General features: G+C 57.8%; 44 protein-coding genes and 2 pseudogenes. 28 read left to right on the top strand and 18 right to left on the bottom strand.

Features of this window, described 5'->3' with window-relative positions; all coding sequences use genetic code 11:
• On the top strand, positions 1–88 hold an 88-nt coding region (locus ACM6J5_RS08690; protein WP_414928531.1), incomplete at its 5' end, for a hypothetical protein.
• Positions 89–107: 19 nt separating this feature from the next.
• Here ACM6J5_RS08690 and ACM6J5_RS08695 read toward each other — a convergent pair.
• Positions 108–998: a LysR family transcriptional regulator gene (locus tag ACM6J5_RS08695; protein WP_095946308.1), complete on the bottom strand. Its 891-nt coding sequence runs from the start codon at positions 996–998 to the stop codon at positions 108–110.
• 164 nt (positions 999–1,162) lie between these two features.
• On the opposite strand from ACM6J5_RS08695, the gene ACM6J5_RS08700 reads away from it, so the two are divergent.
• The 4 genes from ACM6J5_RS08700 (at position 1,163) to ACM6J5_RS08715 (ending at position 6,396) form a co-directional block, all read left to right on the top strand.
• The gene (locus ACM6J5_RS08700) at positions 1,163–2,245 is read left to right on the top strand and encodes a 4-oxalomesaconate tautomerase (protein ID WP_095946309.1); all 1,083 of its coding nucleotides are present in this window, start codon (positions 1,163–1,165) and stop codon (positions 2,243–2,245) included.
• Between the two features lie 43 nt (positions 2,246–2,288).
• The gene (locus ACM6J5_RS08705) at positions 2,289–3,623 is read left to right on the top strand and encodes a dicarboxylate/amino acid:cation symporter (RefSeq protein WP_095946310.1); all 1,335 of its coding nucleotides are present in this window, start codon (positions 2,289–2,291) and stop codon (positions 3,621–3,623) included.
• A gap of 123 nt (positions 3,624–3,746) precedes the next feature.
• Positions 3,747–5,051 carry a CitMHS family transporter gene (locus ACM6J5_RS08710; RefSeq protein WP_414928203.1) on the top strand — a complete coding sequence of 435 codons (1,305 nt, stop codon included), beginning with the start codon at positions 3,747–3,749 and terminating at the stop codon, positions 5,049–5,051.
• Between the two features lie 91 nt (positions 5,052–5,142).
• A complete protein-coding gene (locus ACM6J5_RS08715) occupies positions 5,143–6,396 on the top strand; it encodes an OprD family porin (RefSeq protein ID WP_414928204.1) in 1,254 nt (417 codons plus the stop codon).
• Positions 6,397–6,675: 279 nt separating this feature from the next.
• Here the strand turns inward: ACM6J5_RS08715 and ACM6J5_RS08720 are convergent, their stop codons facing one another.
• Positions 6,676–7,779 carry a GlxA family transcriptional regulator gene (locus ACM6J5_RS08720; protein WP_414928205.1) on the bottom strand — a complete coding sequence of 368 codons (1,104 nt, stop codon included), beginning with the start codon at positions 7,777–7,779 and terminating at the stop codon, positions 6,676–6,678.
• A 409-nt stretch (positions 7,780–8,188) separates the two neighbouring features.
• On the opposite strand from ACM6J5_RS08720, the gene ACM6J5_RS08725 reads away from it, so the two are divergent.
• The 9 genes from ACM6J5_RS08725 (at position 8,189) to ACM6J5_RS08765 (ending at position 20,225) form a co-directional block, all read left to right on the top strand.
• Positions 8,189–9,217 (top strand): AraC family transcriptional regulator, encoded by a 1,029-nt coding sequence (locus ACM6J5_RS08725; protein WP_414928206.1) that lies wholly within the window; start codon positions 8,189–8,191, stop codon positions 9,215–9,217.
• 288 nt (positions 9,218–9,505) lie between these two features.
• Positions 9,506–10,783, top strand: coding sequence for an OmpP1/FadL family transporter (locus tag ACM6J5_RS08730; protein ID WP_414928532.1), 1,278 nt, complete (start codon positions 9,506–9,508; stop codon positions 10,781–10,783).
• Positions 10,784–10,873: 90 nt separating this feature from the next.
• The gene (locus ACM6J5_RS08735; RefSeq protein WP_414928207.1) at positions 10,874–12,355 is read left to right on the top strand and encodes a DUF1254 domain-containing protein; all 1,482 of its coding nucleotides are present in this window, start codon (positions 10,874–10,876) and stop codon (positions 12,353–12,355) included.
• Positions 12,356–12,506: 151 nt separating this feature from the next.
• Positions 12,507–13,181, top strand: coding sequence for a DUF3313 domain-containing protein (locus tag ACM6J5_RS08740; RefSeq protein ID WP_150672736.1), 675 nt, complete (start codon positions 12,507–12,509; stop codon positions 13,179–13,181).
• Between the two features lie 97 nt (positions 13,182–13,278).
• Complete coding sequence (locus ACM6J5_RS08745; RefSeq protein WP_414928208.1) at positions 13,279–14,091, top strand: transporter; 813 nt, start codon at positions 13,279–13,281, stop codon at positions 14,089–14,091.
• 233 nt (positions 14,092–14,324) lie between these two features.
• Entirely contained in the window at positions 14,325–15,713 is a 1,389-nt protein-coding gene (locus tag ACM6J5_RS08750; protein ID WP_414928533.1) for a DUF1254 domain-containing protein, read from the top strand.
• Positions 15,714–15,978: 265 nt separating this feature from the next.
• Positions 15,979–16,455 (top strand): 2,4'-dihydroxyacetophenone dioxygenase family protein, encoded by a 477-nt coding sequence (locus ACM6J5_RS08755; RefSeq protein ID WP_095945994.1) that lies wholly within the window; start codon positions 15,979–15,981, stop codon positions 16,453–16,455.
• A gap of 79 nt (positions 16,456–16,534) precedes the next feature.
• On the top strand, positions 16,535–18,898 hold the full coding sequence (locus ACM6J5_RS08760; RefSeq protein WP_414928209.1) for an arylsulfatase: 2,364 nt from the start codon (positions 16,535–16,537) through the stop codon (positions 18,896–18,898).
• A 58-nt stretch (positions 18,899–18,956) separates the two neighbouring features.
• Positions 18,957–20,225 carry an anaerobic sulfatase maturase gene (locus ACM6J5_RS08765; RefSeq protein ID WP_414928210.1) on the top strand — a complete coding sequence of 423 codons (1,269 nt, stop codon included), beginning with the start codon at positions 18,957–18,959 and terminating at the stop codon, positions 20,223–20,225.
• Between the two features lie 14 nt (positions 20,226–20,239).
• Here ACM6J5_RS08765 and ACM6J5_RS08770 read toward each other — a convergent pair whose 3' ends face one another.
• The 7 genes from ACM6J5_RS08770 to ACM6J5_RS08800 all read right to left on the bottom strand — a co-directional run bounded on the left by ACM6J5_RS08770 (position 20,240) and on the right by ACM6J5_RS08800 (position 32,177).
• A complete protein-coding gene (locus tag ACM6J5_RS08770) occupies positions 20,240–22,675 on the bottom strand; it encodes an efflux RND transporter permease subunit (RefSeq protein WP_414928211.1) in 2,436 nt (811 codons plus the stop codon).
• Between the two features lie 37 nt (positions 22,676–22,712).
• Positions 22,713–23,777: a WD40/YVTN/BNR-like repeat-containing protein gene (locus ACM6J5_RS08775; RefSeq protein ID WP_095945998.1), complete on the bottom strand. Its 1,065-nt coding sequence runs from the start codon at positions 23,775–23,777 to the stop codon at positions 22,713–22,715.
• Positions 23,778–23,854: 77 nt separating this feature from the next.
• Complete coding sequence (locus ACM6J5_RS08780; protein ID WP_095945999.1) at positions 23,855–25,216, bottom strand: DUF1329 domain-containing protein; 1,362 nt, start codon at positions 25,214–25,216, stop codon at positions 23,855–23,857.
• Between the two features lie 33 nt (positions 25,217–25,249).
• Positions 25,250–27,079, bottom strand: coding sequence for a DUF1302 domain-containing protein (locus tag ACM6J5_RS08785; protein WP_414928212.1), 1,830 nt, complete (start codon positions 27,077–27,079; stop codon positions 25,250–25,252).
• 68 nt (positions 27,080–27,147) lie between these two features.
• Positions 27,148–28,311, bottom strand: coding sequence for a thiolase C-terminal domain-containing protein (locus tag ACM6J5_RS08790; RefSeq protein WP_414928213.1), 1,164 nt, complete (start codon positions 28,309–28,311; stop codon positions 27,148–27,150).
• Positions 28,312–28,473: 162 nt separating this feature from the next.
• Positions 28,474–31,029 (bottom strand): LuxR C-terminal-related transcriptional regulator, encoded by a 2,556-nt coding sequence (locus ACM6J5_RS08795; RefSeq protein WP_414928214.1) that lies wholly within the window; start codon positions 31,027–31,029, stop codon positions 28,474–28,476.
• Between the two features lie 293 nt (positions 31,030–31,322).
• Positions 31,323–32,177 carry a helix-turn-helix domain-containing protein gene (locus ACM6J5_RS08800; protein ID WP_095946003.1) on the bottom strand — a complete coding sequence of 285 codons (855 nt, stop codon included), beginning with the start codon at positions 32,175–32,177 and terminating at the stop codon, positions 31,323–31,325.
• 161 nt (positions 32,178–32,338) lie between these two features.
• Between ACM6J5_RS08800 and ACM6J5_RS08805 the strand changes: the two genes are divergently transcribed.
• From ACM6J5_RS08805 to ACM6J5_RS08855, 11 genes are all read left to right on the top strand, one after another.
• Entirely contained in the window at positions 32,339–33,313 is a 975-nt protein-coding gene (locus ACM6J5_RS08805; RefSeq protein ID WP_095946004.1) for an NmrA family NAD(P)-binding protein, read from the top strand.
• A 61-nt stretch (positions 33,314–33,374) separates the two neighbouring features.
• The gene (locus ACM6J5_RS08810; RefSeq protein WP_414928215.1) at positions 33,375–34,655 is read left to right on the top strand and encodes an acyl-CoA dehydrogenase family protein; all 1,281 of its coding nucleotides are present in this window, start codon (positions 33,375–33,377) and stop codon (positions 34,653–34,655) included.
• A gap of 40 nt (positions 34,656–34,695) precedes the next feature.
• Positions 34,696–35,826: a saccharopine dehydrogenase family protein gene (locus tag ACM6J5_RS08815; RefSeq protein WP_223550942.1), complete on the top strand. Its 1,131-nt coding sequence runs from the start codon at positions 34,696–34,698 to the stop codon at positions 35,824–35,826.
• A 21-nt stretch (positions 35,827–35,847) separates the two neighbouring features.
• Entirely contained in the window at positions 35,848–37,404 is a 1,557-nt protein-coding gene (locus ACM6J5_RS08820) for an AMP-binding protein (RefSeq protein WP_414928216.1), read from the top strand.
• Between the two features lie 55 nt (positions 37,405–37,459).
• Positions 37,460–38,698, top strand: a complete 1,239-nt coding sequence (locus ACM6J5_RS08825; protein WP_414928217.1) for a thiolase family protein — start codon at positions 37,460–37,462, stop codon at positions 38,696–38,698.
• A gap of 58 nt (positions 38,699–38,756) precedes the next feature.
• Entirely contained in the window at positions 38,757–39,551 is a 795-nt protein-coding gene (locus tag ACM6J5_RS08830; RefSeq protein ID WP_095946009.1) for an SDR family NAD(P)-dependent oxidoreductase, read from the top strand.
• A gap of 64 nt (positions 39,552–39,615) precedes the next feature.
• On the top strand, positions 39,616–39,993 hold the full coding sequence (locus tag ACM6J5_RS08835) for a hypothetical protein (protein ID WP_414928218.1): 378 nt from the start codon (positions 39,616–39,618) through the stop codon (positions 39,991–39,993).
• Between the two features lie 617 nt (positions 39,994–40,610).
• On the top strand, positions 40,611–41,393 hold the full coding sequence (locus ACM6J5_RS08840) for a transporter substrate-binding domain-containing protein (RefSeq protein WP_414928219.1): 783 nt from the start codon (positions 40,611–40,613) through the stop codon (positions 41,391–41,393).
• A 55-nt stretch (positions 41,394–41,448) separates the two neighbouring features.
• A complete protein-coding gene (locus ACM6J5_RS08845) occupies positions 41,449–42,177 on the top strand; it encodes an ABC transporter permease (protein WP_095943613.1) in 729 nt (242 codons plus the stop codon).
• A complete protein-coding gene (locus ACM6J5_RS08850) occupies positions 42,174–42,884 on the top strand; it encodes an ABC transporter permease (protein WP_414928220.1) in 711 nt (236 codons plus the stop codon). Before ACM6J5_RS08845 ends, ACM6J5_RS08850 begins: the two co-directional genes overlap by 4 nt.
• Positions 42,885–42,900: 16 nt before the next feature.
• Complete coding sequence (locus tag ACM6J5_RS08855) at positions 42,901–43,665, top strand: ABC transporter ATP-binding protein (protein ID WP_007936956.1); 765 nt, start codon at positions 42,901–42,903, stop codon at positions 43,663–43,665.
• A gap of 54 nt (positions 43,666–43,719) precedes the next feature.
• Here the strand turns inward: ACM6J5_RS08855 and ACM6J5_RS08860 are convergent, their stop codons facing one another.
• The 8 genes and pseudogenes from ACM6J5_RS08860 to ACM6J5_RS08895 form a co-directional block, all read right to left on the bottom strand.
• Positions 43,720–45,621, bottom strand: coding sequence for a potassium transporter Kup (locus ACM6J5_RS08860; RefSeq protein WP_414928221.1), 1,902 nt, complete (start codon positions 45,619–45,621; stop codon positions 43,720–43,722).
• Between the two features lie 381 nt (positions 45,622–46,002).
• Positions 46,003–46,293: pseudogene (locus ACM6J5_RS08865) on the bottom strand (TonB-dependent receptor domain-containing protein); the annotation flags it as partial.
• A 213-nt stretch (positions 46,294–46,506) separates the two neighbouring features.
• Positions 46,507–47,148, bottom strand: a complete 642-nt coding sequence (locus tag ACM6J5_RS08870; RefSeq protein WP_095943616.1) for a LysE family translocator — start codon at positions 47,146–47,148, stop codon at positions 46,507–46,509.
• 89 nt (positions 47,149–47,237) lie between these two features.
• A pseudogene (locus ACM6J5_RS08875) lies at positions 47,238–47,741 on the bottom strand (AraC family transcriptional regulator); the annotation flags it as partial.
• Positions 47,742–48,012: 271 nt separating this feature from the next.
• Complete coding sequence (locus ACM6J5_RS08880) at positions 48,013–49,101, bottom strand: ABC transporter ATP-binding protein (protein WP_095943617.1); 1,089 nt, start codon at positions 49,099–49,101, stop codon at positions 48,013–48,015.
• 39 nt (positions 49,102–49,140) lie between these two features.
• Positions 49,141–49,938, bottom strand: a complete 798-nt coding sequence (locus ACM6J5_RS08885; RefSeq protein WP_414928222.1) for an ABC transporter permease — start codon at positions 49,936–49,938, stop codon at positions 49,141–49,143.
• Complete coding sequence (locus ACM6J5_RS08890; RefSeq protein ID WP_414928534.1) at positions 49,935–50,855, bottom strand: ABC transporter permease; 921 nt, start codon at positions 50,853–50,855, stop codon at positions 49,935–49,937. Before ACM6J5_RS08890 ends, ACM6J5_RS08885 begins: the two co-directional genes overlap by 4 nt.
• 23 nt (positions 50,856–50,878) lie before the next feature.
• Positions 50,879–52,006 (bottom strand): extracellular solute-binding protein, encoded by a 1,128-nt coding sequence (locus ACM6J5_RS08895; RefSeq protein ID WP_414928223.1) that lies wholly within the window; start codon positions 52,004–52,006, stop codon positions 50,879–50,881.
• A 432-nt stretch (positions 52,007–52,438) separates the two neighbouring features.
• Here ACM6J5_RS08895 and ACM6J5_RS08900 point away from each other — a divergent pair, with 432 nt between their 5' ends.
• The 3 genes from ACM6J5_RS08900 (at position 52,439) to ACM6J5_RS08910 (ending at position 56,020) form a co-directional block, all read left to right on the top strand.
• Positions 52,439–53,221: a creatininase gene (locus ACM6J5_RS08900; RefSeq protein ID WP_414928224.1), complete on the top strand. Its 783-nt coding sequence runs from the start codon at positions 52,439–52,441 to the stop codon at positions 53,219–53,221.
• Positions 53,222–53,300: 79 nt separating this feature from the next.
• Entirely contained in the window at positions 53,301–54,695 is a 1,395-nt protein-coding gene (gabP, locus tag ACM6J5_RS08905; RefSeq protein ID WP_095943622.1) for a GABA permease, read from the top strand.
• Between the two features lie 308 nt (positions 54,696–55,003).
• A complete protein-coding gene (locus ACM6J5_RS08910; RefSeq protein WP_095943623.1) occupies positions 55,004–56,020 on the top strand; it encodes a GlxA family transcriptional regulator in 1,017 nt (338 codons plus the stop codon).
• 162 nt (positions 56,021–56,182) lie between these two features.
• Here the strand turns inward: ACM6J5_RS08910 and ACM6J5_RS08915 are convergent, their stop codons facing one another.
• Positions 56,183–57,523 carry an MFS transporter gene (locus ACM6J5_RS08915; protein WP_414928225.1) on the bottom strand — a complete coding sequence of 447 codons (1,341 nt, stop codon included), beginning with the start codon at positions 57,521–57,523 and terminating at the stop codon, positions 56,183–56,185.
• Between the last annotated feature and the right edge of the window lie 148 nt (positions 57,524–57,671).

Here is a 57,671-nt window from a genome sequence, read left to right on the forward strand (position 1 = left end):
CAACGAACTGTTCTACCTGGACAAGACCATGATGGTGTTCGGCGACGCTAAAAAGGTCATAGAGGACATGGTCAAGGCTGTCGAGTAAAACTTGCTTCGCCGATCCCTCATTGCGGCCATTGTTCGAGCAGTATTGAAACGAACTTCTCCGCAGCGGGGGATAGTGATGCCCCGCGACGGTAAACCAATCCCAACGATCGATTCACCACAGGTTCTATCAAAGGGACGCTTACCAGCGTTGGGTGATCCCCGGCAGGCATTGCCAGACTTGGCATCGCCGATACGCCTAGCCCAGCCTCTACCAGGCCCAGAGAAGTAGACAAGTGCTGTACCTCGTAGAACCACTGTGGGCGCCAACTCAAGCCTGATAAAGCGTGATCCAGCAGCATACGGTTTCCGCTCAGGCGACCCACGCCGATAAGACGATAATCGCTGAGTTCAGACCAGGTCACCGAGCTACGTTCAGCCAACTCATGATCACGCCTGCAGGCCAACACAAAAGGCTCATTCACTAATGGCACGAACTCGATATCCGGGTGCTGGCCGCTCATCATATTGATGCCGAAATCGGCTTCACCCCGCAGGACTGCCTCAAGGCCTTCATTCGCACTAAGGTCCAGCAGTCGGATTCGAATTTTAGGATAGCGCTCGTTGTACAGGCGGATCACCGAAGGCAGAAAGTAGAATGCGGCAGTCGGAATACACGCCAGGGTCACCCTGCCAATTTGACGTTCCGCGAGCTCGCGGATATTGAGAATCGACTCATCGAAATCGTCCAGTAATCGCCGTGCCTTAGGCAGAAAATCCCTACCTACGCTGGTCAGGCTGACCTTGCGCGTTGTGCGATCGAGCAATGAGGTTCCCAACCCTTCTTCCAGCTTTTTGATACGCCGGCTCAAGGCTGGCTGAGACAGATGCAGCGCATCAGCCGCTTCGTGAAAACTGCCCAGTTCGGCAATCTTCACGAAAGATCGTATGTCGTTAAGCTCATAGTCCATTTTTTGTCATGCCAGCAACGAGAATGGATAGCAATCTACCTCAATTTAATCATTCGTCAAACGCAATAATAGCGACGATATTTGCATTGGAAACATTTTTTAAAGCCTGACACTCTTGCCTCAAGAACATCAAGTACCCCGATTGATCAACAAGAGTCTGTGTCATGCAAAGAATTCCCTGTGTGCTAATGCGTGGCGGTACTTCCAAAGGCCCGGTATTTCTCGCTTGGGATTTACCTGTAGCCATCGAAGCCCGTGACGAGCTGCTGCTCAACCTGATGGGCTCAGGTCATGAGCTGGAAATCGATGGCATCGGCGGCGGCAACCCGCAAACCAGCAAAGTAGCTATTGTCAGCCCTTCGTTGCACCCGGATGCGGATGTCGACTATCTGTTCGTACAAGTGATGGTTTCACAACGTCGGGTGGATACCGCTCCCAACTGCGGCAACATGCTGTGCGCCGTGGGTCCATTTGCTATTGAACAGGGGCTGGTCAAGGCTACCGGCGAGCGTACTCGCGTACGCATTCGCAATTTGAACACAGGGACATTTGTGAATTCCGAAGTGCAGACCCCGGATGGCAAGGTCAGTTACGAGGGAGAGACTGCAATCGACGGCGTGCCGGGTACCGCTGCACCGGTGCAACTGACCTTCCTCGATGCCGCCGGCAGTAAGACTGGCAAACTCTTCCCTACAGGAAACACACAGGATGTGATCGATAACGTTCCTGTGACCTGCATCGACATGGCAATGCCAATGCTTCTTGTCGAAGCTGGCCAGTTGGGCAAACGTGGAGATGAAAGCCCGGCCGAACTGGACGCCGACAAGGAATTTTTGCGGCGCCTCGAGTCGTTGCGGCTTCAAGCAGGCCTTGCAATGGGTCTGGGTGATGTCAGCGACAAGGTCATTCCCAAACCCGTATTGGTATCACCGGCCAAAGCCGGTGGCACGATCCAGGTTCGCTACTTCATGCCCCACAACTGCCACCGTGCCCTTGCCATTACTGGCTCCATCGGCCTGGCCACCGCTTGCGTCACTGAAGGCAGCGTAGTCGCGCAGATGCTGGGTGGAATCAGCACCCCTCGCCTGGAAAATGTTCGAATCGAGCATCCAAGCGGCGCAATTGACGTCGTGTTGTCCTATACCGGCGACAAGGCTGAGACCATTCGTGCCTCCGTAGTACGCACCGCTCGCAGGCTTTTCGCCGGTTACGTCTACGCCACTGCCACTGCGCGACTTGCCGGATAAATCTCGGTATCAGTTGGCATTTTGCATCAGCACAATTCTAAAAATGGGTGATGCCATGAAAGTTGTTAAATCGCTCTATTTCCAGATCCTCTGCGCTGTCCTGCTGGGCGTAATCGTCGGGCATTTCTGGGCTCAGCAAGCTATCGCTCTCAAGCCGCTCGGTGATGCCTTCATCAAACTGATCAAGATGATGATTGCACCTGTCGTGTTCTGCACCATCGTCACTGGCATTGCCGGGATGAGTGACAAGCGTTCACTCGGTCGCCTGCTCAGCAAGACCATGTTGCTGTTTCTTGGGTTGACGGTGATCAGCCTGATCATCGGCCTGGTCGCTGTCTATGTGTTCAAGCCTGGCGCCGGCATGAATATTGATCCGAGTCAGTTAAGCACCAGCGGATTGACTCAATACACCGAGTCGGCTGCGAAGCTTGGGGTGGTCGAGTTTTTCATGCACATCATCCCCGATACCTTTATCGGTGCATTCAGCAAGGGTGAAGTACTGCCGGTGCTGTTCATTGCGGTGTTGTCTGGCTTTGCCCTGTCCTCGCTTGGCGAGCGTGGCAAGCCGGTGCTTGACGTTCTTGAAGCCGCGTCGCACATGGTGTTCAAGATTTTCTCTTACCTGATGCGTTTTGCACCCATCGGCGCTTTCGGCGCGTTGGCGTTCACGGTAGGGCAGTACGGCATCACTTCGCTTGGTTCGCTGGCGAAATTGATCATGACCTTGTACATCGCCTGCGGTTTCTTTGTTTTCGTGGTGTTGGGAAGCATTTGTCGCGCTAATGGCTTCAGTCTCTGGAAGCTGTTGCGATACTTGCGTGAAGAGTTCCTGGTGGTACTGGGGACGTCTTCCACTGAACCTGTGATGCCGCGCATGCTGGAGAAGCTCGAAGCCTTGGGTTGCAAGAAAGGCGTGGTGGGCCTGGTATTGCCGACAGGTTATTCGTTCAACCTGGATGGTACTGCCATCTATCTGTCGCTGGCCGCCATTTTTATTGCCCAAGCCTGCAACATCGACCTCACCTTCACCCAGACCATCACCATGTTGGCGATCATGCTCTTGTCCTCAAAAGGAGCTGCTGGCGTTACCGGCAGCGGTTTTGTCGCACTGGCCTCTACGCTGACCGTGATTCACGACATACCTTTGGCCGGCTTGGCCTTGCTGATTGGCATCGATCGTTTCATGTCCGAGGCACGTGCACTGACCAGCCTGGCCAGCAATGCTGTGGCAACTGTCGTGATCTCTATATCGGAAAATGCTTGCAACCGGGAAACGCTGATACAAACCCTGGACGGAAAACCTGTTCCGGCTGAGGCGCTGGCCAAGAAAGAATCCTGGGAAGACCTGGAAGTCGCCAGGAACGCCAAGATCGGATAGTTCCTACTCCTGACTTTACTCAAAACCCACCCGCCAGGCACCGTTGATCGTGTCGCTTAGCGGGTTGGGGTGCGTATGCCTCGGCGTCAGCCACTCTAACGATAACAACAAGAGAATCGTCCTATGCTCGCTTTCCTTGGCTTAGCCATGGTGGTCGTATTCACCTTCCTCATAATGACTAAGCGTTTGTCGCCCATTGTCGCACTGACTGTTGTGCCCATTGTATTCGCCGTCATTGGCGGATTTGGCGGCACCACCGGCAAGTTGATGCTCGACGGCCTGAAAATGGTCGCCCCTTCAGCTGCACTCCTTTTATTCGCAATCCTGTTCTTTGGCTTGATGATCGACGCCGGTTTATTCGATCCACTGATTCGCAAAATATTGAAGCGAGTCAATGGTGACCCAATGAAGATCGCTGTTGGCACTGCCCTCCTCTCCTTGCTTGTAGCTTTGGACGGTGACGGCACAACCACTTACATGATTACTTGCGCGGCAATGCTGCCGCTGTACAAGCGCATCGGCATGAACCCGATGATATTAGCGACCATCGCTATGTTGTCTCTTAGCATTATGAGTGGCATGACGCCATGGGGCGGCCCCGCGACTCGCGCGATCGCGGCATTGGGCCTGGATGCAGGTGAATACTTCGTGCCTTTGCTACCGACCATGATTGGTGGTGCGATGTGGGTAGTCTTTACCGCGTTTTTGCTGGGCCGTGCCGAGCGTAAGCGTATCGGCAATGTTCAGCTGCAAAGTGGTGGCGGCGATTGCTACATCGAGGCGATTCTCGAGGACACACCGCACAAGCGTCCCAAGCTTGCGTACATCAACCTGCTACTCGTAGCCGCAGTGATGGCAGCTCTAGTGATGGGGCTGATGCACTCCGCGATTCTGTTCCTGATCGGCTTCGTTCTGGCGCTGATGATCAACTATCCACAATTGGACATTCAGAAAGAACGCATCCTTGCCCATTCGGGCAATGCCATGACCGTCGTGTTGCTGGTGTTTGCAGCCGGGATTTTTGCCGGGATTTTTTCGGGTACAAAAATGGTAGACGCCTTGGCCCAAACCCTCGTCGACTGGATCCCGCCGTCCTGGGGGCACCTGTTCCCACTGGTCGTTGCGATCACCAGCATGCCGCTGACCTTCGTACTGTCTAACGACGCCTACTATTTTGGCGTATTGCCGATCCTGGCCAATGCGGCCACAGCTTACGGCATTGATCCCGTGGAGATCGCCCGAGCGTCTATTCTCGGACAGCCTGTACACCTGATGAGCCCACTGGTCGCTTCTACTCTGTTGCTGGTGGGAATGGTCGACCGCGATATTGGCGACTTCCAGAAAGCCACTGTCAAATGGGCGGTGCTCACCTCGCTGGTGGTTACTGCACTGGCCTTGTTAACCGGGGCAATCAGCCTGTTCACCTGATTCACCCAAATCTTATGCCGTTGTCCAACGCGCCTCACTAGCGAGGCGCGCGCTGTCCTGCACTCTAAAAAACAATAATGAGTAATTTGCCATGAGCTTTTTGTATTCCCGTCAGGCTTTGTTTTGCGTTTTAGGTTTGTTGCCAATGGCCGGTGCCAGCGCCGAAGGCTTTATCGATGACAGCAAACTTAAACTGCAACTACGAAATGTGTATTTCAACGAAAACTTTCGTGACGAGCACGGCATGAGCGCACGAGCAGCGAGAACCGCAAAAAGTGAGCGAACCGAGTGGGCTCAAGGATTCTTGCTGGACTATCAGTCAGGATTTACACAAGGGACGATGGGGTTTGGCATTGATGCCCTTGGCCTGCTTGGGGTCAAGCTCGACTCAGGTCGTGGCCGTAGCGGTACCGGACTATTGCCGGTTCATGATGACGGTCGGGCGGCCGACGAGTTTGCCAGTGCCGGTGTTACAGCAAAAGCACGGTTTGCAAAGACCACCGTCAAATACGGCACCTTGCTGCCCAAGACCCCTGTGCTGATTTACAACGATGCGAGATTGTTGCCACAGACCTATCAAGGCACCCAAATAAGCAGCAGCGACATAGAAAACCTTACCGTCACCGGAGGGTACCTGGACCGTTTCAAACTCCGGGATTCTACCGACAGTGTGCCGATCGTACCTGACGGTTTCAGTGGGGATAAATCAGGAGACTTCAGCTACGCCGGTGCCGAATATAAATTGGGCAAGGACATCCGCCTGAGCTATTTCCATGGCGAGCTCGACAACTTCTACCGCCAGAACTTCGCAGGCATCCAACACGACCTGCCTTTGGCCGGTGGAGTGCTCACCAGTGACTTGCGCTACTTCCATAGCGCTGATACTGGATCTGCCTTCGACGGCAAAATCGACAACGACATGCTCAGTGGCCAACTATCGTATGCCATCGCGGGCCATACGATGGGGGGTGGCTATCAGACCCTCAGCGGCGATGCAGGCTTACCCTTCATCAGTGGTGCTACCGTCTATTCATTCAGTAACGCTGGCATTGGCAAATTCATTGAGGAAGACGAGAAGACCTGGATGCTTAATTACGGCTACAACTTCGCGGCCGCAGGCGTACCTGGCTTGACCTTTTCCGCGCGCTACCTGAGCGGCAATGACGGTAAATCCGATACCACCGTCAAGGAATGGGAGCGTGATACCGAGCTGGCTTACGTCGTTCAAGGAGGCACTCTCAAGGGCCTGGGCGTGCGCCTTCGCAACTATGTCTACCGCTCGGATTATTCCCGGGGGCGTGATAGCAACCGGATCTACCTTACCTACGACATTGTCCTTTGGTAGGACACGGATCACGACCGGATACCAAGGCTCGGGGCCGTGATCACGAACCAACTCATTTGAACGATGGCTTGCAGATCTCCCCCGACGCCGCCATGCACAAAACACCGCTCGTGGTAACCGGCATCGTTGGCGGGGGAAGCATTTTTTTGCCTGCACGCAAATTTGTGACGCCGCCGCAGACCAAAGGGACTCTGCGGTTTTCAATCACTCCATCAACCCATTACAGCTGACCGGCAGACACCGATCGCTCTGCTGCGGCGATGGATCCGACGGATCGGGCTATATCCGAACGCTGGCAAAAGTTGATTCGTTACGGGCCTGGCTCAGCGCCGACAACGGTCCGGACAACGGCGACAGCACCAGCGCTTGCGGCAGCGGCGTCATCGCGACTTGTTGTGTGGTGTTGGACCCTACACGCTCGTCACGCGGCGGAATGCCGTAGTACTCGCGGTAGCACTTGGAGAAGTGCGGCGTGGACACGAAACCGCAGACCGACGCCACTTCGATGATCGACATCGGCGTTTGCTTGAGCAATTGCCGCGCGCGGATGAGGCGCAGCTTGAGGTAGTAACGCGATGGCGAGCAGTGCAGGTACTTCTGGAATAGCCGCTCCAGCTGACGTCGCGAAACGGCGACGTACACCGCCAGTTCGTCGAGGTCGATCGGCTCTTCGAGGTTGGCATCCATCAGCGCCACGATTTCCTGCAATTTCGGCTGGTTGGTGCCGAGCATGTGCTTGAGTGGCACGCGTTGGTGATCCTGCTCATTGCGGATGCGCTCATAGACGAACATCTCGGAAATGGCCGCCGACAGTTCACGCCCGTGATCGCGGCTGATCAGGTGCAGCATCATGTCCAGTGGCGCGGTGCCGCCGGAGCTGGTGAAACGGTTACGGTCGAGAGTGAACAGCCGGGTGCTCATGGTCACCCGGGGAAAGGCTTCCTGCATCGCCGCCAGGCATTCCCAGTGCACACTGCAATCGAATCCATCCAGCAAGCCGGCACCGGCCAGCGCCCAGCTACCGGTGCACACCGCGCCCAAGCGTTTGGACTGACGTGCCTGACTCTGCAGCCAGGACACGTGTGCGCGAGTCACCGTGCGTTGAATGCCGATCCCGCCACAGACAATCACAATGTCGAGCGGCGGTGCTTTGTGCATGGCGGCGTCAGGGGTGATCTGCAGACCGTCACTGGCCCAGACTTGACCGCCATCGACGGTGAGCGTGGTCCAGCGATACAGCTCGCGACCGGACAACTGATTCGCCATGCGCAGGGGTTCCACTGCGGACGCCAGGGAAATCAGCGTGAAATTGTCCAGCAGCAGAAAGCCAATGGATTGAGGCGCACTGTTCTGGGGTTGGGCCCCGGAGTTGAACGTCGTCATCGCGGTATCTCCTCACACAAAGCGGGTAAACGGCCTCAGGCGCAGGCTCTTTTTATTGCTCGTCGGGCGAGCTATTTGTATTTATCTGCAAAACTCACACCTGACTTCAATGGATTCTTCCATGCGTTCAAAAAACGACACTCCGATGTCTCTATCTCGATGGTCGCAAGGCGCAAGGTTAAAAGCGAAGGAGATGGGGTCAACCGCTCTACTCATTGGCAGTGGGCAATAAGGTAGCGTTTTTGGTAGGGAATGGCCGAAAACGACAACCTGCCTGCTACCGACATGCACAGGTCGGTTTCGAAAAGAACAATGGGCGACAACGTTGGTGATTGCAGCAGCCTGAAGTATTCGAGGTGATGGCTCTGAGATACTATCTAAAGGTCAGAGAGTAGGATTGCGAACGGATATGCCAAAAAAACAATCGCCTTTAAAAATGAGTGGCCCAGGAGAAATCAACACGAGTCCATTTCGAAGCCTGCCGGAAGTGGTTGATTTTATAGGTGGTTCGTCGCAGAGGGTATTCCAGAAAGCAGGCCTGAGTTTAGAGCAATTCGTCAATGAAGAACGGCACCTCGCCTATATGGACGCTGCTCACCTGTTCAAGGCTGCATTCGAACACACAGATTGCGCCCACATTGGCTTACTGATAGGCGAGCGTTTTACACTGGATAAGTTGGGGCCGGTGGGCCAGCTTATGCGTCTGGCGAATACACCAGGCGATGCATTGATCGATCTGGTCGGACATGCAAACCTCTATGATCGTGGCGCGACCCCACTCCTTCTTCCCTTGGCGGGCCAACATAGTTTGCTGGGATATGTCATTTATCGCCACGACCTGCCCAATCAATCATTACTTGTCGACACTGCCGTCATGGTTGGCCTGCAAATGTTACGGACATTGTTAGGCGCTAACTGGACACCCGTTCGTGTGCAGTTTTCATATCGCAAGCCATCGGATATCACCCCGTACGTCAGAAAATTTCGCTGCAACATTCAGTTCAACGCAAGCATCTCCGGACTTGTAATCAACAATCAGCAACTCCGGCAGGTTCAATGTACGGCGAACCCACGCTTACACCACCTGCTAAAACTGGCTATTTCGACCGCCACGTCACCTTTGACGATTTCAGAACAAATAAAGAGTCAGGCATACGCTCTATTATTGAAAGGCCAGGCAAACTCCAGGCACATCGCCAGTCAATTTTCATTGAATGAAAGAACATTGCGACGCCGGCTGGATGCGGAAGGTTCTCACCTTAAAGAACTGATCACCGACTCCAGAAGCAACTTCGCGCGGCAGCTCTTGAAAGATACGGATTTGCCGATATCCACAATCTCTCAGGCCCTTCAATACCAGGATCCAAACGCCTTCTCCCGTGCATTCAAAACGTGGACAAATACGTCACCGCAGCATTGGAGAAATGGACTGGAGTAGCCTCCATTGAGGGGTGATTCGCCAATTTCCATACCACCGAGATACCGCGCGCACTGTCCGAAAATGCAAGATGCCTTTCTGATGATTGCCGTAAAGTGAACGCAACAACAGGCTGATTGCAAAGCTGATCTTCGGTTTTTTGTGCTGTTCATGAGGTTGGCGATTAGTTGCACCTGCGGGTGGAGTTCCGCGCAGATACTCAAGAAGGCCACACGAGAAAAAAACGAAGCCCTGGCCTTCGGGCGATGCAAGCGACATAGACTGAGTGATCTGATAGAGAGGGATTTCATGCCATTAAATAAAAGTGTGTTGTCGATTACTGTTCTTGGTGCGCTGACACTCTTGACCAGTGGCCGCAGTGTTGCCGGTGGCCTGATGTTGTACGAAACCGCCACCGACAACGTCGGACTGGCCAATGCCGGTGCAGCGGCCCGGGCACAAGGCCCTTCGACCATCGCCAGCAACCCCGCAGGCTTGAGTTACCTCAGCGGAACACAGATCTCCGCTGGCGCTCAGGTTCTTTTTGGTGACTTATCTTTTGATAAAGACAGTGAAACCAATACACCGGGCACTGGCAGTGGTAACGCGCTCGATCCCATACCGGGTGGCAGTTTCTTCATCAGCCATCAACTGGATGATCGGTGGTCCGTCGGTTTCGGCTCCTATGGCGATTTCGGCCTGGCTGAAAACTATGACAACGACTGGTCCGGCCGTTATTTCGTACAGAACGCGAGCATTGCGGGACTGTCACTCGTACCCAGTGTCGCCTATCGTTTCAACGATCAGTGGTCCGTCGGCGTCGGACTCAAAGCCATGTACGGGATGCTGAAGAGCGAAGCCGCCATCGATCAGGCGCCGCTCGGACTGACACAACGGGGTGACGGCCAATACAAATACCGGGACAGCACCTGGGGTTACGGCGCCAACGCAGGCGTGATTTATGCCCCAAAGCCCGGTACCCGGATTGGCCTGGCTTACACCAGTCAGGTTGACCTCGACTTCGAGGATCGCCTGGATGTGAAGAGCAGTGCTCCGTTGGTGAGCCGCCTCAACAGCGTCAACACCAGGATCGATCTGAAAGTACCGCAAACGGCGACCCTCAGCCTGTACCAGCAACTGGATACGCAATGGGCTTTTCTGGCTACAGTCAATTGGCAGGATTGGTCGAAATTCGGCGACATCGGTATTGACGTAGACACGTCCAGAACCGGTTCAAGGGCCGCCTCGATCGATGCGCATTACAAAGACACGTATCAATTGGCGCTTGGCGCTCAATACCAGATGAACCAGGACTGGATCTGGGATTTCGGTATCGCCTATGACACCTCCGCGGTGTCCGATGGTGATCGTACGCTCACCGTGCCCATGGGCGCCGCCTGGCGCTTCGCCACAGGCTTTACTTATTCGCTGAATAAAGAGACAGACGTGAATTTCAGTTGGGTCACGGTGTGGATGGGGGACATGTCAGTCGATCAGCAAAAAACGCTGTCTGGCGATCATGTATCAGGCGAGTTCGACAACGCCTGGATTCAAGCCCTGACCGCCAACATGACTTGGCGCTATTAAAAAATCGGCGAGGGTTTCAGGTCTTCAGATGACTTGACCGTGGATATGAACACTCACGACGTCAGCTTGCACAAAACCAACGAGGTGAACATGAACAGGAAGTCTAACAGGGGCTGGACAATGGCTGCGGCGGTCGTCGTCGTGGGTTCAACGCTTTTCGCGGGGTGTGCGGGCAAGAACGATCCGATCGCACAGGCCGACAAGGCGGATGTGGCCAAGGGCGTGGCCGCGCCGAGTCTGGTGCAGACCAAGGCGATCGCCGAGGAAGGCTTTATCTACGGTTTGCCGCTGGTCATGAACTACGCCGTGATGAACGAATTCGCGGTGGACGCCAAGTCCAGCCAGTTCAAGGCCCCCTTCAACCAGCTGTACAACGAGCATCGGGTTTCTACTCCCGCCGATACGGCCGTCATTACGCCCAACAGCGACACACCGTACTCGATACTCTGGGCCGACCTGCGCGCCGAGCCGCTGGTGATCACCGTGCCGGCCGTCTCCAAAAAACGTTACTACTCGGTGCAGTTGATCGACGGCAACACCTATAACTACGGTTACATCGGCAGCCGTGCCACGGCCAGCGCAGCCGGGAGCTATCTGATCGCAGGTCCCGACTGGAAGGGGGCGACCCCCCCTGGCATCGACAAGGTGTTCAGTTCCACGACGCCCTTCGCACTGACGCTGATCCGCACCCAGCTGTTCAATCCGGCCGACATGCCGAATGTCGAGAAGGTGCAGGCGGCTTACAAGATCCAGCCGCTGTCCGCCTTCCTCCATCAACCCGCGCCGCCCGCTGCGCCGAAAATCGCTTTCGTGCCGGCCACCACGGAGGGCATCAAGGCCAACTTCTTCGAGTACCTGTCGGCCGCATTGGAGTATGTGCCGCCATCGGCTGAGGACAAGGCGATCCGGGCGAAGCTGGCCAGCATCGGCGTAGGCCCCGGTCGCAGCTTCGAATTCAAGGACCTCTCGCTCGAGCACAAGGCCGCGATCCTGCTGGGAATGAAGGCCGGCGACGAGCAGGTCGACAAGTTCCTCGCGAGCGGCATGAAGAACATCAACGGCTGGAACGTCGGCGCGTTCTTCGGCGACCAGGCGTTCTACAAAGGCGACTGGCTGATGCGGGCCGGCGCCGCGAAGGGCGGTCTGTACGGCAACAACGCCACCGAGGCGACGTACCCCTACACGCGCACCGACGGCAGCGGTCAGACGCTGAATACCGGCAAGCGCAACTACACGCTGACCTTCCCGGCCGGCAAACTGCCGCCCGTCAATGCCTTCTGGTCGGTGACCATGTACGACGGCAAGAGCCAGCTGCTGATCAAGAACCCGCTCAACCGCTATCTGATCAATTCGCCGATGCTGTCGGCGATGAAGAAGAACGCGGATGGCTCGCTGACCCTATACATCCAGAAGGATTCGCCGGGCAAGGCCAAGGAAGCCAACTGGTTGCCGGCGCCTGACGACACGGTCTATCTGGTGATGCGCCTCTACTGGCCGAAGACCACGGCACCTTCGATTCTTCCCGCAGGCAGCGGCAGCTGGCAGCCGCCGGCAGTGGTGGCATCGAAGTAACGCGAACTTGCGGCTGCTTGCAGTTGGCAAGCAGTCGTTCGATTGCTCAGGCAGAGATCCAGCGGGCCTTATTGCCGAAAGGGCTGAGGCCACAGGGTCTGGCCTTGAATAACAGACATTCAGGAACACATCCCTCAAGGAGTACCGTTACATGAACTTCTCGCACAAATGGATAACGGGTGCCGCACTGAGCAGCTTGTTATTGACCGGTTGCGTATCGAAAGTTACCGAGCAACAACAGTACTCCGGCTTTCTGAAGAGTTATGGCGGCCTGCAGGAAACCACCTCGCCAAGTGGCGTGGAAGTGCTGCGCTGGGTGGCGCCAGGATTCAAGCCTGCGGATTATTCCACGGTGGTCTTCGAGCGTTTGGAACTGTATCCGGCGCCCAAGCCGGATGAACGCGTGGACCTGAAAACATTACAGGAACTGCAGGCCTACACCACTGAAAGCGCCAAGCAGGCATTGTCCCAAAACTACCTGGTCGTTCCAGACTCCAGAGATGTTCGCAAAGGCGAGCGAGCGCTGATCCTGCAGGCGGCAATCACTGGCGTGACAGCCACCAATGAAGGCATGAAATGGTACGAAGTGGTGCCGGTCGCGGCAGTCATAGGTGCAACTCAGGCCGCCACGGGGCATCGCGACCAGAATACCGAACTGTATATCGAGGCGGACTTGATCGACGCCAAAACCGGTGCACCGGTCGCAAAAGCCGTGCGTAAAGTGTTTGGCGAGAACCTGAAGAACGCCAGCCAGAAAATCACCGCGAATGACTTCAAAGCGGCCATCAAGGGAATGACCAGCGACATGCAGACGTTACTCAAGTAATCGTCACTGCGGGTGCTCAAGCAGTTTCTGCCGATCGTTAGCGGGCTCCCCTTGATAGTCGAGGAGCCCGCGGCGATCCGCATTCAAGGATTTCAACATGTACAAGCGCATTGAACGGCTTTTGCTCGCACTTTCGGCTTTCGGTATATCCGTTTCAAGTCAGGCTGACGATCAGGCGGAACTGGCTAAACAGTCATTGAATCCAGTCGCGGCACTGTACAGCTTGCCCATCCAATACAACTGGAATCAGAAAATGGGTCCCTCCGGCAATGGAATCCAGAGCGTCACCAATATCCAGCCGGTTCTACCCTTCTCACTCAATGACGATTGGAATCTGATCTCTCGCACGATCCTCCCGGTCATTGATCAGCATGGACTGGCACCGAGGGGCATCGCCGATAAAAGCGGAGTGGGCGACACCACGCAAAGCTTCTTTTTCTCTCCCAAAAAGCCCACCGAGGACGGCTGGATCTGGGGCGCAGGCCCCGTGCTGCTGTTACCGACCGGTAGTGATGAGCTACTGAGTAGCGAGCAATGGGGGATTGGACCGACAGCGGTGGCGTTGAAGCAGGCCAACGGTTGGACGACCGGTATTCTGGCGAACCACATCTGGTCGCTGGACAACAACCCGGCCAATGACAAGGAGAAGGTCAATCAGACGTATCTGCAACCCTTTCTGGTCTATACCACAGCGTCGTACACCAGTTTTGGCATCAATACAGAATCCACTTACGACTGGGAAGCCAGGGAGTGGAATGTGCCGATCAACCTGTTCGTGACGCAATTGTTCAAAGTCGGCAAGCAGCCCATGAGCCTTCAGGTGGGGCCGCGATACTGGGCGGACAGTCCTGAAGATGGTGCACACGGTTGGGGCTTTCGGGTGGCGTATACACTACTCTTTCCCAAGTGAAACGATCCGAGAGATGTGCGTTTAGCGCTCGAATGATTGATCGCCTGCGATTCGGTGAGATTCGAGAAGTTGCCTTCTTGATGGGCACAAATATGCATCAAGATCGTCAGGGGGTTCCTGCCTTTGGGGAGTACCGCCTGATTAGCAGTTAGCTGACCGACACCCCCATCTAACACGAAAAATGGAGTTTCAGGTTCATGATAACCACACTACCGAGAACATTTGGCTGTGCAATGGTATTGCTCGCGTCCTTTGGATTTACGCACGCCCAGGCAGCGGACATCACTCCCGCCGAGACGAAAGCCATCGCCGAGGAAGGCTACATCTACGGTCTGCCCATCGTGATGAACTACGCGACCCTGTACGAATACGCCGTGGACAAAAGCTCCAGCCAGTACAAGGCGCCGTTCAACCACATTTACAACATGCACAAAGTCTTTAGCTACAAGGACACGGCCATCGTCTCGCCGAACAGCGACACGCCGTATTCCTTGATGTTCATGGACCTGCGCAGCGAGCCGGTCGTGCTATCGGTACCGACGGTGGAGAAACCGCGGTATTACTCGGTGCAGTTGATCGATAACAACACCAACAACTTCGGTTACATCGGCAGCCGTACCACCGGCAGCGAAGCCGGCGATTACCTGGTGGTCGGCCCAGACTGGAAGGGCGCGACCCCGCCAGGCATCAAGAAGGTGTTTCATTCCCAAACACAACTACTCTTCGCGATCTTTCGCACCCAGCTCTTCAATCCGGCAGACATGCCAAACGTCGAAAAGGTCCAGGCCGGTTATGCGACCCAGCCGTTATCGGCTTATCTCAAGCAGCCCGCGCCGCCTGCCGCGCCGGCGATCGACTTTCCGAAGTTCGACAAGGCCCTGGCCAAGACCGACTTCTTCAAGTACCTGGGCTTTGCCTTGCAGTTTGCCCCGGCCACCCCGGATGAAGTGGCGATCCGCGCGAAGCTGGCCCGTATGGGCATTGGCGCCGGCAAAGACTTCAACTTCCAGGCGCTCTCCGCCGAGCAAAAGGCCGCTGTGGTCGAGGGCATGCAGGCTGGGCATGCGAAGGTCCAGGATGCGGTCAATCATCTCGGCACGCAGGTCAATGGCTGGAACATCGTGAGTTCCGGCGGTGATGCCGCGTTCTACAACGGTGATTGGCTAAAGCGCGCCGCCATCGCACAAGCGGGCATCTACGCCAACGACGCCGAAGAGGCCACGTATCCGATGGCCAAGATCCTGTCCGATGGTACGCCGCTTGACGGCAGCAAACACAACTACACCCTCACCTTTCCCGCTGGACAGCTCCCGCCGGTCAATGCCTTCTGGTCGGTGACGATGTACGACGGCAAGAGCCAACTGCTGATCAAGAATCCGGTCAATCGCTACCTCATCAACTCGCCGATGCTACCTGACATGAAGAAAAATGCAGACGGCTCGCTGACGCTCTACATCCAGAAGGACTCGCCCGGCGCGGACAAGGAAAGCAACTGGCTGCCCGCCCCGAATGATCTGATCTACATGGTGATGCGCCTGTATTGGCCAAAGACCGAAAACCCTTCCGTCCTGCCTCCTGGCAAAGGCACGTGGAGTCCGCCCGCGATCGTCAAAATCAATTGAGCACCTGACGACCGGTTGCAGCGGACGGCGCGGGCGTGCCGCCGCTGGACCGGGGCGTCGGCTGTGATTAGCCAAAGGCCTGCGGTGGCCGCAAACCGTAGATGTTGTTGTTTGGGCGTTATTTGCACGGCACTGCGCATGCTGCGATTCAACGCCATTGGATGGATCCCCCTCCTCAGGAGGGGGGCGGTGTGAGCACGGTCTGTTCACGATGCTCTTAATGCATCGCGCAGTTCCCTCCACCGTCCAATAGAGAACAACAAGCATGTTTTATGAAAACATCGACACCTCCTCCATCAACGACGAGGACCTGCCGTGGGTTCCGTTCGCGCCTTACAGCGATGAAATCTTCATCAAATACATCAAGTGCGACCCGGTTCGCGGGGAAACAATCACCCTGCTCAAAGCCCCGGCCGGGTCTTCTCTGCCCAAGCACTATCACTCCGGTACGGTCATCGTTTACACCGTCAAGGGTGGCTGGAAATACCTGGAGCACGACTGGATCTCGACACAGGGCGGCGTAGTGTTCGAAACCGCGGGGTCCAGCCACACGCCGATCGTGCTGACTGAATATGGAGATGAACTGATCACCTTGAACATCACCCAGGGCGATCTGCTGTATTACGACGATAACAACAACGTCGTGGCCGTCGAGAACTGGAAATCCAGCGTGGATCGTTACCTGGCGTTCTGCAAAGCCAATGATATCGAGCCCAAAGACATCACCAGCTTTGCGGTCTGACCCGCCCGCCAATCTCTCGGCCGCCCGGTGTTCGACCGGGCGGCTGCGCCGTTGCAATGAATAAAAAACGGAGACACCCATGTCCCAGAAGCTGCAACCCGCCGGACGTTTCACCCTGAAACTCTGCGCACTGTTGGCCAGCTCGGTCGCATCCGCACAAGACTCACTGCCCTTCCCGCCGACGCCTTCGGCCAGTGACGCCAAACCGACGCTGCAAGAATCGAAGCACCAGAAACGTCAGCATCAATCCCGCCTTCCTCCCGAGGCCCCCAATATTCTGGTGATCATGCTCGATGACGCCGGCTTCGCGCAGTCCGACACCGTCGGCGGTGCAGTCCATACGCCGACCCTGAGTCGAGTCGCCGACAGCGGTGTGCGCTACAACGCTTTTCATACCGCTGCCATCAGCTCCGCAACGCGTGCCGCATTGCTCACCGGACGCAACCATCACCGAGTTGGCAACGGCGTCATCGCAGAGCTGGCCACTGACTGGGATGGCTACACCGGCAAGATCCCCAAAAGCTCGGCGACCATGGCCGAGGTGCTCAAGCAATATGGCTACAGCACCGCCGCGTTCGGAAAATGGCATAACACGCCACCCCTGGACACCACAGCGGCCGGTCCTTTCGATACATGGCCGACGGCCTACGGTTTTGAACATTTCTACGGTTTCCTGGCCGGCGAAACCTCTCAGTACGAACCGCGTCTGTACCGCGACACAACGCCAATCGAACCGGCGCGAGATCCGCAATATCACCTCAGCGAAGATCTCGCCAATCAGGCCGTAAACTGGCTGCAAGACCATCAGACCTACGCGCCGGAAAAACCATTTTTCATGTATTGGACACCGGGTGCCGTACATGGCCCGCACCAGGTGAATGCACAGTGGGCCGATAAATACAAAGGCAAGTTCGACGGTGGTTGGGACGCCTATCGTGAGCAGACATTCGCTCGCCAGAAAGCGCTGGGCTTTATCCCGCAGGACGCCGTCCTCACCCCACGCCCGGCGGAACTCCCAGCCTGGGACAGCTTGTCGTCCGAACAGAAACAGTATCAGGCACGGTTGATGGAGGTGTATGCCGGCTTCCTGGAACATGCCGACACGCAGGCCGGCAAGATCCTCGACGAACTGGAGCGTGAAGGTCAGCGCGACAACACGCTGATCTTTTATGTCTTCAGCGACAACGGCGCTTCTTCCGAGGGGATGGAGGGGACGATCAATGAGTTGCTGGCCCAGAACGGGATTCCAGTCCCCAAAGAGCAGCAGTTGAAAGTCCTCGACGAGATGTATGGCGGCTTGTCCGCGCTCGGCGGTCCTAAACTTGAAAGCATGTACAACGCCGCGTGGGCCTGGGCAGGTTCAGGGCCATTCGCAGGCACTAAACTGGTCGCCGGCTACTTCGGCGGTACGCGCACGCCGCTGGCCGTTTCCTGGCCGAAACAGATCAAGGCCGACGCCAGGGTTCGCGCGCAATTCCACCACGTCAACGACATTGCCCCGACGGTCTACGACGTACTGTCGATCACACCACCCAAAGAGGTCAACGGTATCGCTCAGGACCCAATGGATGGCATCAGCCTGCGCTACACCTTCAACGACGCTCAGGTGAGGTCGAAAAAACCGGCGCAATACTTCGAAGTCCTGGGCAGTCGTGGCATTTACAAGGATGGCTGGATGGCCTCGGTTTTTGGCCCGCGTAAACCCTGGGTGCAAGGTTTTGCGCAGTTCATGGGCTGGAATCCGGCGAATGATCAATGGTCGCTCTACAACCTGCAAGACGACTACTCCCAGGCCAAGGATGTAGCCGCGGGTCATCCGGAAAAACTTGCGGAGCTGAAGGCGGAGTTTGAATTACAGGCCAAGGCTAACCATGTCTTTCCGATTGGTGCCGGTCTCTACCCCTTCCTCGATCCGACTGCACGAATCTCCAGCAGCCAACACGAATGGCACTTCAGTGATCGCGTCCATCGCTTTCCGGAGTTTGCGGCCCCCAACCTGCGCAATCAGAACAGCAAAGTTGTCGTCGACGCCGACGTTCCAGCTAACGCCACCGGCGTGCTGTATGCCTTGGGCGGTATCGGTGGCGGGGTCAGCCTGTACATGGATGACGGTTTCCTGATCTACGAGTACAACGCGCTGGCTATCTCTCGCGTCAAACTGCGTTCGGCCGAACGAGTACCCGCCGGCAAAGTCAGTATCGAAGTGCTGACGACCCTGTCGTCAACCAAGCCCGGAGCGCCGGCCAATCTGAGCTTGCGACTTGACGGGCAGGAAGCCGCCAAAGGGGTGACACCGTTTACTCCGGCACTGACGTTCACCGCCAGCGAAACCTTCGACGTCGCTCAAGACCTCGGTTCCCCCGTCACCCTGGACTATTTCGAGCGTGCGCCCTTCGCATTCAATGGCAAGGTCAAGGATGTACACGTGACGTATTTGCCTTGACCCTCAATGCCGCCCGGATAACCGGGCGGCAGATTGATGACTCCCGGACCCTGCCCCCATGCCTACCCACGAAACCCCGCCCCAGGGCTTGCATCTCATGGCCAAACCCGTCGGGCCGATCTGCAACCTCGATTGCAGTTACTGTTTCTACCTCGAAAAAGAACAGCTTTACCCGCCCAGGGAACGCTTCAGCATGACCGACGAGGTGCTGCGTCTGTATGTGCAGCGCTACATTGAGGCCCAGCCCACGCCTGAAGTCGAATTTACCTGGCAAGGCGGCGAACCGACGTTGCTGGGGTTGGACTTTTTCCAGCGCGCGGTCCTGTATCAACGCCAGTTCGCGGGCAACAAAGTCATTCGCAACACGTTGCAGACCAATGGCACGTTACTCAGCGACGACTGGTGCGCATTCCTCACCCGTGAACGCTTCATGGTGGGGATCAGTCTCGATGGCCCGCGATTCGTCCACGACCTCTATCGCCCCGACAAGCGCGGACACTCCAGTTTCGATGACGTGATGCACGGCCTGGAACTGCTCAAGCGGCATGGCGTCGACTTCAATGTGTTGGTGACCGTGGCGCGCGATGTCGCCAGATATCCCTTGGAAATCTATCGATTCCTCAAGTCTGAAGGCGTTCGTCATATTCAGTTCAACCCCGTGGTGGAACGCGAGCCCAGCGCCACACAGGTCAGTCTGGGTCTGCATTTCGCTATCCCGCCGGAGTTGCGTTTGCACGTTGTACCGGAGCCTGCGATGGTGACGGAACAAACGGTTGCCCCCCAGGCCTATGGCGATTTTCTCATCACGATTTTTGACGAGTGGGTGCGCCAGGATGTCGGGGAGGTTCATGTCATGAACTTCGAATGGGCATTGGCCTCATGGTGTCAGCTGCCGGCCTCGGTGTGCCTGTTCAGCCCGCGCTGCGGCAAAGCGGCGATCGTGGAGCACGACGGCAACGTCTACTCCTGCGATCACTACATGTATCCCGAGTATCTGCTGGGCAACCTCAAGACCGATGATCCTGCCCTGCTACTCGCCTCTGCTGCGCAACAAGCCTTTGGCGCCGCCAAGGAAGAGACACTGCCGACGTATTGCCAGCAATGCGATTACCGCTTCGCCTGCCATGGCGAATGCCCGAAAAACCGCTTCATGAATGCGCCCGACGGCGAGCCGGGCCTGAACTACCTGTGCCCGAGCTACAAGAAATACTTTCGTCACCTGACGCCCTACATGAATGCCATGGCCCAACTGGTCAGCCACCAGCAACCCGTGGCGTTGATCATGCAGGCCTTCACCGGCCCGCTGATCGTGCCACTGGGTAAATAGCCTTTGAGGGTTGATCAAGGCGCACGACGGAGCAGGAAATGCGACAGTGCCGGGATCAGCACCAAGGCGCCGACCATGTTCCAGATGAACATGAAGGTCAGCAGGATGCCCATGTCGGCCTGGAACTTGATCGGCGACCAGGCCCAGGTGATCACGCCCGCCGCCAGAGTGATGCCGACCAGCGCCACCACTTTGCCGGTGAAGGCCACCGAGTTCCTGTAGGCCTCGGTCAGCGACAGGCCGGCACGCTGCTGAGCCAACTGAACGCTGAGCAGGTACAGCGCGTAATCGACACCGATGCCGACACCCAAGGCAATCACCGGCAAGGTCGCGACCTTCACGCCCATGCCCAGCCAGACCATCAACGCCTCGCAGAGAATCGACGTCAGCATCAACGGCACGACCGCCACCACCACCGCTCGCCAGCTGCGGAAGGTGATGAAGCACAGCACGATCACCGCGCCATACACGTAGAACAACATGGTGCGATTGGCGTCGCGCACGACGATATTGGTCGCCGCTTCGATCCCGGCGCTACCGGCGGCGAGCATGAACTGCCGATCGTCGTTGCTGTGTTCACGGGCGAACTGATCGGCCACTTTCACCACGTGATCGAGGGTTTCAGCCTTGTGGTCGGAGAGATAGGCGATCACCGGCATCATCGAACAGTCACTGTCGAACAGTTCCGGGTTGTTCACCGAGGCCTGTTGCGCGCCGTAGTTCAGCACGTTCTGGTTGCGCGCGACGGTCAGCATTTTCGGGTTGCCTTCATAGGAACCCGCCGTGATCTGGCGCACCGCGTTGACCAGCGACACGGTCGTCTGCACGCCCGGTTGCTGTTGCAGCAGCCAGCCGAGACGATCGGCTTCCACCAGGGTTTCGTACTTCAGGCAACCTTCGCTGGCGGTTTTGACCATGACCGCAAACTGGTCGCTGGACAGCGAATAGTTGGCAGTGATGTAGGCGTTGTCGCGGTTGTAACGTGAGTCGGCGCGCAGTTCGGGTGCGCCCGGATCGAGATCACCGATCTTCAACTGCGTGCTGACCATGAAGCCGCCAACTGCCAACAGGCCCGCGACCACCAGGGCCCCGGTAGCCCAGCGGCGTTCCGTGAAGCGATCAAGAAAACTCCAGAGATTGCCCAGGCCCTTGCCGCGCAGTTCATCCTTTTCCTGACACAGGGTACGGGCAGCTGCCTTGCGGCTTACACCACAGTAGGACAACAGCACCGGCAACAGCACCAGGTTGGTAAAGATCAGCACCGCCACACCAATGCTCGCGGTGACGGCCAGGTCCTGGATCACCGGAATGTCGATCAGCATCAGCACCGCAAAACCCACGGCATCGGCCAGCAATGCGGTCAGTCCGGCCAGGAACAGGCGGCGGAAGGTATAACGCGCGGCGATCAACTGATGGGTGCCGCGTCCGACGTCCTGCATGATCCCGTTCATTTTCTGCGCACCGTGGGACACGCCGATGGCGAACACCAGAAACGGCACCAGGATCGAAAACGGGTCGAGTACGTAACCGAACAAGGAGATCAGGCCCAGTTGCCAGACCACCGCAACCACCGAGCACAGAATCACCAGCGCGGTGCTGCGCACGCAACGGGTAAAGCCAAAGATGATGGCCGTGGCGATCAGCGCTGCGGCGCCGAAGTACATCATGATCAGCATCAGGCCATCGATCAGATCGCCCACCAATTTGGCGAAACCGATCACGCGGATCTTGATCGGGCCCTTGCCCTCTTCGCCCGCCTTGTGTTTCGCGCTGCTGTCGGCAAACTCGAACTTGTCACGCAGTTGTTCTTCGAGCGTGCGCGAAAAGCGGTGATAGTCGATGGCGGCGCCCGTGACCGGATCCTTCTCCAGCAGCGGCACCACAATCATGCTCGATTTGAAGTTGTTGCCGACCAGGCTGCCAATGATGCCGGAGCGGGCAATGTTCAAGCGCAGTTGCTCGACCCCACTGGCTGACCCGTCGTAGGAGTCCGGCATGACCGGGCCACCACGGAAGCCCTCCTCCGTGACCTCGGTCCAGCGCACGGCAGGCGTCCACAATGACTTTATCCAGGCCCGGTCCACGCCCGGGGTCAGGAACAAGGTGTCATTGACCTGCTTGAGCACCTCCAGGTATTTCGGGTCGTAGATGTCGCCGTCGGTGTTTTCCACCACCACTCGAACCGTATTGCCCAGCCCGCGTAACGACTGGCGATTCTCAAGGTAGTTTTTGATGTACGGCTGACTCTGCGGAATCATCTTTTCGAAGCTGGCATTGAGCGCCAGCCCAGTGGCCGCGAAATAGCTCAGCACTACCGTCACGATCAGACAGGTCAGCACCACCAGCAGGCGATGGTTGAAAATCAGGCGTTCAAGGACATTGCCGGAGCGTGCATCGAAGCCCTTCAGCTCTCGGATCACCGGCATCGTATCGAGGTTGTAGTTACCCATGAAGTGGCTCGTCTCTTTTTATTATGTGGGGGTGGGCTCATTCGAAAGGCAACTGGCGCAAGCCCCGTGCGCCTGCGACCACCACGACGCCTGATGCGATGGCCTGCGCCGCAGCGGCAGGCCCCAGGCGGTCTTGTGGCTTTAGCGTGAAACTGGCGCCGTCGTCGGTGCTGACAAGCACATGCCCGGCCTGGCTGACCAGGATGATTCGGCCGTCGGCGGTGATAGTGCTCGCGGTGATGCTCGAGGACAGACCCAGCTCAACCTTGTCCCAGTTCACGCCGTGATCGACGCTGCGATAAACATTGCCCCGCAGGCCATAAACGAGCACCGAGCCCGGCTTGCCGGTGATGCCGAAATAGCTGCCGCCATAGGGCGTCGGGAGGTTGATGAAGCGTTGTGTTGCCGGGTCCAGTCTCAATACCAGGCCTTGCTCGCCGACAATGAACAGGTCATCGCCGATGGCACGCATTCCGTAGAAATTCAGCGCCCCCGGATTGTCGGTGCGATCCATCAATGGAACCCAGCTGCGGCCGCCGTCTTCGGTGCGGAAAATCAGATTGAACGCGCCGACGATATAGCCGGTTTTATCATTGGCGAACCAAACGTCCAGAAAAGGTTTGTCAGCCCCTTCATCGACCATTCGTTGAGCCTCGGCCAACAACGCATCATTGGGCTGTTGCCCTTCCTGCCTCTGAAAATGTTCGAGCATGATCTGCCCCACCTGACGGCCATCGAGCTGACGCTTCCAGGTTTCACCCCTGTTGTCGCTGTGCAACACAATGCCGTCGTGCCCGACCGCCCACCCCTGCGTCGGGCTCGGAAACTGCACGGCCACCAGATCGGAACTCACCGGCACTTCTGCCTGGTGCCAGCGGCCGCCGTTATCATCGGAATAAAAAATATGGCCGCGTTGGCCCACGGCGACCAGACGCTGACCTGCACGGGTCAATCCGGTGAACATCCCGCTGATCGCCTTGTCACTCTGAATCGCGGGGCTCGACAGCACGTCGACAAAATCGGCGGCGACGACGGCTCTGGTGAATGGGGCAGCCAACGCCACAATTAGCGCAGTGAGCGCAATCCATCTAAATGTATTCATGAGATCTACTCGGCAAAAAAAGCCGCCAAACAGTGCGGTACACACTGTCGACGACAAAAAAACACCTGCGTCATGGCTCAGCGAATACCCGTGCCGGCCAATGACTCAGGCGCCCATTGCGCTTTCGAAAGCGGGTCGATGTACTTGACGCCGCCGTACGGCCCGTAGACGCCGGTGATGTTGTAGCTGCCAGAGACCAGGTCATAAATCATGTGGTTATCGGAGTTCGGCGCCTGCACGTCATAGCTGTATGCCAAGTGGGCAAAGGATCCGCGGTACAGCTTGCCGCTGGCGTCATATTCATCCGAAGCCAGTGCGATCCAGCTGTCTTCGTCGAGGTAGAAGGTGCGCTTGCTGTAGATGTGGCGTTTGCCCGGTTTCAGCGTGGCTTCGACCACCCACACGCGGTGCAACTCCCAGCGCATCAGGTCCGGATTGACGTGATGCGGCGTGGTGATATCCGCAGCGATCTTGTGATAGTTCAGCTTGTAGGTGTTGTAAGGAACGATCATTTCCTTCTTGCCGACGAGCTTGAAGTCGTAACGGTCCAGTGCACCGTTGAATACCCAGGCATCGTCATAGGTCGAAGCACCGGCCGAGCCAGGGTTTGGCGTGTCGTAGGCGATATCCGGGGCGAGTTTCACGCGGCGCTGACCTGGCAGGTATTGCCAGCCACGACGCTCCATTTTCAGAGGGTTGACGGCATCCTGCACCAGGATGGCTTCGCCTGCGCGACGGGCCGGGGCCTGGTAATAGAGTTTGGTCTTGAAGAACAGATCCGTCTCTTTCGCCGGTTCCGTACGCTTCGGATCGTACAGCGGGTATTCCAGATAGCCATTACCGGTCGTGGCCAGAATAGCCCGGCCGGAACTGTCGACGTTCCAGGAGTCATACTTGATATTGGTGGCATACCCCTGATAACGCAGCAGGTGGTTCCACATGGCCTCGTAGCCATCTTTCGGGATCGGGAACGGAACGCCCGGCAACGCGTTTTCCAGTGCTACCCCGCCGTCGAGTGTTTTGGTGCCGACGGCATTTTTTGCGGTGTTATCCAGCAACCGTTGCGGCAGAGCAACGCTGCGATGGGTGGGAAACACATCGACCCGGAACGTCGGGTAACGCTTGAGCAGTTCTTGCGTGGTCGCGGTCAGTTTGTCGGTGTATTGGCTGAGGTTTTTGCCATCGACGACGACGCGTGGCTTATCAGCCTCGTAAGGGTCCGGACGGAACGAACTGCCCGGTTGAAAACTGGCCGGCGCCGTGGTGAGACCGCCGGTGTAGGACGGAATGGTGTTGTCGGCATTGCCGGCCTTTTCAGCGCCGACGCCTGTCAGGCTGTTGCCGAGTCTGGCCGCTTCATCGGGGGCCACGGCTGCGTGTGCCGCACCCGCGATGGCAACGGTCAATGCAGTGAACAAAAGCGTGTTGACGAATTTCATGGAGTGACTCCTGCTATCAAGCGAATACTTCGATCAAATGGTCGTTTTGAAGGTAAAAGTGACCATGCCCCGATCCTTGAGCTGAGGCTGAGTACCGCCGAAAGCAGTGGTCTGCCCCGGTACGCAGTTGTATTGGCCGTTGGCCCCTGGTGCAGCGCCCTCGCCCTGTGTACCTGCACCACCGGCTGAGCCGCAGGTGTCGAACGGACCAAAGTTGTCCACGTACTTCAGGTCGAACCGGTACTGGTTGTGCACGTCCATGCCAACGCCCACCGAGTAGCTGCCGGAGTCCTTGTTACCCCCGAGCTGAACCGACGAGTTGCCCGCAAGGCCGACGCTGTAGTTGGCCGGCAGGTACATATCGATGCCGGGGAACACCTGATACCAGGTCGGATTGAAGTTGACGCCCAGGACGTAATTGTCCTTGGTGACCTTGTCGACACCGCGATACCAGTCTTCGCCTTTGAACAACTGCTTGTTCTCGGTGACGTCCAGCCAGCGACTGTAGGCGAGTTCAACCAGTAAGGTCGAGCTGTCCCAGACCGGAGTCGCACCGAACGTGGTCAAGCCGTTGAGCACCGCGTGCACGGTGTTGCCTCGGGCCACGCCGTTGTCACCATCGAAGCTGCTGATGAAGCCAGGCAAACCGGCAGCACCGGCTGCCGGATTGACCGTTGCCGGCACGCTGGCCAGCGGCATGTTGTGGCGATAGTTCAGGTCGAGACCGACGCTGACACCTTCGATGCTTTTCGACAGGCTGATGCCGTAGATATCGATGTCATCGACATAGAACTGGTTGTAGCTGCCGGCATTGCCGGAAATCAGTTGCGCAGGGCCGACCGCCGTTGGCTGCAATACCAGGTTAGGCAGAATGTCGGAGGTTTTGCGGTAGTAGAAACCCAGCGTACCCTGCAGCCATTCCGGGCTCCACTTGGCCATCAGGCCGAAGTCACCTTGATTGTCCGGGGTAAACGTATGCCCGTTGCTCAGCCGCAGGAACTGGTTGGCACCCAGTGGGCCAGGTGTGCCGAACAGCGGGTTTCGGCCGCCGATCAACGACAGGTTGTGCCCGCCATTTTGAATGCCGTCGTTGAACCCCAGATAAGTGCCCGATTCCGGCAACCGCGCGGCGTCCCAGTCCAGGAAGTATTGCGCGGCGAGGGTCAGTTCCGGATTGACCGTGAGGCTGGTGGACAACTGATTACGCGGAATGAACAGTTCTTTGGCTTCTGTTCCCGGGACCGCCAGCGACTTGGAAATATCCAGACCGGACTGGCCATAACTGTTGCTATGAGCAAAGGCGAGGATGCTTTCGCCCCAGTAAACGGTGTGCTTGCCGAGCTTGCCGCTGAGCAGTGACTCATCGCCGACTTCCGTGCTGCCAAACACGAAGGCATCAAGGATTTCCGAAGAAGGACCGTTGTAATACCGATCGGCGTAACCGCTTTGATGACGAGAGTCCGGCTTACCGTCGTTGAGCTGATTGGTCGAGGCGTTATCGCTGCCAATATCGTCGTAGGCGTGGTCGTACCAGGTGTTGGCGCTGACACGGAAACCGACTTTTTCTTTGTAAACCACGTCCAGTTCGGTCAGCACATCCAGTCGTTGAGAAACGGGACTGCCGGAGGAGAAATTGCGATCTCCGTCATTGTTGTTCCACGAATTGGCCAACTTGCTGTTGGGGGCTTCCACGCGCTGGGCGTAGTTGAACTTCAGGGTGTTGTCGAAGCGAACCGCAAAGTCTTCATTCCCCGTGTTGATCTCCACAGCCCCTACGGGCGCGATGCCCAGGCCGGTGAGAATGGCGGAGGCCAACAACCCTTTGCGAAGGTTTGCATGGCAGATCTTATTATTTTTGTTCATCTAGCTTGCCACCTGCTCTATGGTTTACGAAAAGTCATGGGTTGAATCACGGCGTAGTGAGCCTCCTCTCAGGTGCGCTGCAAAAGGGTGACCGACACTGCCCGGCCCAGGGCGGTGCTATGTTGTAAAGCCGTGCGGGCACCAGCAATTTGCCTGCCGTCGGCCATGCCGCGCAGTTGCCAGACCAACTCGACCAGTTGCGCCAACCCGGTGGCACCCGGGGCGTGACCACGTCCCAGCAAGCCACCCGATGGGCACACCGCATTCATCTGTCCTTTCAGGCAGTGTCCTTGCTGCACGAATCGATCGATCTCGTCCTCCCGGCAAAAGCCCAGCGCGGCGCTATTGATCATGAAGTCGCCGACGCTTTGGTCGTGCAGTTCAACCACGTCGATGTCTTCCGCCCCGAGGCCCGCCTGCTGATAGGCCAACTGCGCGACTCGCCGGGTGGTCGCCTGTCCGAGCACATCCAGCACGCAACCCGATTCCTGCTCTGAAGCGCTGTCACTGCCCCTGACACTGGCCAGCACGGTGACGTCCGTCCGAGCGCCGAAGCGCAGGGCGAAGGTCGGGGTACAGAGCAGGATGGCCGCCGCACCGCAAGCGGGCGGGCACAGATAAGGCGCGAGCCAGCCGTCGCGATCCGGCAGGCGGTTCAACACGGCGTAGGGATTGCGACCGGCCTGGACCCGTGCCCGTTCAAGCACTTGATCGAAGCTGCTTTGAGCAATGCCCATACGTGTCAATAACCAGCTGGTTTGGGCAGCGAACAACAGCGCCGGTTGTTGTCGACGCTCGATAAAGCCGATGGGGTTCTCACCTTGCCTGACCTTTGCCGACTCATCGCGAGCGAGATCTTTCAAACCGAAAAACTCACGATGGGAAATACCTGCCGGCATGCACTCGACACCCACCAACAGGACACATTCAGCCTGGCCGCACAGCAGGCTATTGCGGGCCAGCTGGAAAGCACTGCTGGCCGACGCACAGCCATCGCCGAGGCTGAAAATCGGCACGCCCGAGTAGCCAATCTGCGACAACATTTGCTCGGCGATACCGGCTTCTGCGTGTACGCAGGAAGTAAACACCTGGTCGACCAGGTCATAGTCGATCCGCGCATCGGCCAGCGCCGCACGAATGGCTTGCCCCGCCAACGTCGCATGGCTGTCAGAGCCACCCAGCGGTAGAAACGGCACCATTGCTGCACCGGCGATCAGCACTCTTTCAGACATAAACCTGCTCCCACTCACCGATACGTTGGCGCTTTTGTGGGGTCAGACTATTGCGAAGTCGAAAAGCGCACCCCCCCATTGACTGGGGGGGCGATTGGACATCGGATGTGGGGGGCGATTGAAGGATGATCCGAACGGATCATCTCGGGTGGTGAGTTCGCATCAGCCCGCTGTCTCGAGAATTCCCAGCATGTAGGCACGCGCGACTACATGCTGTCTTGTGCCGGCCTGGAATTTTCCAAACAGGTTTTTCAGGTGCCACTTCACGGTTTCCTCGCCGACATTCAGCGCCAGGGCGATTTGCTTGTTGGACAGGTTGCGAGCCAACAGCTGCAACACCTCGCGTTCCTTGGGCGTCAATAGACGACTTGGGGACACGGTCAATGGGGTGGATTCCGGTCGCGGAACAGGTGCGGGCGTAGAGGTCGCCGCGAGCAAATTGACGGTATCACGCTGGAGCGTCTGCTCCCATTTGATCAGGTCCGGATGGGTGTCCTGCACCACGCGCAACATACCGTTTTCTTGCGCGAGGCTGACAGCCTCCAGCAAATAGTCGGTGCCGCCCTGTCCGGTCGCCCGAAGTGCCAGTGCCCTGAGCAGCTTGATCTGTACGATGTCTCGCCCACGACGCAGGTATTCGGCCGTTTCACCAACCTTGTCCAGCACCGCCAGCATAGCCTCCCAGTCCCGTTGGGCCAGTAATGCATAAGCGTTGGCTACTCCGGCCAGCAAGTCCAGCTCCGGACCCAGCAACCCCGCTCGCTCACGGGCAATGACCGGCGTGAAACTGTCCAGCCGTCGCCATAAGGCCTGACAGGTATCGCTGTGTCCCTGCAAGGCATGCAGGCGTATTTGCTCTCCCAGGGAGGCAATGCAGAAGCGTGGAATATTTCGCTCTTCTCCAAGGGCGAATAACGCCTCGAGCAGATCCTGCCCGCGATGCCCCTGCCCCTGGATTGAAGCCAGTCGAGCGGCGGCGAGAAAACCCTGCACAATGGCATCGGGGGACGCCAATCGTTCAACGATATCCAGCCTGTTCGCCAGCACCGTAGCGGACTCCTGAATGTCCCCCTGTTCCAGCAACACCGTCGCCAGAGCGCTCGCTAAAATGACCGCCACTGGACTGCGCCGACCGATGTCCCGTTCGGCCTGCAACAGGCTGTCGTGCAACGCCGTGCGCGCCGACACCATTCGGCCCTCGTATAAATAAGCAAGACCGACCACCCACTCGCCGTACCCGCGTATGGCATCAAGGCCAGGTCTGCCGGCGTAAAGCGGTGCTCGCTGAAGAATTCGTCGGGCTTTCTCCGGTTGCCCCTGCAACAGCGTCAGCCGGGCGATCAGGTTCGCGACCAAGGCTTGCACCGTGGTTGAGAATGAAGGCAATCGATCGACCCAAGGCATGATGAGTTCATGGGATTGATCCGGATGGTCCGCAAAGAAGGCGGCTGCGGCGGCGATGGTGGCCGCTTCACAACGTGTCGCCTCGTCGGCGGACGGATGCTGTTCGATCGCCGCAATCAATTGCGCCGCTTCTGCCTGACGCGCTCCCATTGCCAATGTCCAGGCCGCCGCCAGGCAGATGCGCGGATGCGCCAACACGTCAGCGGGGCCAAGCTCCTCGACCCACTCCAGCACCCGGCTGAATTGCCCTTGCAACGCGACTTCGTACAGGCAGTTGCCGATCAACGTATAGGCCGGTTGGGGCATGCCGGCCAACAGATATTGCCGGGCGGCCTGCTCCAGGAAACCGTGTTGTTCCAGCCACACAGCGCCGCGCCGGTGATACCCCTGACGTTCCTCCAACGGCAAATCGGCAAAACGGCCGAGCAGAAATTCCCGCGCCAATGGATGGATGCGCACCCAGTCACTGTCGATACTTTCAACAAAGATCGGTGTCGAGGCACACAATTCCTTCAGCAATTCGCCCGAGCGCGCATTGCCCGTCAGCGCCTCGCATAACAAGGGCTGGACCATTTCCAACAAGGCAATGCCGGTCAGAAAGCGAACCTGCTCCTCCCGAAGATGTGCGACCAGACTGTCGACGAAATAACGCTGGATATCCCCCAGACAAGTCGACAACCCTTCGACTGCCGCACTCCGGTTCGGGCTCTTCTCCAGCGCCGAAATCGCTAATTGCAAGCCAAGCGGCCAGCCCTCGGTTATCTCGTGCAGCCGAACGCAGAGGTCGGCATCGACCCTTGCACCGAAACGGTCATTGAGGATGGCGATCGCCTCTTCCACATTCAGTCGTAGAGCCGCTGTCATGATCGTCGTGAAAAACCCTCTTGCCGCGAGGTCCGTCACTTGCAGATTCAACCGTGTGCGAGAGGCCATGATGATGCGCAAATTGGCCGGCGCATTGTGCAACAGGTACGTCAGGGAGTAACGGATCGTCAGCTCGGGCAACGTATCCACTTCATCCAGAATCAATACGGTTTCGCTACCCAGATCAGCCACTTCCACCAACCACTGCGTCAGCCTTTCCTGTTCATCACGCCCCGGTCCTGCAATAGGCTCGAATGCACGGGCAAACGACGGCCGACCGCTGCCAATGGCCATGGCAGCTCCCAGCCCCTGGACAAAACGCGCACCATCATCCTGTGCATCCAGCGTCATCCAGGCCACCACGGCGCCTTGAGACAAACATTCACGGCGCCATTGGGTCAGCAGAAAGGTTTTGCCGAAGCCTCCCGGCGCTTGAACGGCGATCACCACTTTGTCTGTCAGCTCCTGGGTATGGATACCCAGGCGGTTTCGCATCCGTGCTGATTTCTGACTGCGCGGCGGTGTCGTTTTGAGGATCAGTTGGGGCTCTATGCAGTCCATTGTTTCAGACCTGAGTGGTTGAGAGACGCTTACCCAAGGAGCGTCTGAAGGTCCCTGGATACAGTTCCAAACGGTCGAACACTACCATGGAATAGTCCGAGGGCTTGTACCCCGGTGCAATCCAACACAAGCCGCTTGCGTACTTTCGGTGCAGTGACCTGCTCGCCACGCCAAAGCATCCACTACCTTCCAGCCAGGGCTCTGTATTCGGCCGGCGTACTGGCGTGCGCAACCTTGAACGCTGCAGTCAGGTGGCTCTGCGAGCTGAAACCACACTCCAGTGCCACATGCAAAATAGGTAGATCGGTCTGCATGAGCAGATCACGTGCATGTTCCAGTCGTAGATTCATCACATAGCGATGGGGCGGCATCCCCATGGCGCGCTGGAACAGCCGTCGGAAATGAGCCGGGCTGACACCCGTCTGGTCAGCCAGCGTGCTGATCGAGAGTTCCTGCCCAAGGTTCTCGCGAATGAAGACCAGCACTGTATGCAGGCGCGCCAGATGAATATGCGGCGGATAAATACCTCTGCTCGCGTCAACTCGCAGCGCACGATACACCTGCTCAAGCATGACCATGGCCAGTCTTGCCATGAACCCCTGATCAGCCCCTTTCCCAAGACTTAGCTCATCCATCAATTGCCGGGCCGCTGCGCTCACCAAACCATCACTGACGGGCAATGGTGCCTGCGCGCCAGCGCATAGCTCACGCAATTGCCCAAACACGCCATCAGTGCGCTCGGGCAGATAGAAAACCGCGAAATCAATGCTGCCGGAATAGTGCCATTGAGTGGCACAACCGGCAGGCAGCAGCATTGACAAGCGGGGCATCGATGTCGAGCGCAATTCGCCCCCGGCCCCCTCATCCGCCCGCGAGCCACCGAACTGGGTCAGCAGGGCCATGAAGTCAACGGGCGGGACGGATAGATCAGTCGTGTGCAGGAAATAGCGCTCCGCATACAAGGGGATGTCACTGCACACCAGGCCACCCAGCAAGGGTAATCCCAGTGTTTCATGGACCTGTTGTTGCGGATTCATGGGCATCTCGGGATGAGCATATTTTGACAAATATGACCGCTTTTCCGGTGAGTTGTCGATGCCGGGAAGAACAATAATCGACCAAATATTCCGCCACTCGCCTTAAAGCGAGGCAGGCACAACCGCCCGCCCGCATGACTGATCACAGCCAGGAGAACAGCATGAACAAGAAGACCGTCACTGTATTCGGCGCCACCGGGACCGCCGGCGTCGCGTGCGTCAATGAGTTCATTCGCCAGGGCCTGGTCAATATCAATGTGCTGGCGCGCCGCTCCGGTCAGGTGGAACACTCATCGTCGGGCATCAGCAAGAGCGAGGCGCAAAAACAGCTGCAGTACGCCGAATGGGCGCGTCAGGGCGTGACCATCAAGGAGGTCGACGTCACCATTGCCCAAGCACTGGTCCCGGCGCTGCGTGGCACTGACTACCTGGTGTCCTGCGTGCCGCTCTACGCCACCGAATCGCAGATGCCGCTGATCTTTGCCGCCAAGGAAGCCGGGGTCGAACGCTTCGTGCCATCCGAGTACGGCGCGATCTACGAGTTCGAGCAGTTCTGGCAGACCGACACCACGCACCGCTTGATGGCCCGGCAGAAGGCGTTCATCCGACGCATGATCGAACTGGCCGGCATGGACTACACCATCATTCCGGCCGGTGCCTGGATCGAGTACTACATGCTCGAGCCGGTGATGGTGATGGGTGATCCCGACGCCAGGCTGGCCTGGTCGACCGGCGCGGATGTCGGCCGCATCATCCCGCATGTGCTGGCCCACCCGGCCTCGCGCAATGCGATCTGCCCAGTCGCGGCCACGGCCTGGTGTTCGTGGAACGAACTGCTGGCCGCGCGCGAACAGGCCGTGGGGCGCCCGATCGAGCGTAACGAGTTGACGCCCGAGCAGTGGCGCGCAGCCTACGCGGCTTCCCATCCCGGCGCCATCCAGACCCTGCTGGCGATCGGCGTCGCCATGGTCGATACCCCAGCAGGCATGTCGCTGTGCGGCCACTGGAACAAGACCTTCCTCCCCGAATTCAAGGGGACACCGCTGCAAGAGCTGTTCGTCGACACCGTAGAGCCTTTCGTCGAGGCCACGCGTGCCGCGCTGATCGCCGCCGGCGAACTGCCGACCGACGCCTGACGCGTCTCGATGCCTGGCGTGCAGGCCATAAGAAAAACCGAGCGATATGACGAGGCCCATGATGAAACTGAGTAACCGGATCAACCTGCCTGACATTTCAATGACCGGCTTTGAAACGCCCCTGAACGAGGTCGAGCGCGGCATCCAGGACAGCGTGCATCGCTTTGCCAAGGACTTCATGCGGCCCCTTGGTCAGGAACTCGACAAGATGACCGCAGAGCAGGTGGTTGCCCCCGGCTCGCCGTACTACAGCCTGTTCAGCGAAGCCGCCAAGTTGGGCCTGAGTTCCGATCTGCTGGCCGAACTGCCGCCGGAAACGGCTGTACGCGTCGAGTCTATGATCGGCGAGGAAATGGGCTGGGGCGATGCCGGTCTGGCGGTTTCCCTGGGCGTCAGCACCTTCCCGAACGAGATGGCCAAAGCCGTAGGGAACCAGGAGCTGATCGATCTGAGTGCCGGGAAAATCGGCTGCTGGATGATTACCCATCCGGACAAGGGCACTGACATCAGCGCCTTCGACTTGCAGCGCGACTGGGTGCCGGGGCAGTTGGGCAACAAGGGCAATCTCTTCGCCAAGGTCGGCGAGCACGAGATCGTCATTAACGGCCAGTGCTCGGCCTGGGTGTCCAACGGTGCGGTGGCCCAGGTGGCTCTGGCCTACATGACCGCCGACTATGGCAACGGCTTCTACGATGCCAATGGCTTGCCCTATGGCATTTCCGTCATCGTGCCCCTGGACTTGCCCGGTGTCAGCAGGGGCAAGCCGCTGGAGAAGATCGGTCAGCGCGCGCTGCCCCAGGGCGAGGTGTATTTCGACAACGTGCGGATTCCCAAGCGCTTCGCCGTGGCCCTGCAGGACGAGTACTACGGCAACGTCATGTCGACCTGGTCGTTCGCTGGCACCCACATGGCGCAATGGTTCACTGGCGTGGCACGTTCCGCCTTCGAGCTGGCCCTGGCCTACTGCCATGAGCGCAAGCAGGGTGGCCAACTGCTGATCAACCACCAGCTTACCCGCTACCGCATCGGCGACATGATGCGTCGTGTCGAGCTTTGCCGGGCTGTCGCCCGCCGCTCCCTGGCCTATGCGCGTCTGTCCCCGCAGGGGCACCCCTGTGCCACGGCTTCCGGCAAGGTCACCGTGACCGAAGAGGCCATGCGCGTGGTCAGCGATGCCATGCAGCTGTTCGGCGGCAACGGCCTGACCCGCGAGTACCCCATGGAGAAGTTGTTCCGCGATGCCCGCGCCGCGCTGATCGAGGATGGCGAAAACATGATGCTCACCACCCGCCTTGGGTTCCTTGTCCAGGAGCTCTACGAAGACGGCTGGCCCCAGTACTGATCCCAAACCCGACTGACAATAAACTTTGGAGACAATAAAAATGGCTAAGTATCCCGTAGTTGTCTATGGCGCCAGTGGCTACACCGGCATGCTGACCATGGACTGGCTGATCGACCAGAACATCCCCTTCACCGCTGTGGCGCGTGATGCCAGGCGCGCGCAGGAAATGATGGCGCAACGTGTGGTACGCCTGGAGTCCGCGACCTATGAAATCATCGAGGCCCAGCACAACGTCGAGTCGCTGAGCGCCGCCTTCAAGGGGGCCAAGGTGGTCTGCAACACCGTCGGCCCCTTCGTCAACTTCGGTCTGACCACCGTCGAGGCCGCGCTCAAGGCCGGCTGTCACCACATAGATACCACCGGCGAGCAAAGCTATGTCCGTCAGGTTCGCGAGCAATTTGGCGAGCTCTATCGTCAGGCTGGCCTGCTGGTTTCGCCATCGCTGTCCTACATGTACAGCTTCTCCGAGATCGCCGCCGAACTGGCGCTGGAAACCCCCGGCATCGACGTGCTGGAAACCGCCGCCCTGTGCCGCGGTCCGCGTGATGTCGCAGGGGTCAGCCTGGGCTCGGCGGCTTCGATTTTCGAACTGTTCCACCGGGAGCAGTTCTACCTGTGGGAAAACAAGCTGGTGCAGCACCCGGCCACCGCTTCGTTCAACATTGTCGACCCCAACTTCATGCAGCCGGTTTTCTGCCTCCCTTGGGGGGGAACCTCGCTGCCGATTTACTTCGAGCATGATCCGCGCGTGCGCGCCTGCACCTCCGCGGTCGGTTTCTACGACAACAATGTGATGCCGATGGTGCATGGCCTGAGCCAGAAGTGGGAAGCGGAATACAAGCACTTGTCCAAGGAGCAGCAGGACGCGGTGGTGAGGAGCCTGGTAGAGGCCACCACGCCGAGCATGCCGCCCCGCGAACGCACCACCTTGCAACGCAGCGTCGACATCGCAATCGGCCGCGGTCACCTGTCCGCCGTGCGCGCTACCGTGCATGGCGTCACACCCTATATTTCCACCGGTGCCCTACAGGCCGCGGCGGCGATCAGGCTGCTCGACGACGACACCAACAAGGTCGGCTTCGCTTCCGGCTCCAAGGCTTTTGGACATCGCTATCTGCTCGGCTTCCTGGAAGAGCGCGGCCTGGCCCGTGCCACCGTTACCAAACTCTGATTACCGGCACAGGAACCACTTATGGCCATCATCGACTTTTACGATCGCGGCTGGGGCATCAACCCTGCCGGGGTCGCCTACATCCAGGGCGAGCGCTCTTACACCTTCAACGAAATCGGCGAGCTCTCGTGTCGCATCGCCAACAAGCTGCTCGCACTGGGCTTGCCGAAGGAGACCAAGGGCGCCGTCTGGTCAGGTAACGACGTCACCGCCTGGGCCTGCACGCTGGGTCTATGGCGCGCCAACATGACCTGGATTCCCGTCAACGCGCGCAACTCGAGCGAAGAAAATCACTACATCCTCGACGCATTCGATTGCGAGGTGATGTTCTACCAAAACGATTTCGCGCCAATCATTGCCGAGCTACGGCCCAGGCTGCCGAAGATCAGGCACTGGATCTGTATTGATTCCGAAGCTGTCGATGCACCCTCGTTGGAACTATGGAGTGCCGGCCAGGCATCGAGCCGTCCCGAAGTCACCTATGACATGAACGACGTAGTGGCGGTCTCACCCACGGGTGGCACAACGGGCACGCCAAAGGGAGTGATGAACACCCACCGCAGCCTGCAGACGTTCATCGTCCACTTCCTGCTGACCTGTGCTTATCGTAATGGTGAAAAGCCGGTGAATATGGCCGCCGCACCGATGACCCACACTGCCGGCCTGTTGTCCGTACCCTGCACGGCGCAAGGTGGCACTGTCGTGGTCATTACCAAACCCGATCCGGCATTGATGTTGAACGCCATTGCGCAGCACAGGGTCAGCGAGCTCTTTCTGCCGCCAACGGTGATCTACAGGCTGTTGGAGATTCCCGGTATCGAGAAGCTGGACTTCTCTTCGGTGAAGTACCTGATGTACGGCGCGGCTCCTATGTCGGTAGACAAGCTGAAGAAAGCTATCGGGGTTTTCGGCCCGGTCATGACCGGCGGCTATGGTCAGACCGAGGCACCGGCCAGTATCGCCAACTTTCGTCCCGACGAGCATCTGGTGGACGGCCAATTCGCCGACGACGAACGCCTGTCCTCGGTCGGCCGCCCCAACCCGCTGGTCCGCGTCGAAGTGATGAGCGACACCAACCAGATCCTGCCGCGCGGTGAAACCGGTGAAATATGCGTGCGCGGCGACCTGATCATGAAGGGTTACTACAAGCAGCCGGAGAAGACCGCCGAGACCATCGTCGACGGTTGGCTGCATACCGGCGACATCGGCCATATCGATGCCGAAGGCTATCTGCACCTCACCGATCGCAAAAAGGACATGATCATTTCCGGCGGTTTCAACGTCTATCCCAGCCAGGTCGAGCAAGTGCTGTGGGGACATCCGGCCGTTCAGGACTGCGCCGTGATTGGCGTGCCCGATGAAAAATGGGGCGAGGCCGTCAAGGCCGTGGTCGAGCTCAACCCAGGCCAGGAAACCACCGAGCAAGAGCTTATCGAACTGTGCAAAGCCAGGCTGGGCAGCGTGATGGCACCGAAGTCGGTCGACTTCACTACCAGCCTGCCACGCAGCCCGGTGGGCAAGGTGCTGAAAAAAGAACTGCGTCAGCCGTATTGGGAAAACTCGGCTCGCAAGATCTGACACAACCGGAGGGATGCGAACTGGACACCAACCAACTGAATATAAGGAATTTTCAATGAGCAATATCTATATCGCCGGCATCGCCATGACCGTTTTCGGCCGCCACACCGAACGCAGCCTCGACGACTTGGCACGCGAGGCTTTTCAGGGCGCATTGAAGGACGCCCACTGCAGTGCCGCCGATCTCGATATCGCATTTTATGCCGGCATGACCAATGGCCCGTTGCAAGGCCAGCTCTCGATCCCCGGTCAAGTCGTGTTCAGCAAGATCGGTATTCAAGGCATTCCTATCTATAACGTCGAGAATGCCTGCGCCTCGGGTAGCTCAGCCTTCAATCTGGCCGTGCAAAGCCTCAAGGCCGGTACAGCCAGTATCGCGCTGGCGTTGGGCGCGGAAAAGATGAACATCCCGGATAAACTCAAAGCCCTCTCGCTGTTCGAGGCTGGTTGGGACGTATCTTGCGCCGAAGAGAATTATCAGACACTGGTGAAAATGGGCGAAGGCGTGGTGCCGCCCGCCGGGTCGGAATCGGACAAGCCTTACAGTAAGTTCATGGCCATCTATGCCGCATTGTGCCGCCAGCATATGAAAACCTACGGCACCACACAGCGGCAGATCGCCGCGGTGTCGGCAAAAAACCACACTCACTCGGTCCATAACCCTTACTCGCAATTTCGCAAAGCCTTCGGTATCGACGAAATCCTTGCCGCCCCTCCAATCACCTACCCGCTCACCCTGCCAATGTGCGCACCGCTGTCGGACGGTGCAGCCGCCGCCATCCTGTGCACCGAGGAAGGACTCACACGCATCGGTGCCGACAAGAGCCGCTGCATCAAGGTAGCGGCCAGTGTCATCCGCAGCTTCAGCCATCGCCGGCTCGATCAGCCGGAACTGAACGTCGGTCACCTGGCAGCTAACCTGGCCTATGACCTGGCGGGTCTGGGGCCACAAGACATGCATGTCGCCGAAGTCCATGACGCCTCGGCGATGGGCGAAATCATTCAGGTCGAAAACCTGGGCCTGGTCCCGTTCGGTCAGGGCGGCCTTGCGGCTGAACGTGGCGAATTCACCCTGGGCGGACGCATCCCGGTCAATACCTCAGGTGGCCTGGAATCGAAAGGACATCCACTCGGCGCTACCGGGATTGGCCAGCTCTACGAACTGGTGACGCAACTGCGCGGAGAGGCTGGCGCACGCCAGGTTCATGGCGCACGCCATGCAATCCAGGAGAACGGCGGCGGCTTGCAGGGTATTGAGGAGGCAGCGGTCGCGATCCACATTCTCAGCAAATAGTGCTTGTCAGCAAAAAAATTGTAGTGGCGAAACCAATCAAAACAAGAAGGATAAAAACATGTTCCGAAACAAAGTGGTCGTCATCACTGGCGCAGGATCAGGCATCGGTCGGGAGTTGGCTATCCAGATGGTGGAAGCTGGCGCACATGTCGCCCTGTCGGACATCAACCAGGTGGGTCTCGACAAAACCATGAAGCTGTTGCCTGACGCCAGCAAAGCGAAAAGTTACCTCCTGGACGTATCGTCCTGGGACGCCTTCCAGGCTCATGCCGACGAAGTGAAGCGCGATTTTGGCACGGCGCACTTCGTCATCAATAACGCGGGCGCCGCCGTCATCGGGACAGTTGCCAACACCTCCATCGATGAGTACGAGTGGCAACTGGGTATCAACCTGTGGGGCGTGTTGTACGGTACCAAAGCGTTCCTGCCGATGATGCAGGCCCAGCGAGAAGGCTGCATCGTCAATATTTCCAGCGTATTTGGCCTGGTGGGCTTCCCGATGCAAAGCGCTTACAACATGTCGAAGTTCGCCGTACGTGGTCTGACCGAAGCATTATGGTCGGAACTCGAAGGTAGCGGTGTACGCGCCGTGTGTGTGCACCCTGGCGGAATCCGAACCAATATTGAAAAGTCCGGGCGACGTTGCAAAGCCGCCGGTAGTACAGAAGAAAAGTTCACGGCACTGGCAGACAAGATGCTACTGACGCCAGCGGCGGATTGTGCCGGCGACATCATCAAGGGGCTGCGCAAAGGAACCAAACGCATTATCACAGGGAACAAATCGAGCACCTTGTTCTGGATAAGCAGGCTGTTCCCCAATAGCTATCCGGCACTACTCAAGCTGCTTGGCTGAGCCCCAGAAGTTACAAGATGTCTCTGCATGGTGCGAGGCGTCACCACCTATCAGGAACAACCCCATGATCGACAGTTATACCCGCAAGCTTTTTATTTCTGCCGCTTGTTTCAACGTACTCGCGGGTCTTCCATTACTTGTAGCTCTGCGCCCCGTAGCTGCACTGTTGGGGCTGCAAATTACCCCCACCTCAACCCTTTTCATTCAACTCACCACGTGCCTGGTTATCGTATTCGGCTGGGCCTATTGGATGATCGCTCGCGATCCGCTGCACTATCGTCCCTATATCCTGCTCGGGATAATCCTGAAAGTACTGTTTGTCGTGGTGGTTTATGGTCACTGGCTGGCGGGTAGCATCCCTTGGCCATTACCAGTAGCGGCATCGGGAGACATCGTCTATGCATTACTGTTCTGGCGTTATTTCCAGCGTGCTGAGCGTTGAACTACGTCGTGCTGACCGTCGATGCTGCCGGAGCATCAAGGATTGAGCCAGGAAAATCGAGAGTGTCAGATTTTTTGTGTACGGGCCGGTAACGACCTGCCGTCGGGCAGACCTGGCTCTTCTGTGGGCGAGCTTGCTCGCGATAGCGGCCTGCCAGTCAACCAGGTACATCACAGACAAACGCACCCAGCAACCAGGCCGGCAGTAGGCAACCCGGCATGGATGGCCGATGGCGGCGGGCCCACGGAGCAGGACCGGAGCGAGGGCGGCCCCCTAAGCGGCCGTGACCGCAGCAACGGAGATGTACACCCTCAAAAATCCACACCGCCTGAAAATCGGCGTCCTTGATCTCACATTTTGTTACCGCATACCCCAGCCGGGTGTAAAAAACTGCCTTGGTAACAGCCTCGCAGGCAGCCTCCCTCCCTGTGCTCACTTCCCTGTCAAGCCCATCCCAGAGCGCTGTACGCACTTTCTCAAACGCCCAATCCGCGAATTGGCCGGGTGATTGCATATGCTTGTCTGTACAAGTATCTGCGTGTGCATAAGACATATTGCCAAGCAGTACTCGTTCTCTTGCGTCACAAGCGCTTTCGATGGTCCCTGGGAATAAAATAATGAAAAAAGCATTTCTCACCCTTTCTGCATTAGCTTTGTGTGTAGCTGCAGGTTCTGCACTGGCCAAGGAGTACAAGGAGTTGCGCTTTGGCGTCGACCCCTCTTATGCGCCGTTCGAATCCAAGGCCGCCGATGGCAGCCTGGTGGGCTTCGATATCGATCTGGGTAACGCGATCTGCGCCGAACTGAAGGTCAAGTGCAAGTGGGTCGAAAGCGACTTCGACGGCATGATTCCCGGCCTCAAGGCCAACAAGTTCGACGGTGTGATTTCCTCCATGACCGCCACGCCAGCACGTGAGAAAGTCATCGATTTCTCAAACGAGCTGTTCTCTGGCCCGACCGCGCTGGTATTCAAAAAAGGCGTGGCCATCGGCACCGACCCGGCCTCCCTCAAGGGCAAGAAAGTCGGCTACGAGCAAGGCTCCATCCAGGAAGCCTACGCCAAGGCCGTGCTGGACAAGGCCGGGGTAGAAACCCAGGCCTACGCCAACCAGGACCAGGTCTACGCTGACTTGACTTCCGGTCGTCTCGATGCAGGGATCCAGGACATGCTGCAAGCCGAACTGGGCTTCCTTAAGTCGCCACCAGGCGCCGACTTCCAGGTCAGCGAGCCGATCGAAAGCCCCCTGCTGCCAGCCAAAACCGCCGTGGGTCTCACCAAAGGCAACGCCGAGCTCCAGGCCTTGCTGAACAAAGGAATCCAGGCACTGCACGACAATGGCACCTATGCGGCCGTCCAGCAGAAGCACTTTGGCGACCTGAATCTGTACAGCGGCAAATAATGACCCTGCGCCCATTTGCGGATGGGCACTTTTTTGATCGATGTAGGGCTGCCCAATGCTAGAAAACCTGTTGATGATCCTGGGGCTGTCAGGCTTCAGCCTCAAGGGCTTCGGCCCGCTGCTGCTGCAAGGCTCCTGGATGACTGTCAAATTATCCTTTCTGTGCTTGCTGGTGAGCGTTGGCCTGGGCCTGATCGGCGCCAGCGCCAAGCTTTCGAAATCGGCACTGCTGCGCGTCCCTGCGCAGGCCTACACCACGCTGATCCGCGGGGTGCCGGACCTGGTGCTGATGCTGCTGATCTTCTACAGCCTGCAAACCTGGCTGACCTCGTTTACCGATTTCATGGAATGGGAATACATCGAGATCAACCCGTTCAGTGCCGGGGTCATTACCCTGGGCTTCATCTACGGGGCTTATTTCACCGAAACCTTCCGTGGCGCCATCCTTGCCGTACCGCGAGGGCAGATGGAAGCGGCTACCGCCTACGGCCTGACCCGCGCTCAGCGCTTTCGCTTGGTGGTGTTCCCGCAAATGATGCGTTTTGCCCTGCCGGGTATCAGTAACAACTGGATGGTGATCCTCAAGGCCACGGCGCTGGTGTCGATCATTGGCCTGGCCGACCTGGTCAAGGTGGCCCAGGACGCGGGCAAGAGCTCCTATCAGCTGTTCTTCTTCCTGATTCTGGCCGCCTTGATTTATCTGGTGATAACCACCGTTTCGAACTACGTCTTGCGCCGGATGGAAATCTTCTACGCCGCAGGTACCCGGGAGGCCGTGCGATGATCGAACTTCTACAGGAGTACTGGAAACCTTTCCTGTTCCAGGACGGCAATCACATCACCGGGCTGGCCATGACCCTCTGGCTGCTCAGCGCCTCGATCTTCTTCGGCTTCGTGATGTCGATCCCGCTGTCGATTGCCCGGGTCTCGGACAATGTCTGGGTGCACTGGCCGGTGCAGTTCTACACCTACCTGTTTCGCGGAACGCCGCTCTATATCCAACTGCTGATCTGTTACACCGGCATTTACAGCCTGGCCGCGGTGCGTGCTCAGCCCGTGCTGGACGCGTTCTTTCGCGATGCGATGAACTGCACCATCCTGGCCTTCGCCCTGAACACCTGCGCCTACACCACGGAGATCTTCGCCGGGGCAATCCGCAGCATGGCCCACGGTGAAGTCGAAGCGGCCAAGGCTTACGGACTGACCGGCTGGAAGCTGTATGCCTACGTGATCATGCCGTCGGCCCTGCGTCGTTCGTTGCCGTACTACAGCAACGAAGTGATCCTGATGCTGCACTCGACCACCGTGGCCTTCACCGCGACCATCCCGGACATTCTGAAAGTCGCACGGGACGCCAACTCGGCGACCTTCCTGACCTTCCAGTCGTTCGGCATCGCCGCGTTGATCTACCTGGCAGTCACTTTCTCTCTGGTCGGCCTGTTCCGCCTGGCTGAACGCCGTTGGTTGTCTTTCCTCGGCCCGGCTCACTAATTCAGGATGCTTGCTCATGTACAAACTGACCGTTGAAAACCTGCACAAAAGTTATGGCAACCATGAAGTCCTCAAGGGCGTTTCGCTGAACGCCAGGACCGGCGATGTGATCAGCCTGATTGGCGCCAGTGGTTCGGGCAAAAGCACCTTTCTGCGTTGCATCAACTTCCTGGAAACGCCCAATGACGGCGCCATGAGCCTGGACAACCAGCCGATTCAAATGGTCCATGACCGCCACGGCATGCGCGTGGCTGACGCCAATGAACTGCAACGCATCCGCACTCGCCTGGCCATGGTGTTCCAGCACTTCAACCTGTGGAGCCACATGACCGTACTCGAGAACATCACCATGGCCCCACGCCGGGTGCTGGGCGTCAGCAAGAAGGACGCAGAGGATCGCGCCCGGCGCTACCTGGACAAGGTCGGTTTGCCGGCACGGGTGGCCGATCAATACCCGGCGTTTCTCTCGGGTGGTCAGCAGCAACGGGTCGCCATTGCCCGTGCCCTGAGCATGGAACCGGAGATCATGCTGTTCGATGAACCGACGTCGGCCCTGGACCCGGAACTGGTCGGCGAAGTACTCAAGGTGATCCAGGGGCTGGCCGAAGAAGGCCGCACCATGATCATGGTGACCCACGAAATGAGCTTTGCGCGCAAAGTGTCGAACCAGGTGCTGTTCCTGCACCAGGGGCGGGTCGAAGAACAGGGTGCGCCCGAGGACGTATTGGGTAACCCGAAAAGCGAGCGTCTGCAGCAGTTCCTCAGCGGCAACCTGAAGTGACAAGAGCGCCTTCGAGCAACCGCAGGGTCGCTCGAAGGCATACTCAATGACGCTTTACATCTCAACCTGTGTACCCAGCTCTATTACCCGATTCAATGGCAATTTGAAGTACTTCAGATTGCTATTGGCATTCTTCAGCAAAAACGCGAACAGGCTTTCTCGCCATCGGGCCATACCGATGCGCTTGGTCGGGATCACCGTTTCCCGGCTCAGGAAATAGGTGGTGCGCATCGGGCTGAAGTCCAGCTCGGCCAAGTGACAGAGACTCAACGCCAAGGGGACATCGGGCTCCTCTATAAAGCCAAAGTGCAGACTGACCCGGAAGAACCCTTCACCATAGGCTTCAACCTCGAACCGCCGTTCAGCGCTAACGCGAGGGCTGTCTTCAGACACCACGGTGAGCAATACCACCTGCGCATGTAAAACCTGGTTGTGCAGCAAGTTGTGCAGCAGCGCATGCGGAACGGCATCGGACCTGGCCGTCAGAAATACCGCCGTACCTTGTACCCGATGAGGAGGCTGCGTGCGGATGCTACCGATGAACAGTGGTAGAGGCAGCGCGGTTTCGTCCAGCCGTTCAACAATGATCTTGCGGCCCCGTTTCCAGGTCGTCATCAAAATGAACAGGCCAATGCCGGCAATCACCGGGAACGCACCACCCTGGAAGATCTTCGGAGCATTGGCCGCGAAGTAAAGGCTGTCTACCAGCAGAAAACCGAGCAGCATCGGAATGGCCAACCAGCGAGGGGTTTTCCATAGCAGCAGGACGACGGCCGAAGACAGGATGGTGGTGATCAGCATGGTGCCCGTCACCGCGACCCCATAAGCAGCGGCCAAAGCACTGGAAGACTCGAAACCAAGCACCAACAGCACAACACCGACCATCAACGCCCAGTTGACCGTGCCGATGTAGATTTGCCCCTGCTCCTGGCTGGAGGTGTGCTGGATAAACATGCGAGGGACATACCCAAGCTGGATGGCCTGGTGGGTCAGGGAAAATGCGCCTGAGATCACGGCTTGAGAAGCGATGATGGTCGCCAGTGTGGAGAGTGCGACCATCGGCAGCAGCGCCCAGCCCGGCGCGAGCAAATAAAATGGATTGCGCACCGCCTCCGGGTTCTCCAGGATCAAGGCTCCCTGGCCAAAATAATTGAGTAGAAGCCCTGGTAAAACCAGAATGAACCACGCGCGGGCAATGGGTTTGCGACCGAAGTGCCCCATGTCGGCATACAGTGCTTCGGCGCCCGTCAGCGCGAGTACCACTGCACCAAGGATGGCCACACCGACTCCCGGATGGGCGATAAAAAAATGCGCTCCCCAGTATGGATTGAGCGCTTGCAGTACTTCCGGTCGCTGGGAAATGCCATAGATCCCCAGCACACCCAGCACGACAAACCACAGCACCATCACTGGGCCGAACAGAATACCGATGCGAGCCGTGCCGTGTTTTTGTATCAAGAACAGCGCCACCAGCACGATCAATGACAAAGGCACCACCCAGTGCTCTATTCCGTCAAACGCCAGCTCTAGCCCCTCAACCGCAGAGAGCACCGAGATAGCCGGGGTGATCATGCTGTCCCCGTAAAAAAGTGCCGCACCGAAGAGGCCAAGCAGAACGAGTACTTTACTCATAGCCGGATAGGGGGCTGCCGCCCGACGGGCCAATGCCGTCAGCGCCATGATCCCGCCTTCACCCTGGTTGTTGGCGCGCAGAATGAACAGCACGTACTTGATCGAGACCACCCAGATCAACGACCAGAAGATCAACGACAGAATTCCCAGCACGCCATCGTGGTTGGCCTGGACACCGTAGTGACCGGCAAACACTTCCTTTAGGGTGTACAGGGGGCTGGTGCCGATATCTCCGTACACCACTCCGACAGCTGCGATGAGCAGTCCCACCGCTGAAGTTTTGCGATGGGGTTCTTCAATTGCATGGATCGCTGTTTCGCTCACTTTCTACGTCTCGAGTATTGAGGGCCGAAAACGCATTCCGTGAGATTTCAAGGCCAGTGGACTTCAGTGAAACCGCCATCGACTTCAGATGAGCAGCAAATTGCACAGCCAAGTGCTCACTCTTTCCGAAGGGCCTGCGACAGCCCCACGCCACCTTCTACTCCCCTGCAAGCAGCGTCGAAAACCCTTAGGAAATTTGAGGGTAATAACGTAGAAGTTGAGAGATATGAGGCATAAAAGCAATGTCGGTTTTGCCAGCCAGTATCGTTGCGAGTAACAAAAGCCACCGTAAAAAAAGCGTAAATTTAGAGCCTTTTTTGCATCAAACCAACATCACCAGGTCAGCCAGGGCTCAACGACTGTGGAGCGTCGCTGAGCGTTCACAACAGGCAAGACTGCCTCTTCAATCGAATCGCTGGCCTCCCAGCTTCTGCCGCCGGGCACAAAAGTTTGGTAATCATGCTCGAAGCGCTCGAAACGGGCCCCGGCCAGGACTCGCAAACGCTCGGTCAAGGTCACCTGATCCTGGACGAATGCCGCGTAGGTCTTGAGGTTTTCCTGGTCGTTGGTCCGGGTCCGGGTCCGGGTCCGGGTCCGGGTCCGGGTCCGGGTCCGGGTCCGGGTCCGGGTCAAGGCTGGACGAGGCTGGCCATACAGCGGGTTGAAGATATTTGTATTTTCAAAAAGCTATCTGCGGTTGCGCCAATCGCTAATCAAGTAATCCCGGAAAACTTCGCTTGAGGGACGATGCGGCGCATAAAAGGCGAGCTCACGCTCGACCTCGTAGTTTGGTGGCGCACGCGTTTCCCTGTAGGAGCTGCCGGAGGCTACTCCTACGGATATTTCGTTATATGTGTTCCCCCGGATTCCGTGAAGAACCTTATCTTATGCAGTCTGTCGACGCAGGGTCAGGATGGCTGCTGCGAAGCAGATGAAGGTCGACCCTACCACCCAACTGACCCACCGGGACAAGTCAGGCCGCGTCAGCACGCCCCTGGCCCGGGAGGCAAGCGCGGCATACAGGCTCAGCGACGCAACCGACAACGCCATGAAGATCGAGGTGAGGATCAGGAACTGCGGCAGCAACGTCGCACTCTGGTCGATGAATTGCGGGAACAACGCAGTGAAGAACATCGTCGCCTTAGGGTTGGTCAGCGCCGTCAGGAAAGCCGACTTGTACAACTTCAAGCGCGTGGGCCTGCTCTTCTTCGAACCATCCTGCATACCGTCCACGAGCATCGGGCTCTTTTTGAACAACTGCCTGACACCCAGGTAGAACAGATAGCCGGCACCGATGACCTTCACCGCATTGAACAGCCATTCGGAACTGGCAAGCAACGCCCCCAGGCCCAGCATGGCAGCGGCAGACAGGCAGAACAGGCCACTGGCATTACCAAGGGACGACCACACTGCGCTGCGCTGTCCGTGGGCCAGGCTGTTGTTGATCGCCATCAGGGTCGCAGGCCCTGGACTGGCAATGGCAATCGCAGCAACCAAGGTAAAAGCAAGAATCGAGTGAAATTCCATTTTCAAAGCTCTTAGTGGGATCGGCGCTGCATATTACAGCAGGTGATGGGTCTACACGTCACATGACACTCAGCTACCTGGCTAAAGAGGTGAGAGGTCGGCGCGCTCATCCGCACTCGAGCCGAAAGCTCATCGACACGACGCGCCGAGGTGTAATTCAACTTCAGCCAATCGATGGCTTTCGCGATCCGATACCCCTGGCCATCGACAGACGTTATTTGTCGAAGCCGGCTCGCCTGATCACTCTGCAAGAGACGGTAATGAATCTCGCGCTGAATCAAGGGGGCCAGAACAGGGATGGACTCAGGCTCATCGAGCAGTGCCAGTAAACGCTCGAACGACGCCAGCATCGCGGGGGTCACTCAACCAATTCCTACCCCCTTCGCAACCGGTCGATCACGGGTTGGCGGCAAGTCACTTTGCGTTATCAGCTCCGCCAGCATGCGCAGATCGAGTTTCAACGTCAGCCCCACGCATGGCTGTTCCGGGCTTGCCGCCAGCACTTCTGAATTGGCAGGCAAGTCCAATGAGGTGATCAGAAATCGCGACCTGTCATAGGGGTAACCTTCGCCACCTACCCAGAGCAGTTTCTGATTGACTGGCAGAGACCTTTGGAGCCCAGTAATCAGCTGACTGATCAGAAGAGAATCCTCCTCTGGATTTTCACAAGCGAGTATTTACTTGAGCCCCAGTGGTCCTCTGCGCTACGAGAGTCCAGCAACAGCCGGTGGGGGGAAAAGTAGGGGGAATCCATTTCATGGACCAAAATCACCCTCGAAGAACCCGAGTTGCTGACTGCCCATTGGCCCACTGCCGATTCAAGTGGTGCGCTTGCATTATCACGCCTGTTTGCAAGCCAACGAGTCAGTCCCCACGCAGAATCAGTGCATGCGCGCCATCCCACTCGGCGAAGATTTTTTGCCCGCAGTGCACGCCGAGCAAGCTGTAATCGGCATGCCGTTTCTGCACCTGCAACTCAAGCCCGCCGCTGGCTTCGAGATAAATGTTGACCATCGAACCGATGAACTCTTCACCGATGACGGTGCAGTTCAGCCGGTTGCGTCGCATAGGCTGCGCGGTCAGGTCGATATGCTCGGCGCTTACGCAGACCGTAACGCGCTCAGCGGGAACAACGGTTTTACCCTCCGGCAGCCGCGCCAGGAATCCACCGTGCTGCGAATCGAGGCAAACCAAACCGCTATCGTCGAAGCCAACGACAGTGCAATCAAGGATGTTTTTACCGCCAACGAACTCGGCAACGAAGCGGTTGTGAGGCTCAAGGAAAACTTCCTGCGGCGAGCCGATCTGTTCGACCCGGCCTCGACTCATGATCACTACTCGATCGGCCATTGCAAAGGCTTCGGATTGACTGTGAGTGACGTAGACAAAAGTGATACCCAGGTCCTTCTGCAGTCCAGTCAGCACGCCTTGCATGCGCACACTCAGATGAGCGTCGAGGGCGCTCAGGGGCTCGTCGAGCAGCAGGATCGGCGGTTCGGTGACCAACGAGCGCGCCAACGCCACGCGTTGCCGCTGGCCACCGGAGAGCAGGCTTATATCGCGAGTGGCGAACTCCTCCAATCCAAGCCGCTCAATCCACAGTAGTGCCTTCTTGCGTCGCTCAGCCTTGGCCATCCCTCTCATTCGCAGACCGAACTCGACGTTCTCCAGCACGTCAAGAAACGGGAACAGCGCCAGGTTTTGCCAGACCAGCGGCGTCTCCCGTTCCCAGGAGTAGAGATCATTGATGCGCTCACCGTTAAGACGAATTTCGCCTTCACTGGGTTTATCCAGCCCCGCGAGCATGCGCAGCGTTGTGGTCTTGCCGCAGCCGCTCGACCCCATGATCGCGACGAACTCACCTTTGTAAATCTCCAGGTTCATACGCTCGACAGCCTGATAGCTACCGAAATGTTTAACCACGTTGTCGAATACCACCAACGGTTGAGTCATGGCTGAATCCTTCGTGTTCGGATGATTGTCAGGTTGGTATCAGGCACTGGCGGGCTTACGCCGCCGCATCAACAGCAGTTGCGCGAGGATCACCAGGGTCATGGTCGTGATAAAGACGATGGTGCCGATTGCGTTGATGGTCGGGCTCACCTGTCCTTGCAGCGTATTGAGGATGCGCAAGGGCACCGTTTCGTTAAGCCCCGACACGAACCAGGCGACAGCGAACTCATCGAAGGAAACGGCCATGGTCACGAACAGCGCGGCGAAAATGCTCGGCGCCGTGAATGGCAGGATCACATAACGCATGGCCTTCCATTGATTGGCCCCCAGGTTCCAGGCCGCCGCCTCAATGTTCGGATCCATCTGCGCCAGGCGCATCCTGATGACCGCCATTGCGAACGGTGCGCACATCACGATATGGCTGATCATCACCGCGTAGATCTCGCCGGAAAGTCCGACCCGCGACAGGAAGGCCAGCATCGCCAGCCCCATGATCACCACCGGAATGGTGGGCGGCAGTAGCGCAAGCGCCATGTAGATCGACTTGCCGAAGAACGAGTAACGGAAGTCCGTGTAAGCCGCCGTAAACCCAAGCAGAGTTGAGACCAGCGACACGACCACACCCACCGTCAGGCTGTTCCTGAATGCCTGCCAGACCGCCGGATCGCTGGCGATCAGCTCGTACCAGTGCAGGCTGAAGCCGCCCAGCGGCAAGGAAGGGAAACGGTCAATGTTGAACGAGAACACGAAGCTGCCGGCAATCGGCAAAAAGATGAAGAGGAACACCAGTACGACAAAGCTGCGAAGCAAGAAGTTAATTAGCCGATGCTCGTTCATGCGCGTCTCCGGTAAGCGAAGCGAACCGCACCAAAAGCCGCGATGAGCAACGTCACAATCATCATCGTTGCGATCACCGCCGCGCGTGGCCATTGCTGGCCGGACTTGGTGGTGTCAGTAATCAGCGTACTCAAGGTCGGCGGCTGACCACCCCCCAGGTAGAGCGGGCTGACAAAGTCGCCGAAGGTCAGGATGAAGCAGAACAGCGCCGCAACCACGATGCCGATCCGCGCCGACGGCACCACCACCAGCAGCACCGTTCGCAATCGTCCGCAGCCGAGGTTGTGCGCGGCCTCAATCAACGAACGATCGATGTACATCAAGCTGAACAGTTGCAGCAAAACCACCAATGGCAGGCACAGCGTGAAATAACCGACATAAGTACCGATCGCCGTATTCAACATGGCAAACGGCTCCAGCCCAAGCAGACCGAGCGCTGCATTGAAGATGCCGTTATCGCTGAGGAACACCTGCCATGAATAGGTGCGCACCAGATAGCTGGTGAAGAACGGAGTGACCAGCAGCAACACCAGCAACTGCTTTGCCGACTCGCGGAATTTGAAGGCGATCGTATAAGCGCAGGGAAAGGCCACCAGGCTGACCAGCACAGTGGCACCCGCCGCCATGGCGAGTGTATGGACGTAAGCATCCCAAAAGAAGCCGCGGCTGAGCATGTAGCTCCAGTTTTGCCACTCGAACGTCGGCACCATCCTGAAGTTACGTACAAGCCAAAAACTGATGGCCACCAGAAATGCCAGCGGAAATACGAAGAAAATCAATTGCCAGATCAGGATAGGCATCGAGAAACAGAGGCCAAACCAGGGCAAGCGCCACACCCTCCTTGAACGGCGCTCTGTTCGGGCACCTGCATTACCGGAGAGTACCGACGGTGAAGTCTTCAACTTGTCTGAAATCATAGCGACCACCTCCACTCGTCTCGTCAAGCACCCTTGTATTGCGACCAGAAGTCATTCCACTCATCCAGACTCTGCCGGACCGGGAGTTCGCGGTACTTGATACGACCATCGCGTATGTCATCCATGACGTTGCGCTGGCCGAGCAGCATGCCCTGGCGCTTCGCCTCGGCGGGATCGGTCTGGTTCAGCAGTTCCCAGCCCTTTTTGCTCGGGATCAGCGCTGGATAAGCGGCCATCTTCGCCGACTTGACCTGGCCTTCAGGTGAAGTGATGTATTGGATGAACTTCTTCGCCAGCTCCGGGCTGTGGGCTTTTTTAGCGATGCAGTAAGACTCCGTCCATTGCAACCCGCCCTCCTTCGGCAATACGGTTTTCACCGGTGCGCCGGCACGTTGCAAGACACCGGTGATCCAGTCGCCGATGCCGCACATGGCATGGATCTGACCGTTTTTCAGTGAAGAAAAGGTTCCGCCGTAATCGAAGAAACCGCCGATTTGCGCACGCAAGCTCATCATCTTCTGCTGCACCGTTTGCCAGTGCGCGGTATCGATGTCGTACGGGCGCGCGTTGCCATTCATCAAGCTGATCTGTCCGAGATTCGGCAGGTGCCAGTCGAAGTGTCCAACCTTGCCCTTGAGGCTTTCGTCCCAGAACACGTCATAGCTGTGCACCTTGGCTTCGGGAACGAGTTGGGTGTTGTAGGCGATGCCGAGGAAGCCAAAGCGAATCAGGACCGAGTAGAGCTTGTCCCCCTGCCAGTGGCCGGGGAAATGCTGGAACTCCGGGTAGAAGTCATCGAAGGGGTAGTCAGCGGGGTCAAGTTGCTCGATGTACTCGGCGGCATTGAGTTGCTGGACATATTCGGCATCGGACAGAATCAGGTCGAAAGTGCCCGGCGGGGACTGTGAGATCAACCCCAGCATGTTGTCGCCGCCGGTGTAGTACTTGGCCCGGACCTTGACCCCATATTGGCGCTCGAAATCAGCGACGATGTCCGGCTCTGCGTGTCCGGCCCATGCGAGTATGACCAGTTCTTTTTCCGCTGCGGCGAAGCTTCTCAAGGGCAGCAAACCAGAAAGCGCGGCGGTGCCTGCCAGAATACTGGTGGTCTTGAAGAATGTACGGCGTGAAAGGTCGATGCGATTTTTCATTATTGTCTCGCCTGGTGATGGAAAGTGGCTCAGATGAAAAGTGCTCCTGTCCGTCTCATCCTTTTGCTCTTGCCTGCTGCCTGCTATCGCTGCCAACCACGGCATCATTCGCTGGCTGGATGCATTGCAGCAGGTCGCCATCACCCGTTTTTGTGCACGCTCGACCTGGACTTTGTCAGATCCGACTCATGCCCCTTCTCACGCAAAAGCGACGAGCCTTAATCCGATAACCGGACAGAAATGACAAATCAGAGGGTGATTTGTCATTTACGGGTCGGATTTAGACAATTCTGCACCCTCCCCCTCTGATCGAATTGATTCATGCGCCGCCTTCGATTCCTGCAATCTGGAAGGTCGGCCAGACGATAGGCAAACGCCCCCAACCGCCGGTTGAAAATTACCAACGGTCAAACGCTTTCAGAGGCTGTATAGATGAACAACAGTGTCGTTATTGGAGAACTCACCTGGCCTGCGTATGCAGAGAAGGTCGCTGCCGGCAGCCCAATCTTTCTGCCCGTCGGTGCACTGGAACAGCATGGACATCACATGTGCATGGAAGTCGATGTGCTGCTGCCTACCGCGATATGCAAAGCGGTAGCGCAGAATGTCAGCGGCCTGGTCTTGCCTGCCCTCGCCTATGGCTACAAGTCTCAGCAGAAATCAGGCGGCGGCAACCACTTCCCGGGAACAACCAGCCTCGATGGCGCCACGCTGACCCATACCGTGCAGGACATCATCAGAGAACTTGCCCGCCATGGCGCACGCAAACTGGTGATGATGAACGGGCACTTTGAAAACTCGATGTTCATTGTCGAGGGCATAGACCTTGCCCTTCGGGAGCTTCGCTACGGTGGCATCAACGACTTCAAGGTCGTCGTGCTGTCCTATTGGGACTTCGTCAACGACCCTACCGTCATCGAAAAGTTATATCCCGAGGGATTTCTCGGCTGGGATATCGAGCATGGCGGAGTTTTCGAAACCTCTTTGATGCTGGCCCTGCACCCCGACAAGGTCGATCTGAGTAGTGCGGTTGATCATCCTCCCGCGACCTTCCCGCCTTACGACGTATTTCCCATCATCCCTGAGCGCACGCCGGCCTGCGGAACACTGTCATCCCCTAAAGGTTCCAGTCGCGAGAAAGGCGAGCTGATTCTCGAAGTCTGTGTCTCTGGCATCAGCGCCGCTGTGCGCGAGGCTTTTGATTTGGACACCTGAAGAACACACGGACGTGCCGAAACGAGTACTCACGGTTATTGCTTCACCCTCTCCAAGTAAAATAAAAAGGGTAAGTCTCATGTCCAGCAGCTCAACCTTGGCCCCAGGCCTCAAGCAGCGTCACGTCACCATGCTGTCCATTGCCGGTGCCATTGGCGCCGGCCTGTTCATCGGTTCAGGACACGCCATCGCCTCGGCGGGGCCGGCCGCCATCCTGGCGTACATTTTTTCCGGCACCCTGGTCGTGCTGGTGATGCGCATGCTGGGAGAGATGGCCGTAGCGTCGCCCGATACAGGATCGTTTTCGACCTACGCCGAGCGGGCGATGGGACGCAGCGCCGGCTTCACCATCGGCTGGCTGTACTGGTGGTTCTGGGTACTGGTCATTCCGATTGAAGCCATCGCCGCTGCCGCCATCTTGCACGCCTGGTTTCCCGCCATTCAGACCTGGGAGTTCGCCATAGCGGTCACGGGCCTGCTGACATTGACCAACCTGTTCAGTGTCGCCCGGTACGGGGAGTTCGAGTTCTGGTTCGCCATGCTCAAAGTCATCGCGGTTCTGGGGTTTATCGCGCTTGGCGCACTTGCCCTGGTGGGCGGATTACCGGATACGACGGTGAGTGGGGTCGTTCAACTAAGTCATGAGTTCGGTGGTTTCATGCCCAATGGCATGACCGCCGTCATCGGCGCGATGCTCACCACCGTGTTCAGCTTCATGGGCACGGAAATCGTCACCATTGCCGCTGCCGAATCGCAAAACCCCTCCAAACAGATCACCCGCGCGACCAACTCCGTCGTCTGGCGAATGGGGATTTTCTATATCGTCTCGGTATTCCTCATCATCTCCATCGTCCCCTGGAACGACCCCATGCTCATGGAAGTCGGCTCTTATCAGAGGGCGCTCGAGTTGATGAACATTCCACACGCGAAAATGATCGTCGATATCGTCGTGCTGATTGCTGTAGCCAGCTGCCTCAACTCAGCCATCTATACCGCGTCACGCATGGTCTACTCCCTGAGCAAACGCGGTGATGGTCCTCGAGTACTGCAGAAGACGTCGTCTTCAGGGGTGCCTTATATCGCGGTGCTGGCCAGCACAGCGGTCGGTTTTCTGACCACGGCACTCAATTACTTTGCACCCAACGAAGTCTTCTCCTTCCTCCTGGCCAGCTCCGGTGCCGTTGCGCTGCTGGTCTATCTGGTCATCGCTGTTTCGCAACTGGTACTGCGCAAGAAGATGAATGCTTCGCGGCAACCGATCGCGTTCAAGATGTGGTTTTTCCCCTGGCTCAGCTACCTGGTCATTGCCTGCATCTTGAGCATCCTGGTGGTCATGCTGATCTTGCCGCAGCATCGCATGGAAGTGGTTGCGACGGGTGCGCTGACACTGTCCATCGTCTGTATGGGCGCAATCTTCAACTCCAGGAAGAAGACAGTGCAAGCCGTCGACATCGCACGAACCGAAAACGCTTGAAGCGCTATCCCCGATAGTAACACTCATCCTCGTTCACCTCTTTCCGGCCGTTCTCCACCACGGAGCTGGCCGGTTTTTTTGTTGATCACTCATGCCTTACTCCCCACGTTTTCTACACCCCCTCCAGCCAATCGAGACTCATGACATCTTGCGTGCGTATTCCTTTCGTCGCGGTCCATTGTCCGGACACACACAGTAAAATCCTGAAGCCTGTAAACAGGGCTTACAATCACAAAAACGAGATGACGTTGCCCGTATCGGCAGCTTGCCGCGGCGCATGTCACTGATGCAGTTGAGGAGCGGTAATAATGGCGAAACTCCAGGTGGCGAAACCCGCCGCAGGACGTTCGGCGAATGAACAACGACCGGTGAAAACCGTGGGTTTTCTGGTCATCCCCAACTTCACCACCATCGGCTTCGCCTCCGCCGTGGAAACACTGCGCATGGCCAATCTGGCCGCACGCAAACCGATGTTCCGTACGGTCATCATCGCCGCCAGCCTGGAGCCGGTGACGGCCAGCAACGGCATGCGCATCCTGCCTGACCATACCATCACCGATGCACCCAAACTCGACATGCTGTTCGTTGTCGGATCAAACCCGATCGTCTCCAATCACGGCAGCCGACCACTGCTCAATTGGCTACGCAAGCTGGCGCATGATCAGGTACCACTGGGCGGGATCTGCACCGGCAGCCACTTGTTGGCGCGCGCCGATCTGCTCAAGGGCTATCGCTGCACGATTCACTGGGAAGATATCGAAGCACTGAAGGAGCGTTTTCCGGGGATCATCATTTCCAACCAGTTGTTCGAGCTGGACCGTGATCGCTACACCTGCTCCGGTGGCGTGGCCTCCATGGACATGACCCTGCAGCTGATTGCCCGCGAACCTGGTGGTCGCGATATCGCAGCCCATGCGGCCGAGTTGTTGTTGTGTGATCGGGTACGCAATGCACAGGAACAACAGCGAGTGCCATTGCGGCAAAAGCTGGGTACCTCGCAGCCCAAGCTCAGCCAGATGGTGGCGATCATGGAAGCCAATCTCGAGGAGCCGGTGGGCCTTGAGGAACTCGCGCGGTTGAACGAGGTGTCGGTGCGCCAGCTCGAACGCCTGTTTCACAAGCATCTGCAGCGCACGCCGAGTCAGTACTACCTGGAATTGCGCCTCGCACGGGCGCGTCAATTATTGCTGCGCAGCGAATCGCAGGTACGTGATATCGCCCTCGCCTGCGGTTTCGTTTCCCCGGCGCACTTCTCCAAATGCTACAGCCGTTTCTTTGGCGTATCGCCGATGGGTGAGCGCAAGCAAGTAGCGGCGGTGCATTGATTGGCAGGTTGGCATTCAACATTGATGTCAGCTGGAATGGCCTCTTCGCGAGCAGGCTCGCTCCTACATTTATCTTTAGTGAACACAGAATGTGTGTCCGCTAAAGATCCCTTGTGGGAGCGAGCCTGCTCGCGAAGTCATCCTCGAGGACACCTCAGTCTGTCAGTCCTGCAACGCCTTATGCGCCGTTTCCCGGCTCGCCAGCATGGCAATCAATGCCACCGCCGCTGCCGCCAGCAGATACCAGGCCGGGGCCATTTTGTTGCCGGTCAGTTGAATCAGCCAGGTCGCGATAAACGGCGCGGTGCCGCCAAACACCGCGTTGGCGATGTTGAAGCTGAAGGCGAAACCACTGAAGCGGACGCGGGTGGGAAATATCTCGGCGAGGAAACACGGCAAGGTGCCGTCGTTCATCGCCAGGATCGCGCCGAAAGCAATCTGGATCATCAGAATCACCATCAGCGGTTGATTCTCCAACATCCCGAACAGCGGAAATGTCAGCGCCAGGAACAATACTGAAGCGGTCAGCAGCATGGTTTTGCGCCCGAACCGATCCGACAGTTTGCCCATCAGAAAGATCAGCCCGATGTAGGTCGCCAGGGATACCGTGGACGCCAGGAACGAATCACTTTCGCTCATGCCCATTTCGGTGGACAGGTAGGTTGGCATGTAGCTGAGCAACAAGTAGAACGCTACCGCATTCAGGCAGGTCGCGCCGATCCCGATCATCACACTGCGTCGGTGCACGGTCAGCAATTCGCGAACCGGAGCGTGGGTTGCGCATTCCTTTGCTTCAAGGCGTTTTTCCATCTCCAGAAACTTGGGCGTGTCTTGCAGACTCATGCGGATGTAGCGCCCCACCAGCCCAAATGGCGCTGCCAGCAGAAAGGGTAAACGCCAGCCCCAGCTGTGCAGATCCTCGACACTCATCCACGCATGCAGACCGGCGACAAAGACCGCGCCGAAGAGCAAACCAGCCGCCGTACTCGCCGGGACAATGCTGGTGTACAAACCGCGTTTACCCTCGGGCGCATACTCGGCGAGAAACGCCGATGCCCCGGCGTATTCACCTGAAGCGGAAAAACCCTGGAACAAGCGAATCAGCAACAACAAGGCCGGTGCCCACAGGCCGATATGGTTGTAGGTCGGCAGGATGCCGATGCAAAAGGTCGAGATCGACATGATCAGAATCGACCAGGACAGCGCACTACGCCGCCCGTATTTGTCACCGAAGTGGCCCCAGACCAGTCCCCCCAGCGGGCGGACGATAAACGACAGCGCAAACACGGCGAACGTCGCCAGTAGCGCGGTCGTCTTGTCGGTTTGCGGAAAAAACGTGAGCGCGATGACGGTTGCCAGATAGCCGTAGGCCGCATAGTCGAACCACTCGACGAAATTGCCCATGAAGCTGGCACTGGCCGCGCGCCGCAGGGCCTTGCGCTCGGCGGTCTGTTCAAGTTTCTGCGCCAGGGTCGGCGTCAGGCTTGCGCTTTGGGTGTTCATTGGGCACCTCCGGTGTCAGAGGTGTGGTTATCGAAACGAAGAGTCGAGGCGTAGAACATGACAAAACCCTCTATTGTTTTACTTGGCAGGGTTAAGGTTCAGTAGATGCTGCGCGTTTTTTAGCGTGCATACGTTATTTTTTCGCTAG

The organism is Pseudomonas sp. IT-P74, assembly GCF_949768175.1.
In the GTDB taxonomy this organism is placed as follows: Bacteria; Pseudomonadota; Gammaproteobacteria; order Pseudomonadales; family Pseudomonadaceae; genus Aquipseudomonas.

Coding starts and splice junctions, on each gene's coding strand:
- ACM6J5_RS08695 (WP_095946308.1), bottom strand. CDS start 998: ATGGACTATGAGCTTAACGACATACGATCTTTCGTGAAGATTGCCGAA.
- ACM6J5_RS08700 (WP_095946309.1), top strand. CDS start 1,163: ATGCAAAGAATTCCCTGTGTGCTAATGCGTGGCGGTACTTCCAAAGGC.
- ACM6J5_RS08705 (WP_095946310.1), top strand. CDS start 2,289: ATGGGTGATGCCATGAAAGTTGTTAAATCGCTCTATTTCCAGATCCTC.
- ACM6J5_RS08710 (WP_414928203.1), top strand. CDS start 3,747: ATGCTCGCTTTCCTTGGCTTAGCCATGGTGGTCGTATTCACCTTCCTC.
- ACM6J5_RS08715 (WP_414928204.1), top strand. CDS start 5,143: ATGAGCTTTTTGTATTCCCGTCAGGCTTTGTTTTGCGTTTTAGGTTTG.
- ACM6J5_RS08720 (WP_414928205.1), bottom strand. CDS start 7,779: ATGACGACGTTCAACTCCGGGGCCCAACCCCAGAACAGTGCGCCTCAA.
- ACM6J5_RS08725 (WP_414928206.1), top strand. CDS start 8,189: ATGCCAAAAAAACAATCGCCTTTAAAAATGAGTGGCCCAGGAGAAATC.
- ACM6J5_RS08730 (WP_414928532.1), top strand. CDS start 9,506: ATGCCATTAAATAAAAGTGTGTTGTCGATTACTGTTCTTGGTGCGCTG.
- ACM6J5_RS08735 (WP_414928207.1), top strand. CDS start 10,874: ATGAACAGGAAGTCTAACAGGGGCTGGACAATGGCTGCGGCGGTCGTC.
- ACM6J5_RS08740 (WP_150672736.1), top strand. CDS start 12,507: ATGAACTTCTCGCACAAATGGATAACGGGTGCCGCACTGAGCAGCTTG.
- ACM6J5_RS08745 (WP_414928208.1), top strand. CDS start 13,279: ATGTACAAGCGCATTGAACGGCTTTTGCTCGCACTTTCGGCTTTCGGT.
- ACM6J5_RS08750 (WP_414928533.1), top strand. CDS start 14,325: ATGGTATTGCTCGCGTCCTTTGGATTTACGCACGCCCAGGCAGCGGAC.
- ACM6J5_RS08755 (WP_095945994.1), top strand. CDS start 15,979: ATGTTTTATGAAAACATCGACACCTCCTCCATCAACGACGAGGACCTG.
- ACM6J5_RS08760 (WP_414928209.1), top strand. CDS start 16,535: ATGTCCCAGAAGCTGCAACCCGCCGGACGTTTCACCCTGAAACTCTGC.
- ACM6J5_RS08765 (WP_414928210.1), top strand. CDS start 18,957: ATGCCTACCCACGAAACCCCGCCCCAGGGCTTGCATCTCATGGCCAAA.
- ACM6J5_RS08770 (WP_414928211.1), bottom strand. CDS start 22,675: ATGGGTAACTACAACCTCGATACGATGCCGGTGATCCGAGAGCTGAAG.
- ACM6J5_RS08775 (WP_095945998.1), bottom strand. CDS start 23,777: ATGAATACATTTAGATGGATTGCGCTCACTGCGCTAATTGTGGCGTTG.
- ACM6J5_RS08780 (WP_095945999.1), bottom strand. CDS start 25,216: ATGAAATTCGTCAACACGCTTTTGTTCACTGCATTGACCGTTGCCATC.
- ACM6J5_RS08785 (WP_414928212.1), bottom strand. CDS start 27,079: ATGAACAAAAATAATAAGATCTGCCATGCAAACCTTCGCAAAGGGTTG.
- ACM6J5_RS08790 (WP_414928213.1), bottom strand. CDS start 28,311: ATGTCTGAAAGAGTGCTGATCGCCGGTGCAGCAATGGTGCCGTTTCTA.
- ACM6J5_RS08800 (WP_095946003.1), bottom strand. CDS start 32,177: ATGAATCCGCAACAACAGGTCCATGAAACACTGGGATTACCCTTGCTG.
- ACM6J5_RS08805 (WP_095946004.1), top strand. CDS start 32,339: ATGAACAAGAAGACCGTCACTGTATTCGGCGCCACCGGGACCGCCGGC.
- ACM6J5_RS08810 (WP_414928215.1), top strand. CDS start 33,375: ATGAAACTGAGTAACCGGATCAACCTGCCTGACATTTCAATGACCGGC.
- ACM6J5_RS08815 (WP_223550942.1), top strand. CDS start 34,696: ATGGCTAAGTATCCCGTAGTTGTCTATGGCGCCAGTGGCTACACCGGC.
- ACM6J5_RS08820 (WP_414928216.1), top strand. CDS start 35,848: ATGGCCATCATCGACTTTTACGATCGCGGCTGGGGCATCAACCCTGCC.
- ACM6J5_RS08825 (WP_414928217.1), top strand. CDS start 37,460: ATGAGCAATATCTATATCGCCGGCATCGCCATGACCGTTTTCGGCCGC.
- ACM6J5_RS08830 (WP_095946009.1), top strand. CDS start 38,757: ATGTTCCGAAACAAAGTGGTCGTCATCACTGGCGCAGGATCAGGCATC.
- ACM6J5_RS08835 (WP_414928218.1), top strand. CDS start 39,616: ATGATCGACAGTTATACCCGCAAGCTTTTTATTTCTGCCGCTTGTTTC.
- ACM6J5_RS08840 (WP_414928219.1), top strand. CDS start 40,611: ATGAAAAAAGCATTTCTCACCCTTTCTGCATTAGCTTTGTGTGTAGCT.
- ACM6J5_RS08845 (WP_095943613.1), top strand. CDS start 41,449: ATGCTAGAAAACCTGTTGATGATCCTGGGGCTGTCAGGCTTCAGCCTC.
- ACM6J5_RS08850 (WP_414928220.1), top strand. CDS start 42,174: ATGATCGAACTTCTACAGGAGTACTGGAAACCTTTCCTGTTCCAGGAC.
- ACM6J5_RS08855 (WP_007936956.1), top strand. CDS start 42,901: ATGTACAAACTGACCGTTGAAAACCTGCACAAAAGTTATGGCAACCAT.
- ACM6J5_RS08870 (WP_095943616.1), bottom strand. CDS start 47,148: ATGGAATTTCACTCGATTCTTGCTTTTACCTTGGTTGCTGCGATTGCC.
- ACM6J5_RS08880 (WP_095943617.1), bottom strand. CDS start 49,101: ATGACTCAACCGTTGGTGGTATTCGACAACGTGGTTAAACATTTCGGT.
- ACM6J5_RS08885 (WP_414928222.1), bottom strand. CDS start 49,938: ATGAACGAGCATCGGCTAATTAACTTCTTGCTTCGCAGCTTTGTCGTA.
- ACM6J5_RS08890 (WP_414928534.1), bottom strand. CDS start 50,855: ATGATTTCAGACAAGTTGAAGACTTCACCGTCGGTACTCTCCGGTAAT.
- ACM6J5_RS08895 (WP_414928223.1), bottom strand. CDS start 52,006: ATGAAAAATCGCATCGACCTTTCACGCCGTACATTCTTCAAGACCACC.
- ACM6J5_RS08900 (WP_414928224.1), top strand. CDS start 52,439: ATGAACAACAGTGTCGTTATTGGAGAACTCACCTGGCCTGCGTATGCA.
- gabP (WP_095943622.1), top strand. CDS start 53,301: ATGTCCAGCAGCTCAACCTTGGCCCCAGGCCTCAAGCAGCGTCACGTC.
- ACM6J5_RS08910 (WP_095943623.1), top strand. CDS start 55,004: ATGGCGAAACTCCAGGTGGCGAAACCCGCCGCAGGACGTTCGGCGAAT.
- ACM6J5_RS08915 (WP_414928225.1), bottom strand. CDS start 57,523: ATGAACACCCAAAGCGCAAGCCTGACGCCGACCCTGGCGCAGAAACTT.